The organism is Cellulophaga sp. BC115SP, assembly GCF_009905545.1.
In the GTDB taxonomy this organism is placed as follows: domain Bacteria; phylum Bacteroidota; class Bacteroidia; order Cytophagales; family Spirosomataceae; genus Flectobacillus; species Flectobacillus rivi.
The window spans coordinates 1-57,671 of record NZ_JAAALB010000025.1 but is presented as its reverse complement, the minus strand read 5'-3'; the positions used below and the strand labels follow the sequence as shown (position 1 = coordinate 57,671).

At 37.0% G+C, this 57,671-nt stretch carries 40 protein-coding genes (1 of these 40 running past the window's edge); 27 read left to right on the top strand and 13 right to left on the bottom strand.

Features of this window, described 5'->3' with window-relative positions:
* The 8 genes from GVN22_RS17430 to GVN22_RS17395 all read left to right on the top strand — a co-directional run.
* On the top strand, positions 1 to 237 hold the end of the coding sequence (locus tag GVN22_RS17430) for an NADH-quinone oxidoreductase subunit N (RefSeq protein ID WP_166552295.1). It extends 1,185 nt beyond the left edge of the window; the window shows 237 of its 1,422 coding nt (coding positions 1,186-1,422); the start codon falls outside the window, past its left edge; its stop codon occupies positions 235 to 237.
* A gap of 2 nt (positions 238 to 239) precedes the next feature.
* On the top strand, positions 240 to 737 hold the full coding sequence (locus tag GVN22_RS17425; RefSeq protein WP_166552294.1) for a GtrA family protein: 498 nt from the start codon (positions 240 to 242) through the stop codon (positions 735 to 737).
* Between the two features lie 362 nt (positions 738 to 1,099).
* On the top strand, positions 1,100 to 1,285 hold the full coding sequence (locus GVN22_RS17420) for a hypothetical protein (RefSeq protein WP_166552293.1): 186 nt from the start codon (positions 1,100 to 1,102) through the stop codon (positions 1,283 to 1,285).
* 96 nt (positions 1,286 to 1,381) lie between these two features.
* Positions 1,382 to 1,990: a SprT-like domain-containing protein gene (locus GVN22_RS17415; RefSeq protein WP_166552292.1), complete on the top strand. Its 609-nt coding sequence runs from the start codon at positions 1,382 to 1,384 to the stop codon at positions 1,988 to 1,990.
* Positions 1,991 to 2,018: 28 nt separating this feature from the next.
* Positions 2,019 to 5,432 carry a type IX secretion system sortase PorU gene (porU, locus tag GVN22_RS17410; protein ID WP_166552291.1) on the top strand — a complete coding sequence of 1,138 codons (3,414 nt, stop codon included), beginning with the start codon at positions 2,019 to 2,021 and terminating at the stop codon, positions 5,430 to 5,432.
* 96 nt (positions 5,433 to 5,528) lie between these two features.
* Positions 5,529 to 6,689: a type IX secretion system outer membrane channel protein PorV gene (gene porV, locus GVN22_RS17405; protein WP_166552290.1), complete on the top strand. Its 1,161-nt coding sequence runs from the start codon at positions 5,529 to 5,531 to the stop codon at positions 6,687 to 6,689.
* Positions 6,690 to 6,809: 120 nt separating this feature from the next.
* A complete protein-coding gene (locus tag GVN22_RS17400) occupies positions 6,810 to 8,099 on the top strand; it encodes a pitrilysin family protein (RefSeq protein ID WP_166552289.1) in 1,290 nt (429 codons plus the stop codon).
* Positions 8,100 to 8,214: 115 nt separating this feature from the next.
* On the top strand, positions 8,215 to 8,652 hold the full coding sequence (locus GVN22_RS17395; protein WP_166552288.1) for a CBS domain-containing protein: 438 nt from the start codon (positions 8,215 to 8,217) through the stop codon (positions 8,650 to 8,652).
* Between the two features lie 107 nt (positions 8,653 to 8,759).
* On the opposite strand, the gene GVN22_RS17390 is transcribed toward GVN22_RS17395, so the two are convergent.
* Positions 8,760 to 9,674, bottom strand: a complete 915-nt coding sequence (locus GVN22_RS17390) for a PfkB family carbohydrate kinase (protein WP_166552287.1) — start codon at positions 9,672 to 9,674, stop codon at positions 8,760 to 8,762.
* A gap of 90 nt (positions 9,675 to 9,764) precedes the next feature.
* Entirely contained in the window at positions 9,765 to 10,940 is a 1,176-nt protein-coding gene (locus tag GVN22_RS17385) for a hypothetical protein (RefSeq protein ID WP_166552286.1), read from the bottom strand.
* A 206-nt stretch (positions 10,941 to 11,146) separates the two neighbouring features.
* Between GVN22_RS17385 and GVN22_RS17380 the strand changes: the two genes are divergently transcribed.
* The 10 genes from GVN22_RS17380 (at position 11,147) to typA (ending at position 32,285) form a co-directional block, all read left to right on the top strand.
* On the top strand, positions 11,147 to 11,527 hold the full coding sequence (locus GVN22_RS17380; RefSeq protein WP_166552285.1) for a HEPN domain-containing protein: 381 nt from the start codon (positions 11,147 to 11,149) through the stop codon (positions 11,525 to 11,527).
* A gap of 165 nt (positions 11,528 to 11,692) precedes the next feature.
* Complete coding sequence (gene cysS / locus GVN22_RS17375) at positions 11,693 to 13,183, top strand: cysteine--tRNA ligase (protein WP_166552284.1); 1,491 nt, start codon at positions 11,693 to 11,695, stop codon at positions 13,181 to 13,183.
* Positions 13,184 to 13,420: 237 nt separating this feature from the next.
* Positions 13,421 to 14,149, top strand: coding sequence for a rhomboid family intramembrane serine protease (locus GVN22_RS17370; RefSeq protein WP_205690940.1), 729 nt, complete (start codon positions 13,421 to 13,423; stop codon positions 14,147 to 14,149).
* 183 nt (positions 14,150 to 14,332) lie between these two features.
* A complete protein-coding gene (locus GVN22_RS17365; RefSeq protein WP_166552283.1) occupies positions 14,333 to 15,244 on the top strand; it encodes a rhomboid family intramembrane serine protease in 912 nt (303 codons plus the stop codon).
* A gap of 257 nt (positions 15,245 to 15,501) precedes the next feature.
* Complete coding sequence (gene dxs / locus GVN22_RS17360) at positions 15,502 to 17,463, top strand: 1-deoxy-D-xylulose-5-phosphate synthase (RefSeq protein ID WP_166552282.1); 1,962 nt, start codon at positions 15,502 to 15,504, stop codon at positions 17,461 to 17,463.
* A 161-nt stretch (positions 17,464 to 17,624) separates the two neighbouring features.
* Entirely contained in the window at positions 17,625 to 19,448 is a 1,824-nt protein-coding gene (locus GVN22_RS17355) for a 7TM diverse intracellular signaling domain-containing protein (RefSeq protein ID WP_166552281.1), read from the top strand.
* 156 nt (positions 19,449 to 19,604) lie between these two features.
* Positions 19,605 to 21,332, top strand: coding sequence for a hypothetical protein (locus tag GVN22_RS17350; RefSeq protein ID WP_166552280.1), 1,728 nt, complete (start codon positions 19,605 to 19,607; stop codon positions 21,330 to 21,332).
* Between the two features lie 96 nt (positions 21,333 to 21,428).
* Positions 21,429 to 28,190 carry a hypothetical protein gene (locus GVN22_RS17345; RefSeq protein WP_166552279.1) on the top strand — a complete coding sequence of 2,254 codons (6,762 nt, stop codon included), beginning with the start codon at positions 21,429 to 21,431 and terminating at the stop codon, positions 28,188 to 28,190.
* A gap of 81 nt (positions 28,191 to 28,271) precedes the next feature.
* Positions 28,272 to 30,233, top strand: a complete 1,962-nt coding sequence (locus GVN22_RS17340) for a hypothetical protein (protein WP_166552278.1) — start codon at positions 28,272 to 28,274, stop codon at positions 30,231 to 30,233.
* Positions 30,234 to 30,470: 237 nt separating this feature from the next.
* The gene (gene typA, locus GVN22_RS17335) at positions 30,471 to 32,285 is read left to right on the top strand and encodes a translational GTPase TypA (RefSeq protein ID WP_166552277.1); all 1,815 of its coding nucleotides are present in this window, start codon (positions 30,471 to 30,473) and stop codon (positions 32,283 to 32,285) included.
* Positions 32,286 to 33,039: 754 nt separating this feature from the next.
* On the opposite strand, the gene GVN22_RS17330 is transcribed toward typA, so the two are convergent.
* Positions 33,040 to 34,779 (bottom strand): hypothetical protein, encoded by a 1,740-nt coding sequence (locus GVN22_RS17330; RefSeq protein WP_166552276.1) that lies wholly within the window; start codon positions 34,777 to 34,779, stop codon positions 33,040 to 33,042.
* 372 nt (positions 34,780 to 35,151) lie between these two features.
* Between GVN22_RS17330 and panB the strand changes: the two genes are divergently transcribed.
* The gene (gene panB, locus GVN22_RS17325; protein ID WP_166552275.1) at positions 35,152 to 35,967 is read left to right on the top strand and encodes a 3-methyl-2-oxobutanoate hydroxymethyltransferase; all 816 of its coding nucleotides are present in this window, start codon (positions 35,152 to 35,154) and stop codon (positions 35,965 to 35,967) included.
* Positions 35,968 to 36,005: 38 nt separating this feature from the next.
* The gene (locus tag GVN22_RS17320) at positions 36,006 to 36,731 is read left to right on the top strand and encodes an RluA family pseudouridine synthase (protein WP_176464323.1); all 726 of its coding nucleotides are present in this window, start codon (positions 36,006 to 36,008) and stop codon (positions 36,729 to 36,731) included.
* A 398-nt stretch (positions 36,732 to 37,129) separates the two neighbouring features.
* Here GVN22_RS17320 and GVN22_RS17315 read toward each other — a convergent pair whose 3' ends face one another.
* The 5 genes from GVN22_RS17315 to GVN22_RS17295 form a co-directional block, all read right to left on the bottom strand.
* On the bottom strand, positions 37,130 to 37,789 hold the full coding sequence (locus GVN22_RS17315; protein ID WP_166552274.1) for a phosphatidylserine decarboxylase family protein: 660 nt from the start codon (positions 37,787 to 37,789) through the stop codon (positions 37,130 to 37,132).
* A gap of 666 nt (positions 37,790 to 38,455) precedes the next feature.
* Positions 38,456 to 39,538: a type III polyketide synthase gene (locus GVN22_RS17310; RefSeq protein ID WP_166552273.1), complete on the bottom strand. Its 1,083-nt coding sequence runs from the start codon at positions 39,536 to 39,538 to the stop codon at positions 38,456 to 38,458.
* Between the two features lie 101 nt (positions 39,539 to 39,639).
* On the bottom strand, positions 39,640 to 40,425 hold the full coding sequence (locus tag GVN22_RS17305) for an alpha/beta fold hydrolase (protein WP_166552272.1): 786 nt from the start codon (positions 40,423 to 40,425) through the stop codon (positions 39,640 to 39,642).
* 161 nt (positions 40,426 to 40,586) lie between these two features.
* A complete protein-coding gene (locus GVN22_RS17300; RefSeq protein WP_166552271.1) occupies positions 40,587 to 42,020 on the bottom strand; it encodes an MFS transporter in 1,434 nt (477 codons plus the stop codon).
* Between the two features lie 215 nt (positions 42,021 to 42,235).
* Positions 42,236 to 42,664, bottom strand: a complete 429-nt coding sequence (locus tag GVN22_RS17295) for a Dabb family protein (RefSeq protein ID WP_166552270.1) — start codon at positions 42,662 to 42,664, stop codon at positions 42,236 to 42,238.
* A 215-nt stretch (positions 42,665 to 42,879) separates the two neighbouring features.
* Between GVN22_RS17295 and GVN22_RS17290 the strand changes: the two genes are divergently transcribed.
* Positions 42,880 to 43,470: an NADPH-dependent FMN reductase gene (locus tag GVN22_RS17290; RefSeq protein WP_166552269.1), complete on the top strand. Its 591-nt coding sequence runs from the start codon at positions 42,880 to 42,882 to the stop codon at positions 43,468 to 43,470.
* A gap of 184 nt (positions 43,471 to 43,654) precedes the next feature.
* On the opposite strand, the gene GVN22_RS17285 is transcribed toward GVN22_RS17290, so the two are convergent.
* Positions 43,655 to 44,356, bottom strand: a complete 702-nt coding sequence (locus GVN22_RS17285; protein ID WP_166552268.1) for a molybdopterin-dependent oxidoreductase — start codon at positions 44,354 to 44,356, stop codon at positions 43,655 to 43,657.
* A gap of 298 nt (positions 44,357 to 44,654) precedes the next feature.
* On the opposite strand from GVN22_RS17285, the gene GVN22_RS17280 reads away from it, so the two are divergent.
* The 4 genes from GVN22_RS17280 (at position 44,655) to eutC (ending at position 48,586) form a co-directional block, all read left to right on the top strand.
* Positions 44,655 to 46,031: an ethanolamine ammonia-lyase subunit EutB gene (locus tag GVN22_RS17280; RefSeq protein ID WP_166552267.1), complete on the top strand. Its 1,377-nt coding sequence runs from the start codon at positions 44,655 to 44,657 to the stop codon at positions 46,029 to 46,031.
* Between the two features lie 448 nt (positions 46,032 to 46,479).
* Positions 46,480 to 46,746, top strand: a complete 267-nt coding sequence (locus GVN22_RS17275) for a hypothetical protein (protein WP_166552266.1) — start codon at positions 46,480 to 46,482, stop codon at positions 46,744 to 46,746.
* Positions 46,709 to 47,608 (top strand): YitT family protein, encoded by a 900-nt coding sequence (locus tag GVN22_RS17270; RefSeq protein ID WP_166552265.1) that lies wholly within the window; start codon positions 46,709 to 46,711, stop codon positions 47,606 to 47,608. Before GVN22_RS17275 ends, GVN22_RS17270 begins: the two co-directional genes overlap by 38 nt.
* A gap of 222 nt (positions 47,609 to 47,830) precedes the next feature.
* On the top strand, positions 47,831 to 48,586 hold the full coding sequence (gene eutC / locus GVN22_RS17265) for an ethanolamine ammonia-lyase subunit EutC (RefSeq protein WP_166552264.1): 756 nt from the start codon (positions 47,831 to 47,833) through the stop codon (positions 48,584 to 48,586).
* Between the two features lie 154 nt (positions 48,587 to 48,740).
* On the opposite strand, the gene GVN22_RS17260 is transcribed toward eutC, so the two are convergent.
* Positions 48,741 to 49,409 carry a metal-dependent transcriptional regulator gene (locus tag GVN22_RS17260; RefSeq protein ID WP_205690939.1) on the bottom strand — a complete coding sequence of 223 codons (669 nt, stop codon included), beginning with the start codon at positions 49,407 to 49,409 and terminating at the stop codon, positions 48,741 to 48,743.
* Positions 49,410 to 49,990: 581 nt separating this feature from the next.
* On the opposite strand from GVN22_RS17260, the gene GVN22_RS17255 reads away from it, so the two are divergent.
* Positions 49,991 to 51,301 carry an Nramp family divalent metal transporter gene (locus GVN22_RS17255; protein WP_166552263.1) on the top strand — a complete coding sequence of 437 codons (1,311 nt, stop codon included), beginning with the start codon at positions 49,991 to 49,993 and terminating at the stop codon, positions 51,299 to 51,301.
* A gap of 247 nt (positions 51,302 to 51,548) precedes the next feature.
* Here the strand turns inward: GVN22_RS17255 and GVN22_RS17250 are convergent, their stop codons facing one another.
* From GVN22_RS17250 to GVN22_RS17240, 3 genes are all read right to left on the bottom strand, one after another.
* Positions 51,549 to 52,385, bottom strand: coding sequence for a phytoene/squalene synthase family protein (locus tag GVN22_RS17250; protein WP_166552262.1), 837 nt, complete (start codon positions 52,383 to 52,385; stop codon positions 51,549 to 51,551).
* 100 nt (positions 52,386 to 52,485) lie between these two features.
* Positions 52,486 to 53,955: an NAD(P)/FAD-dependent oxidoreductase gene (locus tag GVN22_RS17245; protein ID WP_166552261.1), complete on the bottom strand. Its 1,470-nt coding sequence runs from the start codon at positions 53,953 to 53,955 to the stop codon at positions 52,486 to 52,488.
* Positions 53,956 to 54,430: 475 nt separating this feature from the next.
* Positions 54,431 to 54,943 (bottom strand): RNA polymerase sigma factor, encoded by a 513-nt coding sequence (locus GVN22_RS17240; RefSeq protein ID WP_166552260.1) that lies wholly within the window; start codon positions 54,941 to 54,943, stop codon positions 54,431 to 54,433.
* Between the two features lie 376 nt (positions 54,944 to 55,319).
* Here GVN22_RS17240 and GVN22_RS17235 point away from each other — a divergent pair, with 376 nt between their 5' ends.
* A complete protein-coding gene (locus GVN22_RS17235) occupies positions 55,320 to 57,647 on the top strand; it encodes a TonB-dependent receptor (RefSeq protein WP_166552259.1) in 2,328 nt (775 codons plus the stop codon).
* The last annotated feature ends 24 nt before the right edge of the window (positions 57,648 to 57,671 follow it).

The following is a 57,671-nucleotide window of genomic DNA, read 5'->3' as shown; positions in this document are numbered from 1 at the left end:
TTCGCTGATGCCTTTAGTAACGTATCGAGTCTATTCAAAACAATTGCTGTAGTTGCTATTTTGATGTCTACCGTTGGTATTTACTATTACTTCAAACCTATCATTGCGGCTTATTTGAAGAAAGGTGATTTAGAGAAAATTGAATTATCTCCGATTTATAAACTAACATTGATTATAACAACAGCCTTGACAATCCTATTGGGTATTGCTCCAGATCTTGTTAAAAATATTTTCTAAAAGTGTCAAAACAAAAACAATCAAAACTGCTAAACAAGAAAGATTTCATTGCTTACTTTCTCGTAGCAGGTACAGGAGCTGTAGTTCAATTAGTGTCAGGTAGTATTTTAAGAAATCAGTTTGATTTAACTTATGGTGCATCTGTTTCCTATGGATATATTATCTCTTTTTTTGTAGGATTCACGCTAACAAAGATGTTTGCATTTGACGCAAGAAACTCAAATCAAACACGTCGTGAAATGGTAAAATTTATGATGGTAGCCGCTGGCTCATGGGGAGTAACCTGGTTTTTTGCAGTGGCTTCTCTGTCATTCGTCAATCAAATGCTAGGCGAGCGAACTTTCACTTTACCAGTTTTACAAAAAAGCATTAATCCGAATGAGCTAGGGTGTCAAATAGTGGGGATGGGATTTAGTTTTATTTTTAACTATATCATGCACAAAACCTTTACTTTTAGAAGCACTGGCTTTTATAACAGACTCAAGGCATTCATTCGATAATTAGCATAAAAAAGGCCCTACTGATAAATTCACAGTAGGGCCTTTTTTATTTTATCTTGTATCAATACTTACATCTCTATTTGTATCGAAATGTTCTTGAAAAATTAAAGAACCTAAAAATATCACAAAATCAAGATGTAAACAAGTCATAATTAGTGTATTAAAAGGCAAAAATTAAAATTCTCTAATGTTTTACCTATAAGGTTATCACCGAATAATATAATTTTTCATATAAAAACAGGTAATAAATAAAGAATTTATCAGGAATTATTAAAAATTAATTAAAAATATTGCTCAATAACTTGGAGGGAATATAAGTTGTACTTAACTTTGTAGCTCAAACCTTAAACACCACAAAAGAAATGAAAAAATTGTTCGCATTCGCATTAGTAGCTGGTATGATGTCATTGGCTGCTTGTTCAGAGAAGAAAGCTGAAACTACTGCTGTTGATTCAGCTGCTACAGCTGTAGATACTACTGCTGCTGTTGATACTGCTGCTGCTGATTCAGCTGCTGTTGATACTGCTGCTGCTCCTGCTGCTCACTAGTATTCCTGAACGATTTCGAAAGAAATTTAGAAAAGCCTCATTTAGAATGAGGCTTTTTGCTTTTATAGTCCTTCTGTTTTTCTGTATATTAGAGTCATGAAAAACGATTACGCCACCTTTCAGCAGTATTTTCCCACTGAGGCTGTACCTTACTGTTTCCAACTTTGGAAAAAACATCAATTCAATTTCAAAATAACTCGTCCTCGCAATTCCAAATTAGGTGATTATTCCTTTCGTCGAGAAAGTGGTCACCAAATAACCGTTAATCAAAACCTAAATCCGTACGCTTTTACCATTACTTATATCCATGAAGTGGCGCACCTTGTAACCTTTACGCATTACAAACGGCGTAGAGAACCTCATGGGAAAGAATGGAAAGCAATGTTTAAAAAGTTATTTCTCCCAATTCTTACTTCAGAAGTTTTTCCAGACAGTATTCTATTACCATTGATTACCTATTTAGAAAATCCTTCTGCAAGCACGCAGGGATGTATTCCTTTGAGTAATGCGCTCCGTGCTTTTGATGCCCCAATTCTTCTCGATGAACATATTCCTTTGACTCAGGTTGAAGTAGGCAAAAGTTTTATTGTCAATGGTAGAAGCTTCGTGAAAGGAGAGCTTAGAAGAACACGCTTTCTGTGTACTGAAACTACAACAGGAAAACGTTATGTGGTAGCAGCGAATGCGCTAGTAAAATTGTTATAGATAGAAAGGAAGGCTAATAGTAAAAAAGATGAAAAACTGGTTGAAGGCACTAATTTGTATAGTTTTTATGATTTATACCTATGAAAGCATAGCTCAAAAAAGCGTACTTTCAGAAGGGAATTGGATAAAAATTGGTATTACACAAAGTGGTATATATAAAATTGATAAAGACATTTTAAGCAAAGCGGGATGGCCTTTAAGCCAAATAACGCCACAGAATCTTAAATTATATGGTAATGGAGGTAAAATGTTACCTCAAAAAAATAGTGCTTCTCGTCCTATCGACTTAATTGAAAATGCTATTTTAGTAAGAGGCGAACAAGACGGTAAGTGGGATGATACCGACTATATTCTTTTTTATGGAGAAGCTCCTCAGCAGCTGATTATTGATAAGGCTCAAAAGCAGATTTCTCATCAAATCAATATCTATTCTGATACAACCTATTACTTTCTGACAGTATCAAGCAGTAATGGTCAAAGAATTAAAACAGCTACAGATGTTAAATCTACCAATACGATTCGCCTTTTTGATGACTATCAATTTCATGAAATAGATAAGCGTAATATTTTGGCACAAGCTCCATTTGCAGGTTCGGGACAAGAGTGGTATGGCGAGGAGTTTATTGCCAATAATCAACAAGTATTTAGTTTTGTAGGTCAAGGAATAGCCAGTAATTCACAGATATCCTTAACGTCGTCGGTACTCAATACTTCGTATGGTGCAACAGCTTTCAACCTTACGGTAAACAATCAAGCCGTGGGTTCACAAAATATGGAAGGTATCACTGCAAGTACCTATGATTATAAAGGCAAAGCCGCAAAAAATATCTTTAGCATCAATAGTGGATTAGTTACTTCGGATGTCATTAATGTAGGATTGACTTTTGATCGAAAAGCCCTTACATCAGGTGGTGCCTTTTTAAATTTTTTGAGCATTCAACTCAAAAGAAATATCAAGCTCAACAATGCCACATCTCTACGATTTAGGTCATTTGAGCAACTTCAATATAAAGATTTTCAATGGCAAATTTCGGACACTGACAATACACTTTCGGTGTGGAATATCACCAACTCGGCTGTTCCTATTAATCAAACATTGACTCAAAATAGCGAAGGTTGGACGATTTCAGGAACACAAAGCGATTTGCAAGAATATATTCTCTTTAAAGAATCAAGCGCACTGCAACCCGCCTCTAATAGCAAAATAGATAATCAAAATTTGCATGGACTCAAAACACCTGATTTGGTAATTGTCTGTGGGGTATCTATTCAAAGTAGTGCTGAAGCTTTGGCGAATTTCAGACGTAGTCATGATAAACTTGATGTGGTTGTGGCGACCAAAGAAAGTATCTACAACGAATTTTCTTCTGGCAAGCAAGACATTACAGCCATTCGTGATTTCGTAAAATACTTATACGATCAAAATCCAACAAAACTAAAATACTTACTTTTGTTAGGCGATGCCTCTTATGATTTCAAAAGACGAAGTCAGGTCATTGGAGATGAAGTCAAGAATATTTATATACCAGCTTATCAAAGTCGAGAATCGTTGCACCCTATCTTAAGTTATGCTTCAGATGATTACTTTGGATTTATGGAAGCTGAAGAAGGAGATTGGGAAGAAAATGCCAATGGTAATCATACGCTCGATATTGGTGTAGGTCGCCTTCCTGTTAAAACTAAAGCTGAGGCAAATGATATAGTGTCCAAACTCACCTCCTATCACAATAGTAGTAAGCTGGGAGATTGGCGTTCAAAAATTACTTTTGTAGCAGATAACGGCGATGGGAACCTTCATCAAGGCGACGCAGAAGATTTTTCTCAGTTGGTAGAGAAACTTTATCCCTCCTACCAAAGTCAAAAGATTTATTTAGATAATTACCCCTTATTATCCTTAGCAGAAGGTCAAAGAAGTCCACAGGCTAAAGACGCCCTTTTTCAAGCGCTCCAAAACGGTTCTTTGATAGTAAACTATAATGGACACGGTGCCGAAACAGGTTGGACTGAAGAGCAAATTTTAACGATTAATGATATTGATAAATTAAGCAACCTCAAAAATTTGCCTGTAATGCTTACCGCAACCTGCCAGTTTGGTCGATATGATGATCCCAATCAGGTTTCAGGAGCCGAACTAGCACTATTGAGTAATCGAGGTGGAGCAATTGCGCTATTAACGACAACACGTCCCGTTTATCAAAGTACAAATTATTTAATCAACGAAGCATTCTATCAAAATGTATTTCCTAGCAATACACAGGCAACGCAACGCCTAGGAGATATTGTCAAAAATACAAAGAATGCCAGTGTAGTTGGAGTCGTAAATCGAAACTTTAGTCTTTTAGGTGACCCGTCGATGCAGTTATTGTATCCGCAACAAAAGATTACCATCGATAGTATGCTTGTACAAGGTCGAGGGCTTTCAGATACGCTAAAAGCATTGGAACAGGTTCGTATTGTGGGAAAAGTTCGAGCAAATACTGGACTAATCGATACACAGTTTAGTGGAACAGTACAAATTACGTTATTTGATAAAGCGCAAAAGGTAAGTACTCTTGGGGCTAACAATGCTCCGTTTGTTTATCTCGATTATAATAATATTTTGTTCAAAGGCACTGCTACGGTAAACAAAGGGCGATTTGAGATAACGGTAGTACTTCCTAAAGATATTAACTACCAATATGGAGAAGGAAAACTCTCGTTGTATGCTCAAAGCAGTACAGGCTTTACAGATGCAATAGGTTTTGAAAGACCAATTATAGGAGGTTCAGGCAAAATCCAAAAAGTTGATAATACAGGACCAAAAATTCATTTATATTTAGATGAAAAAGTTGAAAAAGAGACGTATATTACAACACCTAATCCTCGGTTATTGGTAGACTTAGAAGATGAAAGTGGCATTAATATTGCAACAGACGGCTTAGGTCATCAAATACTATTGACACTTGATGATACCACTCAAATAATACTAAATCAGTACTATTCAAGTACGCTTAATAACTATCAACAAGGCAATATTATCTATGATTTTAAGGGGCTTACTGAAGGTGATCATAAATTATCAATAAAAGTTTGGGATACATACAATAATTCATCTGAAAACTCGTTGCGATTTAAGGTTGTCCAAGATAACATCTCTTCCTTAAAAAATATCAAGTCCTTTCCTAACCCATTCATTGATAAGGTATATTTCAGTTTTGAGCACAATAGAGAGGGTGATGATGTAGATATTACTCTCCAAATATTTGATTCTAGAGGAACACTTGTTAAAGAGATTTCTCAACAAGCATACGACATTTCGAGTCCCTATGATAAAATTTATTGGGATTTATCAGAAGATTCTGGTATGATTGTAAGAGATGTTTACTTTTATCGTATTTTTGTAAAGTCACGAACAATATCATATCAGGCTTCAGCAAACGGCAAATTGGTATCCGTTAAATAATTTAAGTAAAGGATTTTAGGGCATAGCTTCTGTTTAGCATAAAAATATATTACTTTTGGAACGTGCCTCATCCGAACAACTTTAACTTTAAAAACAATGATTAGAAAAGTTACAAACGCTCTAAGAGCGTCTTTGATGCTTGGATTGACAATGTCTGCTGCAAGTGTTGTAGCTCAAGTTAGAAATGCACCGTCACCGGTAATTACTTCTTTAATTCAAACTCCAGATGCACGTGCTGCCGGTATGGGTGACGCTGGTGTGGCAACATCAAACGCTGATGGTGATGCTAATGCAATTTTTTGGAATCCAGGTAAAATGCCTTTCTCTAACAAAGATATTGGTGTTTCTTTATCATACACTCCATGGCTTCGCCAATTGGTAAATGACATGGCTCTCCTAAATGTTAGCGGATACAAAAAGTTAAAAGGTGGTGATGTAATCGGCCTATCTCTCCATTATTTTGATATGGGGGTATTCCAACAAACTGATAACAATGGTTCTATCCTTGGTAATTTCAACTCAAAAGAATATGCCCTAACAGGTTCTTATTCTCGTAAGTTATCGGATAAACTAGGCTTAGGGGTTAACATCAAGTATATCAACTCTACATTGTTCAACGGAACAGTAACTAATTCATCAGGTGGTACATTTACTGCTCAACCTGTAAACTCTGTAGCAGCTGATATTGGTATTTTCCATACCTCTAAAACTGATAAGCCTTGGAACTATAACTGGGGGGTAGCAATTCAAAATATCTCTGGTCGTGTATCTTATGGTGGTAATGAATCTAACTTCATTCCAACTAACCTAAAGGCTGGTTTTGCTGCTATCAACTCTATTGATGCTAGCAATAAACTTACTTTAACATTGGACATCAATAAATTGATGGTACCGACTCCAAAATATGATTCAAATGGCAAATTGATTCAACCTTCTACTGCTATTGGTGGTATCTTAGGTTCATTCGGTGATGCGCCAGGTGGTTTCAGTGAAGAGTTAAAAGAAGTTAACCTTTCATTTGGTACAGAATATTTATACAACGATATGTTTGCTGGACGTGTAGGTTACTTCTACGAAAATGGTTGGAAAGGTAATCGTAAATACGCAACAGTTGGTTTTGGTATCAAAATTGAGAAAAAATATAGTTTAGACTTTTCATATTTGATTCCTACTGGAAGTGGAAGCCCATTGGCAAACACACTTAGAGTTTCTTTACAAGCAAACCTAAATTCAGCGCCAAAAGTATCAGCTAACTAAGATTCTTAGATACTACATTAATAGAAAAGACATTTCTTCGGAAATGTCTTTTTTGTTTTTATACTCTTCAATGACTAATTTCAGCTTTCACTTTATTCATACAAAAGCATTCTCATATACATGGCTATAGATATTTTAGATCGTTCTATTACTCCTGCATTTCAAACAATTCAAGAGGTATTTATCCCTCCTGTCAAAAATATCACCTTGAGCAATGGCTTACCACTACATATTATTAATGTAGGAGAACAGCCTATTATCAAATTAGAGTTGATTTTTAATGCAGGCAACTGGTTTGACGATAATAAGGGCATTTCTTTCTTTACCGCTAAAATGCTCAATGAAGGCACCTCTGCTCATAACTCTGCAAGTATTAATCAATTTTTTGATCAATATGGAGCATTTACCGAGTTTACCCACAGTGTTGATAGAGCTAGCTTTGTGGTTTATGGTTTGAGCAAACATTTAGGGCAATTACTACCTATGGTTCAGGAAATTTTGCAGGATTCAATTTTTCCTCAAAAGGAATTAGATACCATCAAAAAAATCCAACAACAAACTATTCAGGTTAATCAAGAGAAAACGTCTTTTGTGGCAAACCAAAAAATACGAAATAGCATTTTTGGTGAGACTCATCCCTACGGTACTAATTTAAGCCAAGAAATTATTGAGAATATTACCAGAGAGAATTTAGTCAAGTATTATCAATCTCACTGGCAAAACCAGCCTTTCAGAATATTCCTTTCTGGTAAAATTACTGAGCAAGAAATAGAAGCAGTAAACAATATTCTGGGCAATATTCCTGTTGGAAACGCTCATACTTCTAGCTACGAGCACACCGATGGAGGAATTGAAGCAACATCTTTTTTAATTGAAAAAGAGAATGCTTTACAATCTTCTATTCGTCTGGGAAAACAACTTTTCACTCGTTCGCATCCAGATTATTTCAATATGTTAATCGTAAATGAAGTACTAGGAGGATATTTCGGTTCGAGACTTATGAAGAATATTCGTGAAGAAAAAGGGTTAACTTACGGCATAGGCTCAAATGTAGTTCCTTTCTCCAAAAATGGATATTTTATTGTTGGCACTGACGTTAAAAAAGAATTTACACAACTGACCATCGACGAAATCATAAAAGAAATTCAAGTGCTTCGTACCGAACTTGTCTCGGAGGAAGAACTTACGACGGTTCGTAATTATATGTCTGGCGCCTTTGCAGGTTCATTAAATACGCCTTTTGAAATCGCAGATCGTTACAAAGTGATTATGTCAGAACAATTACCTCTTGACTTTTATCAGCAATATTTTCAGCATATTCAACAAATCACCTCTGAAGATATTTTGGAAGCAGCTCAAAAGCATCTTGACCCAGATTCGCTTATCGAAGTAGCTGTTGGTGGTAAATAAAGATAGGTAGTTTCTATTATTTTGAAAAACAAAGATGGATTTTTGAAAGAATAATTTGGTTTTAAGAAAGAAGATAGTTAATTTATTAGTAATCAAATTCTTAAAACCGACAATTATGAAAAAAGTATCCCATCTCATCTTACACAAAGGAAATACTGTCAACACCATTGAGGCCCATAAACCTGTTTTTGAGGCTCTAGAAATTATGATTTCCAAAAATATTGGTGCACTCATCGTATATCAAGATGGCGAATATAAAGGTTTGCTTACAGAACGAGACTATGCACGAAAAGTGGCCATTATGGGTAAAAACTCACATGACACAACGGTAGCAGAAATCATGCAAGCCAATCCAGCTTCGGTGAGGTTTGAGGATAGTATTGAGCGGTGTATGGAAATTATGTCAGATAAACATATTCGTTATTTGCCTGTAATTGCCGAAAAACATGTGGTAGGATTGGTTTCTATGGGAGATTTGGTTCGCTTTATTATTGAAGATCAAAAAGATACAATTAATCATTTACAAAACTTTATTTCAGGAGGGGTATCTTAATTGAGTGTATGAGTGATTATGTTAATACTAGCATGATAGCATCAAAAAAGCGGTCGGAAATTATTTTCCGACCGCTTTTTTACTGATAATATAGTGGGGTATAATTTCTACACTTCGAAACCAGCCAACTCTTTGAACTCTTGCACGCGTGACAAAAGCTCTTCGTAAGTTAAGTCAATCAAACGCTCTGTACCGAATTTCTCTACACAGAATGACGCCATAGCCGAACCATAAACGATTGCACGCTTCATGTTTTCGAAACTAATATCATCTGTTTTAGCAAGATAACCGATAAAACCACCTACAAAAGTATCGCCTGCACCAGTTGGATCAAATACTTCTTCTAATGGAAGTGCAGGACAGAAGAATAGTTTATCTCCTTGGAAAAGCAATGCGCCATGTTCACCTTTTTTGATAATCAAGGTTTTTGGTCCCATGCCCAAAATTTTCTTAGCCGCAACACGTAAAGAATATTCACCAGACAACTGACGAGCTTCTTCATCATTGATACACAATACATCAATCATCTGAAGAACAGCTTTCAAATCATCCATGGCAATATCCATCCAGAAGTTCATGGTATCCATGACAATCAATTTCGGACGGTTTGCCAAACGTTCGATTACTGTTTTTTGTACCGCAGGCGTCAAGTTACCCAACATCAAATACTCACAGTCTTGATACTCTGCAGGAATGATTGGGTCAAAATTAGCCAACACGTTCAACTCCGTTACCAAGGTATCTCTAGAGTTCATGTTGTTATGATAACGACCAGCCCAGAAGAAAGACTTCTCTCCTTGTTTGATTTGAAGACCAGTAGTATCTATTCCTTTGTTTTGTAGTAATTCGATATATTCTTGAGGAAAATCTTCTCCTACTACAGCTACAAGGTTTACGGGTGTCTTGAAATATGAAGATGACAAAGAAATGAATGTTCCTGCGCCACCAATAATTTTATCTGTCTTTCCAAAAGGCGTCTCGATAGCATCAAACGCTACCGAACCAATAGCTAATAAACTCATTTAGTTTTTGTTATAGTTGAATAATTGGCAAAGATACAAAATACTCTGCAAACCAGAGAGTTCTCAAAACAGGAAACCATCATTTTGAGATTAACCTACACGTGGGCAACGCTTGAATGGTTTTTCTCTATCAAACAAATAGCGATAAGTAATATATTGTTTGTCGAGAGTTGTACCCAACTGAGACACAAAACGATTCATTTTGGGATTGAAATCGCCTACCCAGTTCATATCAATGGTTTCGTACTGGAAAAAAGGATCTTTTATCCCTTCCAAACGAAGCTTCATAGCAATAGCAGACTCCACGCCTTTCCCTTGATAATCTGGTACTACGCCAAAAATCAAACCACAAGTACGCGTCACAACACCTTTCCAAAGTAGAAGCATAAACTTGATTTTTTCCCAAATCCCAAATTTGCCATTTAAATGTTTGACAATTTGATTTAAATCTGGAATTACAATAAAAAAGGCAATCGGTCTGTCTCCATCATAAGCAAACCATATCAATTGCTCGTCGATAATCGGCTTCATCTGAGCAACTAGGCTTTGTCCCTGCTCCTTGGTCATGCCTTTTACTCCTGGGAATTTTGCCCATGCTTCGTTATAGATAATACGGAAATCTTCGCCAAACTTCGGCAATTCACGTTTCTTGATATGCTTAAAGGTGATATCAGGATTAGCAAATACACGATAGGCTTTGTCCATTACGCTTTGTGTAGTCTTTGAGGTCAAAATACCCGCCGAATACACATATTGTTGAAAATAGTCTTTGAAACCATAATCTTCAAAATACTGAATGTAATATTGCTTAGTCCAAGGCATTTTGTAGGTTGGTTCATGATTCCAACCTTTTATCATTAAGCCCCAAAAAGAGTCACGTTCACCAAAGTTGATTGGTCCGTCCATTGCCTCCATCCCACGGCTGGCAAGCCATTCTTTACAAGTATCAAACAACAAGAATGCCGCTTCTTGATTCTCGATACACTCAAAAAATCCCATTCCACCCGTAGGCTGCTCTTCATTTTTGGCGGTTTCATGATTAATAAAAGCCGCTACACGTCCTATGGTTTCACCTTTATCACTTTGTAAAATCCAACGGATACACTCTCCGTGGTTAAAATGCTTATTTTTAGCAGGATTAAAGGTATTTTCTATATCTTGGTCAAGAGGACGAATCCAGTTAGCATCTTGGGCATATAATTTTACCGGAAACTCTAAAAACTCTTTTTGAAGCTTTTTATCATTAGCAACTTCTAAAATCCTCATCTGTTTGGTTGTTGATTAAAAGTTTTGGGCGAAAAAATCCTTCAAAGATAGTCTTTTTTACGTTATTTGATTAGACGGATTCGGTACAGGTTCAAGCTAGCATACAGATTGCTATATTTTTATAAGGCCTTCTGTTAAAATACTTCATACCGAAAGCCAAGAAGTTTTATTAGTTTTGTGTCATAAATATTATCGGAAAGCTCAAGATGAAAAATTATATACTCAGAGCAGAAGACGAAATCGAAAGTGCCAAATATCTTTATCAAAACGATTTTTATCGTGGCACGCTCAATCATTGCTATTATGCGTGTACATGGCTTATGCGTGGCTTGCTTGCTGAAAGGGGTATCGTAATCAAGATGTTAGACTCCGCTTTCTCGTTTTTCGAAGAATATATCATCAAAAGCGAACCTGTACCCAATAGCATACAGCAATTTATCAAAATGCTTGTTCAAGAATATCAAGTACTGCAAAAGGATATTGCTGGAGATTTTATGGCAGATGAAATTTTGTCATATATCGAAAAAACGGAAGACTTTTTGTACTTCGTAAAAGATCAAGCTGATTTAGCCGAACGAAGTAATTAGTTTGTGTATCAATTTCAATGTGTTATACTCTTATGAACTTTAATCCTACCGAACTTAGTGCTTATTTTCGATGTTGCCTCTGATACATTGCTTTTCCAGAAACAACCTTTAATTTCAATATGATGCCACCATCAAGATGGCACAATAGGATAATCAACCAATCAGATGCAATCATTAAAAATATATAATACCCTCACTAGAGAAAAAGAACTTTTCCAACCTATCAACGCCCCTCACGTGGGAATGTACGTTTGTGGACCCACAGTTTACAATTATGTACACCTTGGTAATGTTAGAACCTTTGCGACTTTTGATACCCTTTATCGTTATTTGACACATATTGGCTATAAAGTTCGTTATGTTCGCAACATTACCGATGTAGGTCACTTAGTAGGCGATGGCGATGAAGGCGAGGACAAAATTGGTAAAATGGCGAAGTTAGAAAAACTAGAGCCAATGGAAATTGTACAACGTTATACCAACGATTTCCATAATGTATTGACCCAATTCAATCTCTTACCTCCAAGCATCGAGCCTTCTGCAACAGGGCATATTGTTGAGCAAATCGAAACAACAAAGACCTTAATCGAAAAAGGCTTGGCTTACGAGTCAAATGGTTCTGTGTATTTTGATATTGCCAAATACAACGCACAAGGTGGTGAATATGGCAAATTGTCAGGTCGTGTAATTGAAGACCTTTTGGTTGAGACCCGTGATTTGGATGGAGTAGGCGAAAAACGTAATCCGCTTGATTTTGCTTTATGGAAAAAAGCCGCACCTGAGCATATTATGCGCTGGCCTTCACCTTGGGGTGATGGATTCCCAGGTTGGCACTTGGAGTGTACTTGCATGAGTACCAAATATTTGGGTGATACCTTCGATATTCATGGTGGTGGTATGGACTTAAAATTCCCACATCACGAATGTGAAATAGCACAAGCCAAAGGTAGTACAGGTGTAGACCCAGTAAGATATTGGATGCACTCGAATATGCTAACGGTCAATGGTCAAAAAATGTCTAAATCATTAGGAAACTCATTTTTACCAGCTGAATTATTTGCAGGTTCGCACCCATTGCTCGACCAAGCATATTCACCAATGACGGTGCGTTTCTTTATGTTGCAATCACAATATAGAAGCACTCTAGATTTTTCTAACGATGCACTTAAGGCAGCTCAAAAAGGCTATAAGCGCTTGATGAATGGCTTAAGAATTATCAAAACCCTTAGCTATCAAGCCGATGACAGCATTGCTTTAGACGAAAAACAAATTACTGAAGTCAAGAAAGGTATCCAAGGCTGTTACGATGGTCTCAACGATGACCTTAACACAGCTGTAGCAATTGCAGGTTTGTTTAATTTGTTGAAAAAAATCAATCAATTGTATATGGGACAAGTATTACCTGCACAATTAGGCGAAGATGTATTTAACGAATTAAAGGAAAAATTTGTAGCATTGACCGAAGACGTATTAGGCTTAAAAGAAGAGTCAAATGCGAATATTGATGCTTTTGCAAAAGGAATGCTGGCACTTTACGCAGAATATAAAGAGGCAAAACAGTACGATAAAGTAGACCAAATCAGAACTTATTTCAAGGCAAACGGGCTTGTTATTAAGGACATGAAAACCAAAATTGATTGGGCTTACGAAGAATAACATCTAAGAGAAAGCGTTAGTTTATCAAAAATCTATTTAGATGATAAACTAACGCTTCTTGTTTTGGGTTATTGAGTTATGTCTTCAAGGTATCGAACACTTCATACTTTGCCGTCTTTAAACGAACCTTATAATTTTGCTAATTTATTAGCTATATAACTCTTATTTGGCACTATGAGAACCCCAATGTTAACTCCTATTGTCAGAACACTTATCGTTATTAACGTTATAGTGTTTATGGTACAAAGTTTTAATTCACATTACAACGATCAGATAACTTCATTATTTGGTTTACACTATTTTACCTCCGAGCGGTTTAATCCAATTCAGTTTGTATCCTATATGTTTGTACATGGTAGCTTCATGCACATATTTAGTAACATGTTAGGTTTATTCTTTATGGGACCGTTACTCGAAAGATATTGGGGAGAAAAACGCTTTTTGGCCTTTTATTTTATTACAGGTATCGGTGCTGGACTTTTGTATATGGGAGTGAAGTATTATGACTACTCTGTATTAGAAGAAGCTACAAGAGCATACATTTTGCATCCAGACTTGAGTATGTTCAATAAATTTTTGGAGCAATTTTATCCAAGCGGTATTCCTAGCGAAGCCTACAGTTATGTACCAAGTTCAGGGCGTATAACTTTGCAGGATTCTATTCTTATTGCCGAAGAAAGCTTGCGAGCAGTACTCAATACTCCTACTGTTGGCGCTTCGGGTGCTACCTTTGGGGTAATGGCGGGGTTTGCGATGCTATTTCCCAATACTGAGTTGATTGTTTTTCCAATACCAATTCCTATCAAAGCTAAATATTTAGTAGCTTTATATGCTTTATATGAATTTTATGGAGGACTACACAAAACACCAGGCGATAATGTTGCCCATTTTGCGCATATTGGTGGGATGATTTTTGCCTTTATCCTGATAAAACTCTGGAGTAAAAATCGTAATAATTTCTATTAAGAAAACGAATAATAAATCATCGAGCAACAATTAGAAATTTTGACTCGTTATTGATAAATTACAACACAATAAGCAACAAAAGCTTGCAGGAAAGGTTTAGTAAGTGTATATCAAGCTTTTATAACTAATTTTGCTTAAAATTTAATTGACCCGTATTATATAGGTTTTGAAAAGATTATCACAATGAGTGGGATTTTGGATGATTTTAAAGATGCTTTTTCCAAGCGTAACAACGGATTGATTCAGCTGATATGGTTGAATGTGGCTATCTATATCTTTACATTACTTTTATTTGTAACCTTTACGTTGTTTTTTAAAGGCAGTAATTTATATCATACGTTACTTTCTTACGTAAGCCTTTCTCCAGAACCAACTATCTTGTTGTTTAGACCTTGGACACTTCTTACGTACTCATTTCTACATCACATCAACCCTATTGTGCATATATTTCCCAATATGCTCATGTTATATTGGTTTGGCTCAATTCTGCAAGAGTATATAGGTAGCAGAAGACTCATAGGACTGTATATTGTTGGTGCTATATTTGGAGCGGTATTGGCGGTATTGGCATTCAATTTTATTCCTTATTATCATCAAAATATAGCGAGTACCTCTATTATTGGAGCTTCAGGCAGTGTAATGGCAGTAGTATTTGCTGCGGCAACTTTAGCACCTGATTATTCTTTTTTCTTATTTTTGATAGGTTCTGTTCGCATCAAATATATTGCTTTTCTGTTATTGATTCTCTCTTTGGCGGGGTCTATTGGTGCCAATGCAGGAGGAGAAATCGTACACTTGGGTGGTGCAATTTTTGGTTATATTTACATTAAACAACTCAGAGCAGGAAGAGACTTTAGTACTCCTGTTGAAGCAGTTCTTGCTTTTTTTGAAAAATTATTCAAACGAAAATCTGAAACCAAAATTCGAGTAGCTTATCGCCAAAAGGAGGCAAGTTACAGTAGTACAGCAAGCAGTCATTCGGGCTTTCCTGATGAAGAAGAAGTTGATGAAATACTAGATAAAATCTCTCGTTCGGGTTACGAAAGTCTTACCAAAGAAGAAAAACAAAAGCTATTTAAAGCTTCTCAAAAATAAAAAAAATCAATCGCAAATTAGCGACAAAAAGGGGTTGTGCTTGAATACACACATCCCCTTTTTTATTTGCCCAAAATAATTGCGTAAATTGCGCCATATTTGGACAGCGTAACAATCTATCTTTCCATTAGATTTTTTTAAACAATTTAAAACCCTCGTAGTTTATACTTCAGGCAATTGAATTGTTTAACACTCAGTTGATACGTACCAAGCAACAAACAAGTAGAGTCAAAGCTACTTTTAGACCAATCGAAATCATGCAAATTACACCAGGCAAAATATTAGCTCAAATCAACTCTCCAGAGGATTTGAGAAAACGTGACCGCTCGGAATTGTTGCAAATTTGCGACGAACTACGTCAGTATATCATCGATAACGTATCGGTGTATGGTGGTCACTTTGGCGCATCACTTGGTGTTGTTGAATTATCAGTTGCACTTCATTACGTATTTAATACGCCCGACGACCAGTTGATTTGGGATGTGGGTCATCAGGCGTACGGACATAAAATATTGACAGGCCGTAAAGATTCTTTCCATTCAAACCGTTTGTATGGAGGAATTTCGGGTTTTCCAAAACGCAAAGAGAGTCCTTACGACGCTTTTGGGGTAGGTCACTCATCTACTTCTATTTCGGCAGCTTTGGGTATGGCGGTTGCGTCAAAATACAAAGGAGAAAATCACCGACAACACATTGCAGTGATTGGAGATGGCTCTATGACGGCAGGGATGGCGTTTGAAGCAATGAACCACGCTGGCGATATTCCCAACAATATGTTGATTGTCTTGAACGACAACTGCATGGCTATCGACCCAAATGTGGGCGCCTTGAAGGAATATTTAACTGATATTACTACTTCGCATACTTATAATAGAGTAAAAGACGAAGTTTGGAATTTGCTTGGCAAAATGTCCAACTTTGGAAAATCAGCACAAGAAATTGTCTCTAAAATCGAAAATGGGCTGAAAGCGACTTTGCTCAAACAAAGTAATCTTTTCGAATCGCTGAATCTTCGCTATTTTGGACCAATCGATGGACATGATGTTGAATATCTAGCAACGGTTTTAAATGACCTAAAAGATATTCCTGGTCCAAAAATCCTTCATTGTATTACGACCAAAGGCAAAGGTTATGCTTTGGCAGAAAAAGATCAAACTTTGTGGCATGCTCCAGGAAAGTTTGATAAAATTACAGGAGAGATTAAGAAAAAAGTTCACGCTACTCCACAGCCTCCTAAATATCAAGATGTTTTTGGGCATACTATTGTTGAACTTGCAGAGCAAAATCCTAAAATTATGGGGGTTACGCCAGCAATGCCATCAGGTAGCTCGCTCAATATCATGATGAAAGCCATGCCTCATCGTGCTTTTGACGTAGGTATAGCCGAACAACATGCTGTTACTTTCTCGGCAGGTATGGCGACTCAAGGACTGACGGTGTTCTGTAATATTTATTCTACATTTATGCAACGTGCTTTTGACCAAGTAGTGCATGATGTAGCGATTCAAGAATTACCCGTTATCTTCTGCCTTGACAGAGCAGGTTTTGCAGGTGCCGATGGACCAACCCATCATGGTGCTTATGATATTGCTTATATGCGTTGTATTCCAAATATGATTGTTTTTTCACCAATGAATGAACAGGAGCTTCGCAATATCATGTTTACCACATCTTTAGATGACTTTAAAGAATTAAAGCAAGCAATTTCTATTCGTTATCCACGTGGCGAAGGTGTTATGCCAAATTGGAAAACGCCATTTGAAAAAATGGAAATTGGAAAAGGTCGCAAAATTAAAGATGGTGAAAAAGTAGCACTTCTTACATTGGGGCATATTGGAAACTATGCCGTAAAAGCGTGTGAAGAACTTGCTAAAGAAGGTATAAATCCAGCTCACTATGATATGCGTTTTGTGAAACCTTTGGACGAAGCTATGCTCCATGAAATTTTCCAAAACTATGACAAGGTTATTACCGTAGAAGATGGTTGTCTTCAAGGAGGATTTGGTTCGGCTGTAGCAGAATTTATGCTTGACCATGATTATTCAGCACAAATCAAACGCCTTGGTATCCCAGATAGAATTGTTGAGCACGGCGAACAAATTGAATTACATAAAGAATGTGGTTTTGACCCAGAAGGCATCGCACAAGCTGTAAGAGATATACTTGGTAGAGAAAAGGTTGTACACTCAAGCAATGTTGTTAATCTTACCATGAACTAAAAAGTCTTATCTATTTTTAAAGGCGAGAGATTCTCGCCTTTTTTATTATACATACTTTGATAAATGAAGGTAACTTCGTAGGTTTGATTTCTTATAAATGCTCTATTCCTTTACTACAACTATGCTAAACAATCGACTAGGCTATTAATTTCTCTTTTAATATGATTCGTTGGGTACTTCTAACTTTGATTATTCTTTCTTCACAGTTCGCATTTTCTCAAAAAGAAATCGTGATTGAAAATCCTAATCAGGCACTCTCTATTGGAAATAATATTGAAATACTGGAGGATAAAAAAGGAATGTATTCATTATATGATGTATTGAAACGCCCTGATGTCGACGCTCGTTTTATCAAAAGTCTTCAAGCTAGCCCTAACTTTGGTATCACAAAATCTGTCATCTGGTCACGCTTTACACTGGTCAACAAATCTGGTCAACGTCTGTATCTTGAGATAGGAGAACCCGTTCTCGATAGTATCTCCATCTATCGTGTAGACCATGGTACTATCACTCACAAACGACTTGGGGTATATCAACATAAAAGTACAAGGGATATACAAACCAATTTGTATCTGGTAGATTTGGAGCTTAATTCAGACCAAAAATGTACCTATTATATTCGTATCCAGAATAATTTACCGCTTTTATTTCCCTTAAGAGTAGCCCCCCTTAAGATTTTCTTTGAAGACAACCATCCCAAAGACCTCATGCAGGGTATTTATTTGGGTATCATGCTAGTTATGGCAATCTTCAACTTCTTTATTTTCTGGACAGTACGAAGTAAAGAATATCTATATTATGTCTTGTATGTATTGGCATTTGCGGGTTTTTTCTCATTCAATAAAGGGATTGCTCATGAGTATCTATGGCCCAATGCCATTTGGTTCAATCACTTCACCTCAGTATTTATTTCGGCAGCTATTGGCTTCGGACTATTATTTGCTGAAAGTTTTTTGGATGCCAACAAATATCTCCCTGCTTCGTATAAAACAGTTCGTATTCTTTTATCAGCCATCACATTTTTCTTAGTGGCCAACTGGCTAGGAGCTGGTGCGATGAGTACACAAATTTTACATAGTATTGCATTCTTGGCCGTAATATATATCCTGTTTTTAGCGATTTATATTTGGATTCAGGGCTCACAAGCAGCCTTGTTTTTCTTAGTTGCTTGGGCTGTGATGTTGGTGAGTGCCTTGATATTTATTTTACAACTTTCCAATGTTTTACAAAGCGATAACTTTACCCGCAATGCACTACAGGTAGGTTCGGCACTAGAGGTGGTATTACTATCATTTGCCTTAGCTTATCGAATCAACTACTACCGATTAGAAAAGGAAAAGTATCAAGCCGAAGTAATCCAACAGCTTCAAGAAAATGAACAAATCAGAAGTCGCATCGCACGTGACTTGCACGATGACATTGGGAGTACATTGAGCAGCATTGGCATTCTAAGCCAAGTTGTTGAATACCAAATAGATAAAAATCCATTATCAGTAAAAGAGTTGGTTCAACGAATCAATGAAAGTTCTCAAAAAGTACAACGTTCATTAAGTGATATTGTCTGGACAACCAGACAGACGAGTAATAGTTTTGGCGAAGTATTAGTCAAAATGAAGGAATTTGCAGCTGAAGTTTTTGAACCTAAAAATATCAATTATTATTTCCAAACTGAAAATTTACCTGAAATTCAACTATCGGCGAACAAACAATATAACCTCTATTTGATATTCAAAGAGGCAATCAATAATATTGTCAAATATGCCGATGCTACTGAGGTAAACATAGAAATCAGTTTTGAGAATTCAGAGCTACGTTTATTCGTTAAAGATAATGGTATCGGTTTTGATGAAACCATTATTAAAGCAGGTAATGGCTTAGGAAATATGCGCAAACGAGCAGAAAGCCTTGGTGGTAGTATTACTATACTTTCTAGAGTGGGAAAAGGTAGTTCTATTGAGCTTAAAGTACAAATCAAGCAGTCTTAGCCATATTTCATCAATCACATAAATAACTAACAATCAGAATATTTATAGAAAAACTACAGTTTAAATACCGATTACTCAGATTCCTCCATTTTGCTTCATAGATAGTTCAAGAAATTGTAATATTGACTCAATTATTCAATAGTCCGTACTATTACTATGAAAACTTCTAACAATTGCCGTTTAGTAGTTGTACTTATCATGTATTTTTCCTCTCTTAAACCTCTCTACACGCAAAATCTTGAAAATTTATCACAACAAAAGCCAGTCTCCCTATCAGGAAATATAGATTTAAGAGGAATTTACTATTCTGCCAACGGTATCTCGCCAAGGTACCCAAGTACATCTTACGTATTATCAGGAGCACCAACCCTTAATCTTTATGGGCTTGCTATTCCTTTTGCTTTTACTTTTAGCAATCAAGAAAGTAAAATAGCACAACCTTTCGCTCAATTTGGACTAAGCCCTACTTACAAGTGGCTTACGCTACATGGAGGCTATCGCAATGTATCCTTCAACCAGTTTACACTTGGCGGACATACTATGCTAGGAGCTGGCATAGAACTAACGCCTGGCAAATTCCGAATGGGATTCATGTATGGTCAGCTCAATAAAGCTACCAAATTAGACTCCACTACCCTATCGTTAGTGCCTGTGGCATTTGATAGAAGTGGCATGGCTGTCAAAATTGGCTATGGTACCGACAAAACCTTTTTCGAAATCAGCGCACTCAAAGCATCTGATAAAATGGGAAGTGCATTATTTGATGTCTCTTCCCAGCAAGGAAATCCCAACTTGTCTAGTACAACAGCAGCCGAAAACCTTGCCTTAGGTTTGAATATGCGTATCTCCTTTTCTTCAAAACTCTCGTGGGATACCGAAGCTGGGGCGAGTGGCTATACAAAGGATGTTAATTCGAGTGCTGAAATCGATAAAAGCAAACTTCCCATTTCTGGAAATACACTCGACCAGCTACTCAAGGTCAATGGGACTACCGAGCTGTACACGGCTGTTCAAACCGCACTTCGGTACAAAAGTAGGTCGTGGGGACTACGGCTCCAGTATCGGCGTATCGACCCCGAATACAAAACGATGGGTGCTTACTTCTTTAACTCCGACATAGAAAATATCACTATTGCCCCACAATTTTCCATCTTCAAAAACAAATTCAGATTTAATGGAAGTATAGGTTTACAAAGAGATAACTTAAATAAACAGAAAAAGTCAGAATCTAAAAAAGTCATTGGATCAGCTAATTTGAGTACTGATTTTACAGAAAAATTGGGGCTAGACATTAATTATTCCAACTATTCGAATAACCAAACGCCAAATGCACTCAAAATTTCGGATACCATCAGAATTACGCAAACAACTCAAAACCTGTCTATCAATCCACGATATACTATTTTGGGCGAAAAGCAATCCAATTCAATTATGCTATCCTATAACCTGATGGATTTGCAGGATTTTAATAATACCTATTCTCAAGATAGTAAATCAAGAAATTTGAGTTCTCAAAATATATTTCTCAATTACAACCTTTCTTTCAATACCAGCAATTTTTCTATTTACAGCACCCTCAATTACACCACTATCACAGGTTCTTATCTGAGCGACAAAAACTATGGAGTTACCCTAGGTTCTGACAAATCGTGGAAGGATAATAAGTTTAACCTAAGAGGTAGTGTGAGTTATTTGTTAGGTGACCGTGGAGGCGAAAAAAGTACCATTATTAATGGAAACTTTGGTGCTACATATCAGGTAAATCGACATCATCGCTTCGCGCTGAACAGTTTCCTGATTAGCAATTCACCTCAAACAGCCTCAAGTACCAACCTCAAATACACAGAAATACGAGGTGAGGTAAGCTATAATCTTCTTTTCTAAAACCCATATTAATCATATTCTGTTTGAAACAACCCAATCAAGGCGGTTTCAGACAGTAGCCCTTTTCAAAAAGTAAGTCCTCAAACTTTTACTATTATGAAAAAGTACTTTTTCTTGATGCTTTTCCTATGGGTAAGTATTCTCAGTCAAGCTCAATCTCCGCTAAAAATTCAGGTAACGATGTTGCCTCCATATCCAACAACATTATCCGATTTACAAACTCGTAGTAATCAAGTTGTGATACTGGTACAAAACCTTTCTCGACAAAGCTACACGTTTGTTTTGGGCGGAGAGTTGACCGATGACAATGGCGTTTCACTAAAAGCAGTGCCTTTTGTAGGGCAAACGACTTTAACCGTAAATGCCCTACAAAGCCTCCGCTTATCTGCCAATGACTTTAGTCGTATTTTTGATATTAATAAAATTCAGGTTTCTGGGATAGATAAAAATACGCTTATCCGTACAGGCGCTATCCCAGAAGGCTCTTACCGTTTGTGTTTGAGGGCTTATGACCCCACCACACTTCGCCCTATATCTGACGAAGAACCGTTGGGATGTTCCAATACTTTTCCGATACAAAGTATTGAACCTCCAATCATTTTGCGTCCGCAGAATGAAACAGAGGTGATGGTAAGCACTCCTCAAAATATCCAATTTGCATGGACAGTACCAGCGCAAGCTCCTGCTGGTACACGCTATATTTTTAGAATTAAAGAGCTACCAAATGGTCAGAATCCAAACAATATTATGCGTTTGGGTACACCTTATATTTTGGAGCAACAAACCAATGTCAATTTTCTTAATTACGGACCATCATTTCCCTCACTCGTAGCAGGTAGAAGCTATGCATTTAGTGTACAAGCCGTAGACCCTACAGGTCGCACATCATTTCGAAACCAAGGATATTCGGAAGTGTATCAGTTTATCTATAAAACCCCAGTCGTTCGCAGCACCGATAATGCCATAGCGATTTTAGTTCCCCAAAAATGTGGTAGCGAAATAAAAGCAGGTGAAAACATTGCCTTTTACCTCCGCTGGAAACCTGAAAAAGCTACTGTTCCTGAGCGATATAACTTATTGATTACCAATAGTCAAAAAAGTGTAATGGTCAACAAAACACTCAATAGTCCTTACTTTCAGGAAGACGACATGGGTCAATTAAGGTTTAATAACGGAGCGACTTACAACTTTAAAATACAACAGATTGATCCAAGCAATAACCAAGTCATTGCAGAACAAAGTTGTGATTTTGTGTTCAAGAAAAAAGATTCCGTTCTGGTTGTTGCACAAAGACATATCAAAGGGAAAATGCAATATGCCTATCCTAACAAAACTAACACTTACCAAGCTTCCAATGCCGATTTGGCACTGTATTTACAAGAAGTAATTCCCAAAGGGAATAATGATTATAGAGTATTAAACGAAAAGCTCATTGCTCAAACTACCACGCTTTCGGATGGTAGCTTCGATTTTGGAGTTAATGGCTTTAATGAAGCTAATGGACCAACAGGAAAAACTTTTTTGGGTCAGCCTGTTTCAACTATATTCAAAATTGTTTCGAATAATCCTTATTATAAGGACTACGCCAATGCTGTCATGTTCAACTCCAAAGATGGCAATATAGATTTGGGACTTATCAAGACCGAAGCCAAAGGGTTTCAGTTAAAGGTACTCTTGCAGGAAGGTTACAAAAACATCAATAAAAAAGAGCTTCTCGAAAATCGAACTATTTATTTATATCGTCTCAAAAAAACCTCTTATTCCAATTCAGGTAGCTGGCAAGTAGGCATAGGAGTCAATGTTCCAAACAATTTTGGTGCTAACATTGGCAATAATACGCCTGGCCTTGGTGGTGGCAATTCTTATGTAGGGATACGCCCTCCTGTAGAGGGAATGATTACACGTTTTACCTCTGCGGGAGCACCATCTCCATTGGTTGATTCGCGTGATGTGGATATGATGGCGAAGAAATCTTCCAACTATGAGTTGATTGGAACTGGAAAAACCAATAGTAGTGGAGAAACTGTTTTTGAAAATCTCCTTTGCAAGTCCGACGAAAATGATGTCTACTATTTATGGACTAACGAAATGGATATTAAGGATGCCCAGCCGTTTTTTGCCAATTATTTCGCCTCTATGAATACTTTGCAGTCTACGACGCTAACGGTTATTTCGCCACTTCCCCCATCGGCAACGCTCACAGGAAAAATTATCAGTAAATATTCTGACCCTAACGAAACAGATATAGCTCCTTTGTCCAACACAACTGTAAAGGCTCAGGTCATGTATGTCATGAAAAATGCCAAAGGAGTCAATTACAATATTTCAGATCAACATTCGATTAGTCCTGATGGCACATTTTCGATGGCTATCCGAAACAATTATAGCTTCAATGGGCAGCCTGAATATGCAGATTCGGATATGATCATTGGTACAGGAAAAACGACCAACGATGGCTCTTTTTCTATGGTCATTAATTTTGATAAAATGCCCAAATGGGGGCTCGTCAAAAAGAACATGACCATAGGTAATCAGTCAGGTGAATTTCCTTCCTATGTCACAGGCGACTTATATCGTTACATCCGTATTGTGGTAGAAAGCCCCTATTATTGTAGCCCAGATGACAATATTGAAATTTATCCCCTTGAATCAAAAAATGTAGGAACATTATTGTCTCTTGTTCAAAGCTTTAGTATTGAGGTGGCAGTCAAGTCTAATAGCGACCCCAATCAAGCATCACCCAATAGTCCCTTGAGTGGCATGGATGTATTTTTATTACGTGCTTGGAAAAGTCGCCCAGCGGGAGTTCCACAAAACGAAGGAATGCACCTCAATACTTATGCAAGCGACAACAATGGAAAAGGCTACGAAATTATTTCAAAAGATATTACCAATGGCTCAGGCAAAGTGGTACTCAAGCGCCTTATTCGCCACTCTGGGATTGCTTCTGATGTGTATTATCTGGCAGTGCAGTCTAACCCCAACGCTGGGACGAACAATACCTATGGGAATTTAGATAAATCAGACAAGTCAGATTTCCCTTCCGACTTTGTAGGTATTCTTATTTCGCAGGACAACGAAAAGACGAACAATGCTTTTGGTTCATATACTTTCAACAGTGAGTACAACCATTTTCAAAACAGTACTACACGTATTATGAATCCAGCAAAGCCAAGATTATCTTATCGAGTTGTCCGAAAAGATAAAGCTACTGACGGCATTGCAGGAGCAAGTGCTTCTATGGTGTTTAAAAAGCTTTTCTCTACCGAAACAATTAGTAATTATTCGGATAAAGATGGTTATGTTATTTTCAATAATCTACCTACAGGCTTACAATCAAAGCTCATTATTAGCCATCCTTCTTACGATTACGAAACGCAAGACCAGTACACAGAATCATTACCTGCGTTGAAAAATGGCGTTCAGTTGGTTCAAAAAGAAATTCCATTTACGCCTAAAGGTCTTGTTGTAGGTACTATCGTCAATGAACAAAACAAAGGTGTTGGTGCCTATGTAAAAATTGACAAAGGCCCTTATGTAGAAAGCAGCCCAAGTAATGGCACTTATTTTACCTATGCTATTCCCAAAAAGATTTCATTAATCAATGTTATTCCAAAGGACGTATCTTATTTCGAAGAAAATTCTTGGGTAACAATTCCTGATGGCGTGAAAGTGCTTGATAAGATTACGGTTTACCAACGCAATCACCGTATTAAATTCAGAGTTATGGGCGAAACTCAGCTAGTATCGCTCAACCCTAACGGCAAAATCATAACCAAAACTATTATTAAGGCTGTCGAAAAAGCTTCTGTAGATATATTAGGGCAAGTTTTTTATGCTGATAAAGATGGCTGGGTAGAAGCACAATTTAAGAATGTGTCTGTCAACTATCTTCAAATGAAAATAAGTGGTCCAGCCAAAACAAGTTATATTCCACAAACCATTGCCTTTACCAATGAAGAAAGTCGAAATTATCAAATCTATGATGATGTAGTCCTCAAAAATGGCTTTACTGTGGCAGGAAAGGTATTACTCAACGGTAAGCCTATCAAAGGAGCAGAGGTATCTATGACCGCAGGAATCAATGGAAGTATTTATGCTACACAGAGCGAATCAGATGGTAGCTTCAAACTTTCGTACCCCGAAGCATCTACTTATACTCGTGTGGTAGCAACTTATAATCCTGATGACGGAAAATCATATATCGGTGATGAAGTATATGTCAATACCCAAAATGCGAATAACATTACCCTCAATGTTAAAGAAAGTGACTTTAATATCACCGACCTTTGGGGATTTCCTATCAAAATAGAACAAGCTCAAAAACAGGCAAATGGAAATTTGTTAGTGAGAGGAACCCTGTACTTATCAAAACCTAATGGCGGTTCAGGAACCATTCAAGGCCCAGGAGGTATTGAAATTAATACCAATATCAACAATTTCAATACGGTATTTAAGCCGTTTGACAACGATATGAAAATTGCCTTCTTTGGGGCTGAATTCAGCAAAGTAGGCAATAAGGTCGTGTGTGTTTCTCAAAAAGTAAGTCTTCAACATAGTTTTTTGAAAATGCGTTATAGCGATACCTATAACACCAAAACAGTTCCTGCCAACAGCGATTACTATTTATCAATTGTCAAAAGTGGAAATCAATCGGGTGTTGTCAATGGATTAACCCAAGTTATCGACAACTCCTTCAAATATCCAAGTAGCCATTTGGAGTTTGACGATAGTGAATTTTATTTTGCCATCAACAGTGACGGAAATATCAATCGGAATATCCCTATCATTTCGTCTTTACCCGACATTCCGAGCAAATTTAATCTTTGTAATAAGCAAGGAAATCCTATCAAGTTCAAGTTTATTGGCTTTGATGCCCAAGCACAAACCGCTACCTCTACGATAAGTGGTAGCAAAATAATTTTAGATGTTAGCTTAGACTGTAAAATACCCAATGCCAATCCATCCGCTTTTAAACTCAATGTTGGAAAAATTGAACTAACAGCCGACCAAGTAAAAGCTTCAACAGGTCAATCTATGACCTTTAAGCTTGCAGGAAAATGGAGTGTAGAGGTAAAAAACTGGTCTATTTCTCCCACAGAAGGAGGAATATTTTCTTCTAATGGTATTATCAAGACAGGCAAAATTGATGTTCCATTTACAACTTTCATGCTAAGGTCAAACCTCCTCGACATAAGTGACTTCAAGGTTGAAAATCTCAATGTGGCAGGAATCGCACAATTACAAACCAACGTATCAGGTGACAAAATTTACTTTGGCTATGATGCCAAAACAGGTAGCGATGCCTCTGGTCACTGGAAACTCAGTATTCCGTCAGGCAATGGTGGTTATGCAGGCAAGATAAAAAAAGAGGATCTTGTTAAATTCAAAGGATTTCCGAACCAAGATATTACTTTAAGTATGATTTCATTGCTCGACAATGGTGAGGATATTCTATCTTTTAGTAATGAAAGTAGCAACTATAAACTTTTCAACTTAGTCAATTTCAAACCTAATACAATCAACACTGGCAGTGATTATTTTTCACTCGTTGGTTCAGGCTCATTGGGTATTCAAAGAGTTGCCAACGACCAAATGTTGGTGGTAAAATTTGTCAAATCGACTCCAGCTATCCAACTGAGTGCTTTTGATCTCGGTTTTGAAGCTAAAGGTTATGTTCGTTTCTCTTCTGTAGCAGGAACAGATAAACAAACTTTTGATAATGGGCGTTTTGTAGCTACTGGCAAAATAGAAGAGCCTGGAAAATTACAGCCCATCAAAGTAGCGTTAATCCACACACCAACCGAAACCAAGATTGTTCCTATTGAAACAGAATTTCCGAATCTACCAAAACAATCGATTCCAATCGGTGGCTCAGGGGCAAGTGATACCAAACTCCGAAATATTGCTCTTACCCTGACTGCAAGTTCTAATCAAGATTGGTCTTTCCTCACTTTTGAAGGAGATCTAGATAATTATAAAGGAACACAAAGCCAACCCAACCGTATGAAGTTTACGGTATTTGGAGAAATCAAGGCTTCAGATCAAAAAATTCAGGCAGACAATTTACCTTCACTACCGGGCTTACAACTTACTTATGATATTGAGAAAAAACGCTTAATTGGTACAATTGACCTAAGTAAGCTCACACAAGGAGTTGAAGGACTTGAGATGAAAGGAGTAGCCCAAGTCTTATTTGACCCTCAAGGTTGGATTATCACGGCGGCGGGTATTGTCAGCAATGTTCCACTCCCTGACCCAACTGTCCTAAAAGCGGGTTTATTGATTGGTAGCTACAGCCAAGCGCTTCCCTCAGAGTCTTCAAGTGTATTATTTACCTATGTACGAGAAAAACAGCTTCCATGTAGTTTTGCGCAAGGCTTTGCAGGGTTTTATGTAACAGGAGAGCGCCCTATGCCACTCGATGGCCTCTCTATGGAAATAGACCTAGTTATTGCCAGTGCCTATTTTAGCGTAGACGCCTTTATGGATGCTTATTTCTATGGCAACTTATTTGGCACCGTTGATTTTGGGGCAGGTATCAGAGCCAAAGTACATGCCGACTATGGACTAAAAGCTATCACTTGTACAAGCCTAACAGGATCGGTTGATGCTGAAGCTGCCATTAAAATTCAGGTACAAAAGCAAGGAGGTAATTTCTCTGCCAATCTAAATGCCAAACTAGGCAACTCCAACAAGATATGCCTCAAACAACAAATACCACTACTATTCGATTGTGGTTCGACCATCTTTGATGATTGTCTTGAAAAAGGATTCTGTGTAAGTTTCTCAGGGGGAACTAGCGGAGTAAAGGCAGATTTAAGTCTGAGCCCTTGTAAAACTGAACCATGTAAATAGTCAAACATTTCAATTGCATTCGTTATGAAAGTCTCTTTCAACACATATATATCATCGCTTGTGCTATTGTTAATAATCAGCATGAGTACTCCCATTTTTGCACAAAATTTGCAAACTTATGTTGGGAAAAATGGGATTTTTATTCTTTTCGGAAAAAATATTCCAGCCAACTTTACTTACCAACTTGAACGAAAAATGGCTTCTTCCACAGAGTGGGAACCTGTAAATAGTGTTACTGTTGGTCGCTCGGCTCAAAGCTTACTTTTACGTTTACGTCAAGCTCATCGTAAAAACTCTTTTTATGAAGTTCCTAGCGATACTATATTCAAAAGATTCACTAACCTCATGAGTCGTGCCATTATCTCTGACTCTCTTTATGAGTTTAATGCTTCGCCTTTGATGCTTGAAACCGCAGGTTTGGGTTATTTTGATACTGAGATACAAACCAACCAAACTTATCAGTATCGCCTTACCAGTAATTCTCCTAAAGTATCTGAGCAAGCCTCTGCCCCTATTCGTTTTGTGGTGCAAAAACCTAAATATGAATTAGTATTCAACAAAAGTGTACCCGAAGAAGACCTTGTAGGATTAGAATGGCGTGTTTCAAAACGTAGTAATTTACCTTTTAGCTGGAAGGTATATCGTCAGTATTACCTCCAAACTTCTATGCAAGAAATCCCTGTGATCAAGTTTTTTACAGCTTCAAAAGACAGCGTAATACTTCGAACAATCGATAGGCAAACTTCTGCAAAACGACTTTATCGTTATGTAATTGTTCCTTATGACGCCTTTGGGAATGAGGGTACTCCTAGTGATACTATTTTAGTAAAAAATGTAAAACCTTATAGTGATATTCCCATTCTTGAGCACTTTACAGCTGATAGTGATAATCAGCGTAGAGGTATTTTGTTAAAATGGAGTTTTGATAAAGCCACTGCCTTAAAAGACCTCCAGCTCTACCGAAGCAAAAGCTTCGAAGGTCCATATCAGTCAATTGCCACCTTACAACCAACCGACACAACGTACTTGGACAGCAAAGTTGAGCCAATTGAAACCTATTTTTATTACCTCAAAATGAATTCTCTTTATAACCAAGGATACCCTTCGGTAAAAGTTGCGGGTATGTTACAAGGAATTGAACAGGCGGTATTATCTCCTAAAAACCTAGCAATTAAGCAACAAGGCACTATAGTGACACTTTCTTGGACTCGTTCAGAACGTAATACTCGTGGCTACTATGTATACCGAGGCGAAGGGTACAAAGGCAAGCAGGTTCAAGTATCTGACCTTGTTTATAGTAAAGATTCTTTAGTGTCCTATACCGATAATATTCAAAATCTTGATTCCACACAGGTTTATTCGTACTCTGTAGTGTCTTTTAATACTAGCTACAATACAAGCCCAAATTCTAGCTCAGTTTATACAGTACCTTCGGCAGCATTGTCATTACCAACTCCTATTGGGCTAGCAGCTTACCGACAAGCAAACAATAAGGTGTTACTCATTTGGAAGGATATGACTGTTATTAGCCCTTATGTAGTTGGATATGAATTATATCGACGAGAAGTAAATCCAACAAGTAACAAAGCGCTAGATGATTACAAAATCATCTTTCAAAATTCAGTGGCTGACATCCAAAACTCCTTTGTTGATTCGCTTGGCGTAGCTGGCAAAAGTTATGAATATGCAGTAAAATCTATTGGTCACCACAACTTCCAAAGCGCCATGAGTGCATCCACTACGATTTCACTCAATAAGGTATTACCACCTCCCCCAGCGGGCCTAAAAGTAATCACTGATAATCAATCTATTATTGTAGAATGGGACAATCCAGCGATCAAAAATCTCAAGAATTATAAGGTCTACCGATTCGATTCTCAAAGCAGAACACCCCTTTTAGTCCAAACTTTACCTGTAGGTATAAACACTTATAAAGATTCGGGATTACCTAAGGGAAAAGACTACTTCTATAAAGTTTCGGTCGTTGATTCACAAAACCAAGAAAGCATTCTTAGCGACGAAGTTGGAATAAGTTGGCAGTAGCGAATAGGGGCTTATCGTAAATATGAAGAAAAAATAACTATAAACAATTGAATAATAATACATTAAAAATCATTTAGATAAAAAAAATACCATTTTTATTTGAAGGTCAATAGCACTTTTCTAAGAAAAACTCCGTACCTTTGCACCCTCATTCAAGAGCTACGTTAATAGTTATTCGTGTTACAAAAGCAAAATGGCGATTAACGATTAGTAAATAACAGATAACATTCATCGAAGATGCAAAGCATTCGTAACATTGCAATTATAGCGCACGTTGACCACGGTAAAACGACCCTTGTTGACAAAATCATCCACGCATCGAAATTATTTCGTGATAACCAAGAATTCGGAGATTTGATTCTTGATAACAATGACTTGGAACGTGAACGTGGTATCACAATTGTATCTAAAAACGTATCAGTTCGCTACAAAGGCGTAAAAATTAATATCATTGATACTCCTGGTCACTCCGACTTTGGAGGAGAAGTGGAACGTGTATTGAAATTGGCTGATGGTGTTTGCCTTTTGGTGGATGCTTTCGAAGGTCCAATGCCTCAAACTCGTTTCGTATTAGGAAAAGCAATTGACTTAGGTCTTAAGCCAATCGTAATTATCAACAAAGTTGATAAAGAAAACTGTCGCCCTGACGAAGTACACGAGCAAGTATTTGACTTAATGTTCAACTTAGGTGCAACAGAAGATCAATTAGACTTCCAAACACTTTACGGTTCATCTAAACAAGGATGGATGAGTACTGACTGGAAACGCAAAACTGAAGATATTACTGAATTATTAGATGTAATCATCGATAATATCCCTGCTGCTCCAATCAATGAAGGTCCTGCTCAAATGCAAATCACTTCATTAGACTACTCTTCATTTGTTGGTCGTATTGCTATTGGTCGTGTTCACCGTGGTACTTTCAAAGAAGGACAACAAGTTGCTTTGATGAAGTCTGACGGTACTGTGAAGAAAATGAAAATCAAAGAACTTCAAACATTTGAAGGTCTTGGTAGAGCAAAAACTGATGAAGTTTCTTCTGGCGAAATTTGTGCAATGATGGGTATTGATGACTTCGAAATTGGTGATACTATTTCGGATGTTGAAGTTCAAGAGGCATTGCCACGTATCTCGATTGATGAGCCAACAATGAACATGTTGTTTACCATCAACAACTCTCCATTCTTTGGTAAAGAAGGTAAATTTGTAACATCTCGTCACTTGCGTGATCGTTTGTTCAAAGAAACTGAGAAGAACTTAGCTCTACGTGTTGTTACAACTGATTCAGAAGATAAATTCTTGGTATTTGGTCGTGGTATCCTTCACTTGTCTGTATTAATCGAAACGATGCGTCGTGAAGGTTATGAATTACAAGTAGGACAACCTCAAGTAATTTTCAAAGAAGGCGAAAATGGTGAGCGTTTAGAACCAATCGAAACATTGGTAGTAGACGTTCCAGATGAGTCTGCAGGTAAAGTAATCGAATTAGCTACACAAGGTAAAGGTGAGTTATTGATTATGGAACCAAAAGGTGACTTACAACACTTAGAATTCAACATTCCTTCACGTGGTTTGATTGGTATGCGTTCTAAAGTATTGACTGCTACTTTTGGTGAGGCTATCATGGCACACCGTTTCAAAGCGTATGAGCCTTACAAAGGTCCAATCCCTGGTCGTATCAACGGTTCATTGATTTCGATGAACTCAGGTTCGGTTACCGCTTATGCAGTAGATAAATTACAAGACAGAGGGGTATTCTTTATCGATCCAGGTGAGGAGGTTTATGCAGGTATGGTAGTTGGAGAGCATAACCGTCAAAATGACATTGAAGTAAACCTTCAAAATGCGAAACAATTAACGAACATGCGTGCTTCAGGTACGGATACTAACGTTAAAATTGCTCCGAAAATCCAGTTCTCATTAGAAGAGTCAATGGAATATATCCAGAAAGATGAGTACTTAGAAGTAACTCCTCAATCGATTCGTATGCGTAAAATCTATTTAGATCCAAGTGTACGTAAACGTATGGAACAAAAAATGGAAATGGCTTAGTCATAAAAAACAAAACCCCTCTGATTCAAGTCGGAGGGGTTGTCCTTTTACCACTAATTGCTTTATAATTTCTATATACATAGACAGTAGTTTCTACAAAAGGGTTGTATGCCCAGTCAGATTTTTTTAATATTTTTTCAAAAAAATCTATTTCTTCTTGATAATCAAGGCAATAAAAAAACTCCCAGAAAAATTCCGAGAGCTTTCTAAATTCTCCATAAGCTTTGATAATTCCTTTATTACTTTCTTGAGTCTTTCTAAATCAATCATTAGGCTGCTTGCATTCTAATAATTATAATGTCTTTTTCGCTCTTTGTCATTCCACTTCATCTGTATTAGGAATCCAATATATTTGGATTAATCTTTAGTTTAATCTATATTCCATTTCCTTATAATTCAAGACTCTCACGTAAGCTCAATTCTCAAATAACATTTGAGGGTATTTCATAAACCTAAAATGGCAATAGTATTTCCTACTAGGAATTAGAAGCGTACAAAGGAATACAATTGCCCATCCATTTCGGGTATCGGATGTTGGGTTTCGGAATTGTAATCTACTATTTTTTGTAAAAAGAGGTATTTCCAATATTTCCGAAATCAGAAATCCCAAATCTGCAATACCTTCGTTACATTCCCTATTCCCTATTCCCTATTCCCTATTAAAGATATTATTAACCGTAAAAAGGTTGTAACGCATAAAAAATAAAAAGCCCCTGATTTTTCAATCAGAGGCTTTAATAATAATCCTTAGAAACTATTTTCTTTTTGGAGAATCAGGAATAATTCTGATATCATTTGGTTTCTTAGGATCAATATAGAATTTATATTTCGCTACTTGTCCAGTTGGCTTACAATCACCCGCACTCAAACGTTGAACTTCGTATTCATAAACCGCTGGCGATTTAGGAAGTGGAAGGTCTTCTGGCCATTTGATATTTGGATTGGTAGCTACGTTTTCGTAGTTAACCACTGTACTGTATTTTTTCACACCTGTAGCTGTTCCAGCACTAGCTTTTTTACGTCTTGGAATAAGTTTTTTAGCAGGAGCAGCTGTTACTGTAGCTGGAGCCGCAGCTTTAGCAATCTTGCGAGGCTTACGCACTGGCTTACCTGTTCCGAAGTATTTAGTAGCAGTTGAACCACCGAAGATTTTAAAGATATATTGATCTTCTGTTTTTGCAACTGGAGCTATTGGAGCAGGTTTTGCTTTGTAACCAAAACTAGCTGCATTAGCTTCAGACAAACACTTACCTTGTACGCTTGATTGAATTGTATAGTAATAGAAGCTACACTCATCACCGTTTACAAGCGAAACATTATTAGGTAAATTTAACGTTGTAGACTTAGTAGTTTGCTGGTACACTGGAATACCTGAACCATCAGCTTTATACAACTTGAAAATATACTCTTCGTTTTCTGGAGTACCAGAAGTACTTTTCCAACGGAAAGTAGGTTTTTCAGTCGAACCATAGTCATACATTCTTCCACTTTCAGATTCAAGTGTTGGAACGGCACAAACTACTGGAGCTGGAGGAGGAGGCAACAATTCATAAACTGTTTGAGCACTGCAAGCGCCAAATGTGTGCGCTAATGCCAAACCAAAGTTACAACCACCATGAGTTCTAACATCTTCTTTTGTCAACAATATATTACCAGGAGCAGCATCTTGACCTATTGTCGTAAATGGAGTTTTTGTCACAAATCCAACTGCATTTAATCCTAGCGACCAATTTTTTGACAAATTATACAATAAATCAACACTTAAAACTCCGCCCAACTGATTTTTTGATGCTGATGGAGTTAAACGAAATATTATCTGATCTACTCCTAAATTTGCAGGCATTGTAGCACCAAAACGAGGAGCAGAAGTATTCATTAAACCTCCTTTTGCATCGATATCTAGTGAGAATTTTGTTCCTAATGGCAAAGATACAGCTGGTCCAATCATTAAAAGGAAGTCTTCATAGCTACCTATTTTATCATAGTTTAAGGCGCTTGTAGGAATACCTCTTGTTGCAGCATTACGAGCAATCAAACCTTGCGGACCTTTGTAGTCATCACTAACACCAAAATTCTGATAACCACCAAGGATACCAAAACCAACCTTTCCCCAGAAATGATTAACTGTTAAATAGTTATATGCACCTGGCTTAAGGAACATGGTAATATCTTCACCCTCTTTACAGAACGGAGTTGCAATACCTATACGATCAGTAATTTTCCAATATTGCTTTTGTTTAGTAGAAAGAACTACATTACTATTTTTATAAAAAGCAGTATCAAGATGATAACCATCTGCTACTGATTTTACAATTTTACCATTAGAGTAGGTAGTAGTAGTAATTCCACTTTCTGTCACTGAACTAACAATCGACGGCTTGCTTTCGGTCTGTGCAGTTGCTACTTGACTAGCTAAAAGGCATGAAATAACCCCCATAGACAGTCGCTTAGAAACATTGACAGCGAAACTGGATGTTGAAAAACTTTGTTTCATAACTGCTTGTTTTATAATTATTAATATAGGATTTACTGATAATGCTTTAGTTTAGACAAAAATATAGCCAAAAAGTCACTAACAGAAACAATATAAAGTAAAAAAGTCATATTGCCAAATTGCTAAACATTGGATTATCAAACCCTCTGCTAGAGTTTTTTGACAAGAATCCTGTAAATTTGCACAATTGAAATTTTACAAGCAAAGATACGTCTCATTATTTAATATTGAATACCGCTCAATAAACGGTTTTTAAGAAGAATTTCTTATTCGTATAATTAATCATTTGTTTTACAATGATTAATTTTTTGTTATTTCATCAATTCTTGGTCTCAATTTTGAAATAAGTACCATTCGTTAGATAGAACTACCATGTCTGTACATAGTGAAATTAAGAGAATCACCACCCACATTTTGCAAGAAATGAAAAATCGTGGTGAAAAAATTAGTTGTTTGACTGCCTACGATTACTCGATGGCTCGTATTGTCGATGCTGCAGGTGTTGACCTTATTTTGGTTGGAGATTCAGCCTCCAATGTAATGGCAGGACACGAAACAACGCTCCCTATTACCCTCGACCAAATGATTTACCATGCCTCATCGGTTGTCAAAGGTGTTAAAAGAGCACTTGTAGTTGTTGACATTCCCTTTGGCTCTTACCAAGGAAATTCTTCGGAAGCACTTCGTTCGGCTATTCGAATAATGAAGGAATCGGGAGCGCATGCTGTTAAAATGGAGGGTGGTGCAGAAATCAAAGAATCGATTATTCGTGTGCTAAGTGCGGGTATTCCAGTAATGGGGCACTTGGGATTAACCCCACAATCTATTTACAAATTTGGTACTTACTCTGTACGTGCCAAAGAAGATGATGAAGCCACTAAACTCATCGAAGACGCTAAGATGCTTGAGCAATGTGGAGCATTTAGTGTTGTTCTTGAAAAAATTCCTGCGGCACTTACTAAAAAAGTGTCTGAACAACTCACTATTCCAACTGTAGGTATTGGAGCAGGTCCTGATGCCGATGGTCAAATTCTGGTGGTACACGATATGCTCGGTATCAATAAGGAATTTAAACCGCGCTTTTTGAGAAGATATGCCGACTTAGATACTATTATGCACGAAGCCATAGGGCAATACGTAGCAGATGTCAAAGCCGTCGACTTCCCTAATGCCAAAGAAAGTTATTAATCTTCAGGAGCTAACGCTCCTATTAATCAATTATTATTATGAAAGATTTCCATGTAGTTTACGAGGATAATCATATCATCATTGTAAGCAAAAGAGCTGGGATTCTCGTACAAGGAGACTCTACTGGCGACCGTACACTTACAGATGCTGTAAAAGAATATATCAAAAAGAAATATGATAAACCTGGTGATGTTTTCTTACATCCAGTTCATAGACTAGACCGTCCTGTAAGTGGATTGGTTATTTTTGCACGTACCTCAAAAGGTTTGGAGCGTATGATGGAAGTTTTCCGTAAACGTGAAATTCAAAAGACCTATTGGGCTGTAGTAAGAAAAAAACCAGCCAATGAGAAAGGTAAACTTACTCACTGGCTGGTTAAAGATGAAAAGCGTAATGTGGTAACAGCTCACGATACCGAAGTCAATGGTTCTCAAAAAGCTGAACTATATTATAAAGTTTTAGGTACGATTAATAAACATTATTTACTTGAAGTTGAGCCAATCTCAGGACGTCCACATCAAATTCGAGTACAACTAGCAAGCATGGGGTGCCCAATCAGAGGTGACCTTAAATATGGTTACGATAGACCAAACGCTGATGGCAGTATTAACTTACATGCACGTCGTCTCTATTTTACCCATCCTATCAAAAAAGAGCCTATTATTTGTAAGGCTGCTGTACCTCCGATTCCATTCTGGGAAGAGTTCTTAGAATTAGACCCTGAGGATATTAAGCAAAAAAATCTGGGTTTTCTTCATGAATAATCGGTGACGACACATCGGACCAAATTTGTAGTATCAGACTTGACACTGCTTGTTTGACTCCTTGCAAAATTCCGGATGCGATACTCAATGGAAGTATTAATGGTAAAAACACAAGCCATTGTAGAAGCATAAATTGATTTACCTTTTTCATAACTTTTAGATTTTAATGGTTGTAAACGATTTTATTGTACTTTAAGTGGTTAATTTTTGATTTAAGTGATATAAAGGTAATTTCTTTTAGCAAAGCATACAAATTAATTTTGTTAAAATTTTACAATTTTTTATTATTAAATTCACAAACTATATAACGTAGAAATCCAATAAAATGTTTATAACACAATAAAAAAAGCCTTTGCAAATCTATTGCAAAGGCTTTTTTATATATAAAATTCTGATTATTAAGCTAATTCAGCAATTACTGTTTCTCCGCCTACTGGACGGTCATCAAGGTTAACTAATACTTTTGCATCTAATGGCAAAAAGATATCAACACGAGAGCCAAATTTGATAAAGCCAAATTCAGAACCTTGTTCTACTTGCTTTCCTTCCTCTACATACCAACAAATACGTCTTGCTAAAGCACCTGCAATCTGGCGGAACATTACCTCTGTACCACTTTCATGACGAACAACAATAGTGGTACGTTCATTTTCAGTACTTGCTTTTGGATGCCAAGCTACCAAATACTTTCCAGGATGATATTTAAAGAAAGAAACAATCCCTGAAAGTGGGTTAAAATTGATATGCACATTCACTGGAGACATGAAAATCGAAATCTGGCGACGACGACCTTTGAAGTATTCAGGTTCTTCTACTTCTTCAATTACCACAACCTTCCCATCTGCCGGTGCGATGATATGCTTTGGATTCTTTACAGTTACTCTTTTAGGAACTCTAAAAAACTGTAAGATAATGATTGAAAATAAGACGCTAAAAACTACCGCAATCTTACGAATTAGATCATTGTCTGGAAAGAAATAATAAACAGCTGAATTCAGTACAGCCAAAAAAACAACTGTTACCAAAATGGTACCTGTACCTTCTTTGTGAATTGTCATACTTTGCTTTAGGGAAATATGGTTTCTGCAAAGGTAAGAATTTTTTTGATTGGTAAAGACCTGTCGTATTAGGAATCCGTGATATTTGTTGTGAGGAGAATTGAGAGGAACCTACTAAATAATATGCATAACTTGTTATTGACAAAGTCTAAGAAGTCTTAAAAGACAAACTGTTTTACTTTTAAACTTTTGACTAAGTTATAACTTGAATAACAAGTTATGCACATTAGACTGATTTAATTACTTAGGACGAATTGGTAAAGGCTCTTTAATCGTAAGATGCATGAAATAATGACATCAACTTAGATATGGACAGTAAACTACTTAACTAGCCCATGAAATAAACATATTAGCGATAAGCTAAATGTTGAAAGTTTCAAGAAAATCAGCTTGGGAAAAACAACCCCTGCCTGTGTTTAATAATCAAACTACTTATAGCACATCAATAACTCACATCAGAGTTGCATAGATGATTCATAGTAGGATATTCAATATATTTCGACGGCGGTTGTCTTAAGAAGAGGGGCGGTAATTGAAAAAGACAAATATTATAATTGAGCTCCTAAATAGACTCATAGAAATCTATGAATCTATAGCAAAACTAATCTTTTTTGGTTACTAGATGAAGTTAAGATGTGAATGTTTTATAATCGATGAAAAACATATCTAAACGCCCATTTTTGCTATTAAAGACTCTACTGTCAATCCTGGACCAAAAGCACAACTTAAAATTCTACAGCCTTTATTTTCTTCATTTACCTGCCCTAAAATCTTATTTAACACAAAGAGGATTGTGGTGGAAGACATATTACCATAATCCCGTAAGACCTCATAAGCATATTGATTATCCAATGAACTTATCCCTAACGCTAGCTCTACGGACTCCAAGATTGCTCTTCCCCCCGGATGAATGGCATAATATTGTATTTCATCCCGGCGGGTGCCGTTCGCTTTCAGAAGGTTCTCTACTAACTGATTGATACCATTTTTTATTAATTGAGGAACATAAGAAGTTAAGGTCATTTCAAAGCCAAAATCAGCAATGTGCCACGCCATATCTGACTGTCCTTCAATGAATAAGTCACAATAAAAAGATTCTAGTTTCAAAACCTTTTCATGAGGAGCCTTAGGTTCAATAATCACGGCTGCTGCTCCATCAGAGAATAGTGCATTGGAAAGTAAAAAATCTACATCTTTTTTCTTCTGAAAATGAAGCGTACACAGCTCGACACTAACTAGTAAAACTTTGGCATCAGGATTGGCTAGACATATATCATTAGCGACTTTCAAGCCATTAAAAGCACCATAGCAACCCATGAAATTAATGGCAGTTCTTTTCGTATAGGTTGGTAACCTCAAGGCTTGTACTAACTCAATATCTAACCCAGGAGCATACATACCTGTACAACTTACTGTGATTAGATGAGTAATCCCCTCAAGAGATAAGCCTTTCGTAGCCTCCACACAAAGTGGTAGAGCGGTTTGCTTATAGACCTGCATGCGATGTGCGACCGAAGGGAATGGTTCTAAATTTTGAGCATGAGGATAAAATTGATAAGATTCAACAGGAAGACCATAATCTGGTAAAACAGAGTGACGATATTGGATTTTGGTACTTCTATAAAGCGCTATGAGCTTACGCTTTTCTATTTCGTCCAACTCTAATGACCGTGCCATGAAATCAGCGATTTCGAGTTGTGCAAAACGATTAGAAGGAACTGCTGTTCCGATGGCAGTAATATAGCTCATAGATTTTCGGTATAATGTGTGAATTACCTTTGTAGATTAAAGTAGACTTATTGGGTATAGTTACTTAATCATTCTATATACGATTATATCAACACAATTGTTCAGTTTTTTGAAGAAAAACCTTCTTTCTTTAAATAGGCTACAACCTTGTCAACCAATTTGGTATGGCCTGTATCAAGCACAATAGTTTGTTGTTTCTGTAGATATTTACTTAAGGGTAAAATTTGTTTAGGAGGAAGTATTTGATCATACTTTCCTACAAAAAAGCTAAACTTGGTCTGAAACCTTTGTGCAAGTTGTGTCAACTTAGGGATGTCAAATTGTAGCTCTTTAAATCCTACCCAAGCATGGTAAATTTGCTTTTGTTTGAGTGGCGTACCTAACATAAAATCGGCCATACGAACCGTACTTTTAGATACTATTCCCAATTTTTGAAGAGAATTACCCATTTTCAAAAAAGTTGGCTGATGTGCAATGACTCGTCTAAAGCCCCATCTCCCCAATTTACTTCCTGTAGCCAGTCGATACAAAGGGTTTACTTTTATACCATCTGGTGCTAAAAGCAGTACTTGATTTATTTTTTCAGCAAATGCTTCAAAAGTAGCTAGCACAAAACGCCCCCCTATGCTAAAACCTATTACATCAAATTCTTGAATATTTTCATTTTCAAAAAATTGAACTAGACTATCTTTCCACAGCTGCTTTGTCACCATAAACGGTGTTTGATGGATATTGCTTCCATGAAAAGGCAGGTCGAAAAGATAGGTTGTATATCTATCTGCAAAAGTTTGAGCAAAGGTCATGAAACACGAAAAATCCTGCCCGATTCCGTGGAATGCGAGCAGGATTTTAGGGCCATTTCCTATTTTATGATAATTCAACATCATGAGGAATATTTGGCGATGAGTTAATAAATATAATTCTATGTAACACTTCTGTTTAAAACCAAGTTATCTCGCAAAATTATATTTAATCAATTTTAAATGTAAGATATTGATAATTAAAATTTTACATTCACAATTCACAACTCATAATTCTACATTAATACCTAGTGTCCTTTACCTGTGTTTTTGACTACTTCTTTATCAAAGTCGATATTCTGTTTGCGCAATACGGCTTGAACGCGAATACCAAAGAAGAATAAGTAACCAAAACAAGCTACCGCCAACAAATATGATAACTGGATACCAATGCTATCTGCTAGAATACCTTGAACAACAGGAATAACGGCACCACCCAAAATCATCATAATCAAGAAGGCTGCACCTTGGTTAGTGTATTTACCCAAACCAGCAGTACCCAATGAGAAAATCGAAGGCCACAATACTGAACAGAATAAACCTCCGCTAATCAATAAGAACAAAGCAATTTTTCCTGTAAAAATTACACCTAATAACGATGTTAATGCGCCACAAGCTGTGTAAATCAACAACGTTTTTACTGGTTTTTCTTGACTAGCAAAGAATGCTGCAATCATCATAACAACACAAAAACCATAAGGTAATAAGTCTTGAACAGCACTACCACCTAAGGCATTTACTCCTAACACAATGGCAAATGCGACGAACGGAACGATTACTTTTAGAATCGTTTGAGTGCTTTGGCTAAAATTAAAGTTTCCGATTGAAGCAGTCCAGCGACCTACCATCATACTTCCCCAGAAAAGAGATACGTATTTAGCAATTTGCGAAGACTCTAAGTTTTCGGTTACTTTCAAATATTCACCCAAGTTACTACCAATAGTCACCTCAACGCCTACGTATACGAAGATAGCCGACATACCCAACAACAATTGCGGATATTTCAAGGCACCTGTCCCAATTTCTACGTCTTCGTCATTAGTGATACGTGGAAGTTTTGATAGTTTGAAAAATACTGCGAATAAGGCAAATACAACTCCTAATATCAAGTAAGGAGCTTTTACCGAATCAATCGAAGCATTTTTGGCAGCGTCAGCCGAAATCGAACCAAAGATAGCATAGCTAATCAAAGCTGGTCCAATGGTACCACCAAGGTTATTTACAGCTCCTCCCAAGTTGATACGTTGTGCACCTGTGGCAGGGTCACCCAAAGCAATCATAAATGGCTGGGTAGCGGTTTGCTGTAATGAAAAGCCTAAGCCTACAATAAATAGTGCTGAAAGTAGAATTGGAAATGATTTTAGTTCGGCAGCTGGATAAAACAAAATTGTACCTACAGCCGAAATAATCAAGCCATAAATGATACCATTTTTGTATCCAATTCTGTTGAGCACATCACCTTTAATGATGCCAGAAACCACAAAATAGAGGATAGAACCTACGAAATAAGCAGCGTAAAAGGCAAAGTCTACTAATTGAGCTTGCCATTGTTGCAATTCGAATTTGTCTTTGAATAGTGGGATAAGAATACCGTTTGAAGCAGCTACAAAACTCCAAAAGAACCACACTGTTACCAGCGTGTAGAGCGCAGACTGATTACTTTGCGTTGAGGAATTAGACATAGTTTAGTACTTTTTAAAAAAGAGAATAGACAACTTTAGCTTAAAACTACTACTTTTTCTGGCAAAAATTATCTTTACTTTTTAAAATAACTTAAAAACTAAACCTCTGCTTTCATAATCAGCATTAAAATGCCGATTGTGTAGATTTATCACAATCGGCAAGTCTAAATATTTCTATTTTTAGCATAACCACACCTTGTGGCTATTTCCTCAAACTAGAGTGCTATTGAGTCATACACCACTACTTTTGACCACAAGTGTTTATGATCTTCAATAAATTTTTTGTGAAGCGGGTGCACTAAATATTTCTCTTCATCCTCTTTTGAAGCAAATAATAATAGTACTGAGAATGTATAAGAAGCATCTGTAACAGGTTTATCAAAATCATTGATTGATGCCTTTCCGATATGTGCTTGTTTGATTTGCTCAATCTTACCGAGTCCTTTCAAACCTGCAAGCAATTGGTCGTAAGCCTTTTTATCTTTGCTATCTTTCAACCAAAAAAATACGTGATGTGAAAAAATAGGAAGTGCTTTTGGTACAGCTGCTTCAGAATTGCTTTGTGTCATAACGGTTAGGGCTGTGCCAGCTGTGGCTACTTGGAGAGATTTTTCAATAAAATTTCTTCGAGATGTATTTTTCATTTTTGAATAGATTTTTGTGTTTGATTACAAGATAGCAAATCATTTGTAAGAATCTATGTCTTTATATCAGGCTTTGTAGTAGACATATATTTTTCATAAAAAACTACTTTTGTAAACTTATCCCTAGTGAGTTGAGTTACTTACTTAATAGTCAAATATCTAACAATCAACTTTAATTTAACCTACAACCACGGTTATTGATAACTCATACAACCATGAATATTACGATTTTATCGACCTCACCCAGAAAAAACAGTAGTTCTCTTCGTTTTTCAAAATACTTAAAATCGCTTAGCCAAGAAGCAGGCTTTGACCAAATCGAAATTGTTGACTTCGAAAATTACGATGTACCATTTTTTGGTCAGGGTTTTATCAAAAAAGATAGCTTGAGTGCTTTTCAAGAAAAACTAATTGGCGCTTGGGCTAAAGCAGATTTAGTTTTTATAGTAATGCCCGAATACAACTGGTTTCCAGATGCAGAATTAATTAACTTATTGAATCAGTTGGGAGGAAAAGATTTTGCACATCTTTTTGGAGAAAAAACCTTTGCCTTAGCTGGCGTATCAAGTGGTCGTGGCGGTAAGCTACCAGCCATTGAAATGACGGTTATGTTGGGTAAACTCATCAATTTCTTGAATCAATACTCTGTGATTTCATCTCGTATTTATGAATCGCACGAAACACATATCAATCTCAACGAAAATGGCGAATTAGCCAATGACAATACGGTTTACGAAAATTCAGTAAAAGCTTTTGTAGATTATTCTATCCAAATAGCTCAGCGCTGGAATAGAGGAAAAGCATAATGTCGCGATTGAGTGATTTGATAGTTGAGTGATTATTTTAAAATTTGTACTTAAATGCAAAGCATTGCGTCGCTACAAGTAAAATTCAAATAGAAAATAATCACTCAACCACTCAATTACAAATCACACAATTAGTATTTGTACCTTAATGAAAACTCCGCACTCTACACTCCAAACTCAACACTTAACTATATCTATCATTGCGCCAAGGATAGGCTGTGTTTGAGTACCCTCTTTCTTCCCAAAAACCTAGCTTATTAGCAGATAAAAATTCGATTCTTTTGATCCATTTTGAGCCTTTCCAAGCATATAATTGTGGGGTAATCATACGCAAAGGACCTCCATGTTCTAATGGTAATGGTTCTCCTTCGACAGTATGTACGAGCATCACATCGGGTTTGAGAGCCTCCTCCAACGATATATTGGTCGTATAGGTATCATAGCCATAACACATCAAATGCGTGGCAGTTTCTTTAGGTTGCACCAAAGCCGCCAAGTCCATCAAACGCACGCCACTCCAAGACATATCTAGTTTTGACCAAGTAGTCACACAATGAAAATCAGAAATATCGTCGGTTTGAGGAAGTGCCAAAAAGTCCTCCCATTTCAGGGCCACAGGATTCTCTACTTCGCCATCAATAATTAAGCGCCACTTGTCCATCGGAATTTGTGGATGATAACCCAAGTCAAGCACAGGCCACTTTTGTGTGATAGTTTGTCCTATGGGTGTTTGAGGCATTCCATGGCGATTGATTGGCCCTCGTCCCATCGGATTTGGATCAGCCATAGATGGAGTTTCCTTCATTTTCTCTTCAAAACGAGCTTTGAGTTTCATTCTCGCTTCAATGATTTTATCTAATTTTTCAGGATTTTGTTCGCCTGTCATACGCTTTGTTGGCTATAGGTAAAAATAGTTATCAGTTAATAGTGTATTCGTTATTAGAGGATATTTATCATCAAAAAATAACGTTTTAATATAACATAGAAAAAGTTATGTTTGGAGAATTCTTATTGACTGATTAGTCTAATCAGCTCTTCGAGGATAAATTTATTCAATTGAAAAACAGAATCAAACTCAAAAAGTTTTTAAATTAAGTCAAAAAGAAAAGCAATATGTCCTTAATACGAAGCATAGGACTTCTTTTTCATTAATCTCTTCCTTTAAGTCACCACAGTCTTACGATATGTTTCAACAAACGATTAAATACAAAACCTATCAATTTGCCGACCTCAAAACGCTTATGGCAAAAGCTACCCCCAAAAGGTCGGGAGACGAACTGGCTGGTGTGGCTGCCAACAGTGCCGAAGAAAGAGTAGCCGCCCAAATGGCCTTGGCAGAAGTTCCATTGAAGGTTTTTCTCAACGAAGCACTTGTTCCCTACGAAAAAGATGAAGTTACTCGTCTGATTATCGATACACATGATTTATCAGCCTTCTCCCCTATAAGTCATTTGACGGTCGGTGATTTTCGAAATTTCCTTTTATCCGAAAATACCACGACGGAGGTTTTACAACAAATCAGTAAAGGCATAACTCCCGAAATGGCAGCAGCAGTATCTAAGCTGATGCGAGTACAAGATTTAATCAATGTTGCCTCCAAATGTAGTGTCGTTACCAAATTTAGAAATACCATTGGCCTGAAAGGGCGTTTTTCGACGCGTTTACAGCCCAATCACCCTACTGACGATTATCGTGGCATAGCAGCCAGTATGATTGATGGTTTGTTTTATGGCAATGGCGATGCCGTCATTGGCATTAATCCTGCTACCGATAGCGTGCCTACCGTTATACAACTGGTTTCGATGTTGGATAGTGTCCGTCAAAAATTTGATATTCCTATTCAAACCTGTATTTTGAGTCATATTACCACAACGATAAAAGCCATAGAAAGAGGTGCCCCAATCGATTTAGTATTTCAATCTATTGGAGGTACGGAAGCAACCAATACTTCTTTTGGGGTAAATCTAGCCATATTAAAAGAAGGTTATGAAGCAGGATTGTCGCTCAATCGTGGCACAGTCGGTAATAATCTCATGTATTTTGAAACAGGGCAAGGCTCAGCCTTATCGGCCAATGCACACTGGGGGCTAGATCAGCAAACTTGCGAAACAAGAGCTTATGCGGTGGCTCGCCACTTTAATCCACTACTCGTAAATACTGTGGTGGGATTCATTGGACCTGAGTATTTATTTGATGGAAAACAGATTATTCGAGCAGGCTTAGAAGATCACTTTTGTGCCAAATTATTGGGCTTACCTATGGGTGTGGATGTTTGCTATACCAATCATGCCGAAGCCGACCAAGATGATATGGATACCCTCTTGACATTACTCGGTACGGCAGGTTGTAATTTTATCATGGGCGTTCCTGGCGCTGACGATGTGATGTTACATTACCAAAGTACATCATTTCACGATGCTCTCTATATTCGTCATTTATTAGGACTAAAACCAGCTCCTGAGTTTGAAGAATGGCTACTCAATATGAATATCGTTGATGATAATTTTAGATTAAAAAGTATCTCTAGCGAACACCGTCTTTTACAACAATCAATATCTTAAGTTGTGTAAATTAGGCAACAGGCAAAGAGTTTTAATTCGGTAACCTAATGAATTCAAAAAAGCTTTGGGGCTTAGTATTAATGCAATTTTATATGGCGAATTTACTTAAGTTAGTGGGCAAAATTAAACTTAAGATTATGCTTGAGGCTTTCAGGTAACGGCTTTCGACGGTGGGTTTTGGAAAAAAGTATGGCTGTGGGTAATAAAAAATATTTTAACACTCTGTGCCTATTGCCTAGTGCCTAAACACATAACTTAAATCTTATTCTGCACGATTACTTATATTGATAGTATTCTTCTGATTACGAACACTTTCCACTAACGGTTACACCAGTAACTTTTAACTTTATCTCATATTAGAATACTATTAGAATAGGGTAATCCACGGAGTTATTACTCCAAAATCAGCGTTACTAATATACGTTAAGCAGTCAAACCCTCCATTTGTATGAAAAGTCTCATTTCAAAAAGTATTCTTGTATTACTTAGCTTAGCTACTTTAAGCTGTGATCAAATTCAGGAAAAATCTTTAGAAAATGTCAAGAAAATAAAAGAGTCCGTCCCTGAATACACCGTTGTGGTGATTGACGGATGCGAGTATCTTCGACTTGAACATACACATGGGTATGCCAGCTTAACGCATAAAGGAAACTGTAAAAACCCTATTCACATCTACAATGGTACAAAAAATTCTCCTCAAAACCCTAGGCATTAATGAATATAACCCTGCACAAAGCGTCAAGAACGTTTCTCTGATTGCCTTAGGTGTGTTACTCGCAGGAATTGGTCTCAAAGGATTTTTACTTCCCAATAGCTTTTTGGATGGGGGCGTAATGGGTATGTCTTTGTTGATTAACATCACAACTGATATTCCGCTTCCTTATTTAATTGTTATCGTAAACCTTCCGTTTATATTTTTAGCGTATAGCCAAGTATCTAAATTTTTTGCTATCAAAACACTTTTAGGTATTGTTGGGCTTGCGATCTGTATCGCTTTTATCGAAATCCCCCTCGTTACTTCTGACAAACTCCTGATTGCGATATTTGGAGGGTTCTTCCTAGGGGCTGGTATTGGTATGTCTATCAGAGGTGGTGGCGTATTGGACGGAACCGAAGTATTAGCCTTGTATATTAGCCGTAAAACGGTTTTATCGGTAGGTGACGTCATTATTATTATCAACGTGTTGATTTTCTCAGTTGCTGCTTTCTTAATTAATATCGAAACAGCTTTGTATGCCATGCTTACTTATTTGTCGGCTTCAAAAACGATTGACTTTTTGATTCATGGTATTGAGGAATACACGGGTGTGACAATTATTTCTGAAAAAAGTGAAGAAATCAGAGTGATGATTATCGAACAACTCGGACGTGGTGTAACGATTTTTAAAGCGAAAAGAGGTTTTGGTAAAAGAGGGCGTAAAGATGAAGACTTGGATGTAGTTTATACGGTATTGACTCGTTTGGAAATCCAAAAACTCACCAACGAAATCGAAAATATTGACCCAACTGCCTTCGTCGTACAGCAAAGTCTCAACGACGTAAAAGGTGGTATGATTAAGAAATTACCATTGCATTAATTGAGTAAATTAGTGATTTGTGACTGAGTGGTCAGAGCTTTTCAAACTATTGTAGATTGGGGATTTCTGATTTCGGAAATATAGAAAGATACCTTTATTTTTCACAAAATCTAACTACACAAGTACGTGCCACTTGTGAAACTCAATTCTCAAATATAAATAACCTATATTTATTGTCGTTTCACTCAATAAATCACTCATTCACAAATCACTAAATGAATTATGACAACAGAAAAACAACTGGTTCAGACTGATATTTGGGATTTTTTGCAAAGCTATACCTCTGCTCGTATCGCTCGCGGACGTGCTGGACATAGCTTACCTACCAAAGAACTCCTCCAGTTTCAGGCTGACCATGCTCAGGCGCGTGATGCTGTGTATTCTTCTTTAGACATACAAAATATTCAAGATAGAATTTTGCATGAGACTGTTGTATTACAAAGCAAGGCTAATACTCGTGCGCAATATTTACAGCGTCCAGATTGGGGAAGGCAATTGTCTGATCCGTCCAAACAAATATTAAAGGACATAGTTGATACGCCTCAGGATATTGCTATTGTCGTGGCTGATGGTTTATCTGCCAATGCCGTAAATACTCATGCTATACCTGTGGTAAATGGTTTATTGAATGTATTGATTCAGCATCATTGGCGTATTGCTCCTATTGCTTTGGTAGAACAAGGCCGAGTAGCCGTCGCTGATGAAATAGCGAGTGCCTTCAAAGCTGAAATAGTACTTATTTTGATTGGTGAGCGCCCCGGACTGAGTTCTCCAGATAGTATGGGAGCTTATTTGACATATCAGCCGAGTGTAGGCATTACCGATGAAAGAAGAAACTGTGTATCTAATATTCGTCCTGAAGGGTTGAATTATCCTGCGGCTATCGAAAAAATACTCTATTTACTCACCGAAATGAAAACACAGCAAATCAGTGGGGTAAATTTGAAAGACGAAATGCAAGGGAAGCTTTTATATTGAGTGATTTAGTGGTTGAGCGAATGAGTGATTGTTTTCATTAGAATTTTACTGGTAGAGACACAATGCTTTACGTCTTTACTGATAGAATATAATTTTTAACATAATCGCTCATTCACTCAACCACTAAATCACTCATTTCTCAATGTCTCATGTTTTATTTTACCACCTTTACCAAAAGGTTTTTAGCTACTTCATGACTCATAAATTGTGGATTGGCTTGGGCTATTTGTACAGATAAAGACTTATCAAAATCATTGATTTCTAAAATGTACAATTCCGAACCTAGACTTATGCCTAATTTGGCTACATACTGCAAAAATGCAGAAGAGTGCTCCGAAACACCCATCATCAACACGCGCTCTCCTTGTTTGACTTCTGATAAATTTTGATAAGTCAGTTTGGGCATTCTTCCATTAGGATCTGGAATAGGGTCACCATGTGGGTCAAACTTAGGAAAACCCAAAAACTCATCTAACTTTTCAACCAACTCCTCTGAGTCTATATGCTCTAATTGCTCAGCAATATCGTGTACCTCGTCCCAATTAAAACCCAATTTTTCTACCAGAAACACTTCCCATAAACGATGCTTACGAATCACTTTGAGTGCCACCTGTTCGCCAGCTTCTGTTAAACGCACCCCTTGGTATTTTTGATAATTAACCAAATGCTTTTCTGACAATTTGCGAAGCATATCCGATACCGACGCCGCTTTAGTCTGTGTGAGTTCAGCTACGGCATTGGTACTAATATCTGCATCGGTTTCGGCAGAAAGTTTATAGATTATTTTCAGGTAGTTTTCTTCTGTGAACGAAGTGATTTGCATGAATTTTATAGTTATACTTCTTTGAAAAGGGTTCGTTGATGCGTTTTCCAAAGAAATGAGTAGTTGTCAAATAACAAAATTTAGAATTTAAGTAAAAAGTTATTAGTTAATAGTATATCAGTTATTGGAATGCACGCATAATTAGAAAGATACTGTCAAAGTATGCTACAGATATATTATTAATTTCATCCTTCCTTTTACTTATCACACAGATACAATTACTTGATTTATGAAAAACAAATCCTTCTTTCAGTAAACTAAGCCTTTAACTATGCTTTTAATTTATACAAAGATAATTTTTTACTTGAACAAAAGTAAATTTTAGACTAATCTAAAAATTTGTTTTGAATTACAAAAAATACATTTTAAGTTTGTTAAGTATTTAGTAATAGCTTGGAGCTCAAAGTTTAGGATAACTACTTAGCCCTTGATTCAAAAGTAAGAAACAGTTTTCCGAAAGCTTAAAAGCCTCAAATGGATTGTAAAAACCCAATAGCTGTTTTTTTGAGATTTTAATCTTAGAAATCAGCTACTCAATACATAAACACTCTCAAAGATTAAAACCTAATATTACCAAAACTATGAGTTGGAAAAATGAACAAGTAACACCTTCTCTCCCTGAAGTATATGCCTCGATAGATGTACCCAAAACGGGTTCGTTCTGGCGTAAGCTTTGGGCATTTACAGGACCAGGATTAATGGTCGCCGTTGGCTATATGGACCCAGGTAACTGGGCTACTGACATAGCTGGTGGCTCCAAATTTGGATATACTCTTCTTTCAGTTATTCTCATTTCTAATTTGTTTGCGATGCTTTTACAACATTTATCGCTCAAATTAGGAATTGCCACAGGCAAAGATCTTGCTCAAGCGTGTCGTGATGCTTACTCAAAACCCACGGTTATCGCCTTGTGGTTACTGTGTGAAATTGCCATTGCTGCTTGTGACTTAGCCGAGGTAATTGGCTCTGCCATTGCTCTAAATCTGCTATTCGGAATGCCTCTAAGTATTGGAGTTGTAGTGACGGTATTAGACGTTTTAGTATTGTTATATTTCCAAAACAAAGGGTTCAGAATGCTGGAAAGTATTGTAGCGGCCTTGATATTCATGATTTTCCTTTGTTTTTCTTACGAAATAGCCGTTTCACATCCTTCGTTTTCTCAGATTGTAGGTAATCTTGTTCCAAAAAAGGAAATCATTTTAAACCCAGATATGCTCTATGTAGCCATTGGGATTTTGGGTGCTACAGTAATGCCACACAATTTGTACTTGCATTCAAGTATTGTACAAACACGTGATTTTGAAAAATCGGCTGAAGGAAAGCGTTCTGCAATCAAATTTGCTACGATTGATTCTACTATTTCACTTGGATTTGCCTTTTTTATCAACGCTGCCATTCTGATTGTATCGGCGGCGGCTTTTCACACTTCTGGCAACCAACAAGTAGCAGATATACATGATGCCTATCACTTGCTCGACCCTGTATTAGGTGTAAAAATGGCAGGTATTTGTTTTGCGGTAGCCTTATTAGCTTCAGGACAAAATTCTACTTTGACAGGTACCTTGGCTGGACAAATTGTGATGGAAGGTTTTTTAAACTTACATTTAAAACCTTGGTTACGTCGCCTAATCACTCGTTTACTAGCAGTCATTCCAGCATTGATTGTAACCTTGATTTACGGAGAAAAAGGAACGGGAGAGTTATTGGTTTTGAGTCAGGTAATACTATCGCTTCAATTGAGTTTTGCGGTAGTCCCACTTGTGATGTTTACAAGTTCTAAGAAGAAAATGGGAGAATTTGCCAACTCGAAATTGGTACAAATAACTTCGTGGGTAGTATCGATTATAATTATTGCTTTTAATATGTATTTACTTTGGGATACATTGATGTAATCAATGTTATTGAGTGAATTGTGAATGAGTGGTTGAGTGATTAATTTTCAATTTGTATTCACAGCAGAGACGCAATGCTTTGCGTCTTAAGCCGAGTCCGACATAGCATAGTAGCATGAAAAAGGCGATCGAAAAACAATTTTCGACCGCCTTTTTTCACGCTAAAATTAGTTTGGAATTCAAGATATGGCATCTATACTGGCAATAACCACTCAATTAGCCATCATAATAAAATATACCTAACTCATTAAAGCACATTTAACCTAAACTGAAAATAGGTTTTTGCAAGCAAAGCAACCTTCTGAAAATCAGGCACTCTAATTCTCTCATTCTGAATTTTTGATGCTGGACAACCTTTTATTTTATCAAACAAACGAAGATAATATTTGTAAGCTAAGTACACGCCTGCTTTGGCACCTTTAGGCAAATTCATGATACCTCTGTAAGCAGCATCAAAATCGGCCTGAATATCATCCTCAATAAGTTGTTTATCCTTAAGAGTAAAATTGGTAAAATCTACATTAGGAAAATAAGTTCTACCTCTTTCCTGAAAATCTGATTTAATATCACGCAAGAAATTTACCTTTTGAAATGCCGAACCTAGACTTCTGGCATCATCCTTCAGCGCTTGGTACATCTCGTTGTTTCCTTCACAAAATACTCTTAAACACATCAAGCCCACCACCTCTGCTGAGCCGTAAATATACTCTTCGTAGCCCACTTGATTATATTCTGATTGATACAAATCCATTTCCATAGAGTGTAAAAATGCCTTAATCAAATCATGGTCGATTTGATATTCATTTACCACCATTTGAAACGAATGTATTACTGGATTAAGGCTAATTTTATCTTCAATTGCCTTAAAAGTATCATCTCTAAAAGTGCTCAACAACGTTTTTTTATCAAAACCATGGAAAGTATCCACAATCTCGTCGGCATAGCGTACGAAGCCATAAATCGCATAAATAGGGAAATGAAAACGCTTGTCGAGCGTTTTGATACCTAGTGTAAACGAAGTACTGTAATACTCAGTGATGAGCTTACTACATTCGAAAGTCGTGGTGTTATACAAATCCATCATGTCCTTAAAGCATCATTGCATCAAAGCCAAAGCCTTTTTGCCGTTAAAGGTTTAAAAGTGATTTAGTAATGTTTAGTAAGTATGTGGTTGGGTGATTTTTCTATCGCATCTCCTTATCCAATTCGTTAGCTACTAATAAGCCTGATATCAGAGAGGGCGGAACTCCAGGACCTGGCACTGTCAGCTGACCTGTATAATAAAAGTTTTGTATCTTTTTATTTTTCAAGGTTGGCTTCAACAAAGCTGTTTGCATTAGGGTGTTTGCCAAACCATACGCATTACCTTTGAAAGCATGATAATCTTGCTTGAAATCATGATGTGCATAGCTTCTTTTATAAACTACAGCATCTCGAATCGAGGTACCGCAGTATTTTTCAAGACGCTCCATCAAAATATCATAATATTTTTCTCTCATTTCATCTGTATCTTCCAAATCTGGAGCTACAGGAATTAATAAGAATATATTTTCACAACCCTCAGGGGCAACACTACTATCTGTTACTGAAGGTGCTGAAGCATAAAATAAGGGCTTCGAAGGCCATTTCGGTTCAGTATAAATTTCGTGTGCATGAAGACTAAAATCTTCGTCAAAAAATAAATTATGGTGTAACAACTTTGGAATACGCTTGTTGACCCCCAAATAAAACAATAAAGACGATGGAGCCATCACTCGTTTATCCCAATACTCTTCATCGTAGTTTCGATACTTTTGTCCTAAAATTTTATCCTCAACATGATGATAGTCAGCACTAGCTACTACGGCATCAGCATCAAAAGTACCTTGATTAGTAATAACTTGTTTGGCTATGCCATTGTTTACTACTACCTTTTCTACCTCCTGATTATAGGATATTTTTACACCTTTCTCTTCTGCCAATGCTACCATTCCTTGTACAATTTTGTGCATACCCCCCATCGGATACCATGTGCCTAATTGCATTTCGGCGTAATTCATCAAGCTATACATTGCTGGAGTATTTTCGGGCGTAGCTCCCAAAAACAGAATAGGAAACTCCATCAATTTTAATATTTTATCGTCTGTAAAAAACTTACGAATATGCTTAGCAAAAGACTGAAATACGTCTAATCGAACTACATCATATAATAGTTTTACACTTACAAATTCTGAAATACTACGAGAAGGTTTCCAAACAAACTTATTGATCCCTACTTCGTATTTGTATTCGGCTTGTCGAAGAAACTCTCTAAACTTTGCACCACTACCAGACTCCATTTCTTCAAATAACGCTTCAAGCTTATCGACTCCAGCAGGTAATGCGATGGTTTCGTTTCCTTCCAAAATCACAGCGTACGAAGGGTCAAGACGCACTAAATCATAATAATCAGAAGTTTTTTTGTTGAACTTGGCAAAATAGTTGTCAAAAATATCAGGCATCCAATACCAACTTGGTCCCATATCAAATGTAAAACCCTCTGCCTCAAAAACTCTTGCACGACCACCCGCCATGCTATTTTTTTCTAGAATCGTAACGTCATAACCTTTATCGGCCAAGCCAGTTGCGGCGGCTAAACCCGAAAATCCCGCTCCAATTACAATTACTTTTTTCATGTATAGTTTTGTTTAAGTATCCAAATCAGCAATTATTCTGTTTGTGGTTTTGAGATAGATACTTTTAGGTAGTTAAAGTTCTTAAGAGTGATTGAGATAGAAAGTGTCTAGTCAAACTAATGCCATACGATACAATTTTACCTTTTACGTCTAAATCTACGTAGGAATTTTATTTCGTTGTGCAATTCTTGTAAAATGGTATTGAGAAATCTTAGAATAGAAACTTTATACTGTAATAAACTGAGAAGCCTAAAGAATGTTTTGTAAAAGGTTTAGTTTTTAAAAATTAAACAAAAACAAAAAAGTCGAGCAAGCGCTCGACCCTTTGCAACTTTCTTCTGTTAACCAAAAAACTAATCAATTATTTCACAATTGTCGTTTTTGGAGTCAATACTTTTGGTGTTGATGAAGTGTAACTCCAGCTAGAACGACTTGTCCTAATTAATTTTAGGCACCAAGTTACAACGTTTAAGCCTTAATTCCAATAAGCATACATGTGAAGCTTATCTTTTAATTCCTTTCTGGCTATATGAATACGATTCTTAACAGTACCAATTGGAATGTTCAATTTGTCGGCTATTTCATGGTATTTAAAGCCTCTGAAATACATCACAAAAGGCATACGATATGCCTCATCTAACGATTTAACGGCATTTTCTATATCATTAAGAGCAAAAGCACTTGCTGCACTGTTGTCGGTGCTTGATTCTAAAGAGTTGATATAATGCAAGTTATCAGAAGTATCAATGAAGGTATTTTTACGAACCATTTTTTGATAATTCGTAATAAAAGTATTTTTCATGATAGTGTACAACCATGCTTTCAAGTTGGTACCTTCTGTATATTTATCTCTGTTGGTGAATGCCTTCAACAAAGTGTCCTGTAACAAATCATTTGCATCTTCGTAATCTCTAGTCAACTTCATAGCAAACGGTTTCAATGACTTTGAAACTCTACCTATGTGGAATGAAAATTCAATAGCAGTCATAATCGTGTTGAGTTTATTTGTTGATTTGTTTAACAAATATATTACAACATTAAACAAACTTCAAAACTTTTTCGAATAAATTTTATATTAAAATTCAATTAGAATTAATAGCCAATAAGGCTTAAATCAAGTATTTATCAAAAAACTGCAAGTTTCAGAAATGCCTAAAAAAGTTCAAAAATTTAGAAAAAAGTTTAACAACAAGCCAATTTTATTAAACAAAGCATTTTGTTTAAGTTTATACCCTTAAAAAGTTAAACAAAAATCTCCTCTCTTCTTAAAAATATCCAAATTTCAGAATCTCTTTAATTGCAACTTTGTTGCAATTATTAGCCTGCCAATTATTATCTTTGTTTACCAACAATTATCGACAAACGTGAAAAAACTTTTTTTTATACTTACGGTATTGCTCAGCTTTGGGTTGAACATTATTGCACAAAATACAACTAATTGTAACTGTACTCTCAAAGGTGTCGTACACGAGACCAATGCACACAATCCAATTCCAGGGGCTGTGGTGTATTTGAAAGGCACAAAATATGCTGTATTCACCGATGCCAAAGGTGAGTATCAATTTCCAAAACTTTGTCAGGGTGCTTACACGCTTGTATGTCAGGCGGTGGGTTTCCAAAAGATAGAGGTTCCCATTAACTTAACTCAAGAGCATTCTAAAGAGCTTACCCTTGCCAACGATGACGAACATTTGCAAGAAGTAGTAGTTTCAGGAAAAAAAACCGAAAATCAAACCAAAGCCAAATCAGTTATTGAAGGTAGCGATCTTGCCGAAACTCGTGGACAAAGTCTTGGCGAAGCCCTCAAAGCTGCAACAGGCGTAACCACACTTCAAACAGGTAGTAGTATTGCCAAACCCGTAATTCATGGGATGCACTCAAATCGTGTATTGATTCTTAATAACGGGATTCGTCAGGAAGGGCAACAGTGGGGTAGCGAGCATGCTCCCGAAATTGACCCGTTTATGGCACAAAAACTTACGGTCATTAAAGGTGCTGCGGGTGTTCGCTATGGCTCCGATGCTATTGCTGGCGTTATTATGGTAGAGCCAAATCCCCTACCCGATTCGGCAGCGATTCATGGTGAAGCCAATTTGGTAGGTTTTTCTAATGGTCAGCAAGGGATTGCCTCTGGAATTATTGAGGGAGGGTTTCCGAAGAAAAAAGGCTGGGCGTGGCGTTTACAAGGCACTTACAAAAGAGGTGCCGACATCAAAACTGCCGATTATTATTTAGCCAATACTGGGATTCAGGAACGAAATTTTTCGGCAACAGTTGGTTATAATACCGCTCACTGGGGAACAGAAGCCTATTTTAGCTACTTTGACACTCAATTAGGAATCTTTTCTGGTTCGCATATCGGCAATATTACAGACTTACTCTCTGCCATTAATAGTTCACGTCCCAATAGTGACTACACGCCTACTTCGGCGAGCTATACCATCAATCGTCCTAATCAGGATTTGGCGCACAATCTCTTTAAAATAAAATCTTTTTTAGTAAGTGAAAATCTTGGAAAGTGGCAACTGACTCTTTCTCGCCAATATGACTGGCGTTTGGAGTATGATGTACCAAGAGGAAATCGGACATTGAATACGCTCAATTTTAAACTCACGACTTACCAAGCTGAGCTATTGCTCGACCACAAACCGCTTTGGAATACACTAAGTGGTACAGTTGGCGCAAGTGGTATGTATCAAGAAAACCTTTCTTCTTCATACGAACTCACCAAACCGCTTATCAATACCGTATTAATTCCAAACTATCAGACTAAAAGTGGAGGAATCTTTTTGATTGAACGTTGGGTTAAAAATCGTTGGGAACTTGAAGGTGGTCTGCGTTACGATATTCGCTCCTCAGATGCTTATGGATTAGATGCTTCTAGTAAATTATTCAACTATTCTTTCACCTTTAATAATGCTTCCTCAACAATTGGCTTTGCATGGAATAGTTCGGAGTCATTATCGATTAGAGGAAATGCGGCTATTGCTTGGCGTGCACCTAATATGAATGAATTATTCTCTAATGGAGTACACCATGGTGCAGCAGCTTACGAAAAAGGCAATATAAATCTACAGCCTGAAGTAGCACATAATTTTTCAGTTTCTGCCGAATACTCTGGAAGCAAGTGGGCATGGGAGATTAGCCCATATTTGAACTTAATCAACGACTTTATTTACCTAAAACCTCGTGTAGAAAATGGCGAAATCCAAACAGTATTGTCGGTAAGAGGTGCATTTCCAGCTTTTGATTACACGCAGGTGGACGCTCGTTTTGCAGGTATAGATGCATCTGTCAAATATTTGATTTCAAAACATTTTACCATTACTGAAAAATACTCAATGGTAAGAGCCAAAGATACTCGCAACGATGTTTATATGGTCAATATTCCTGCCGACCGTTTGGAGAGTAGTCTGCGTTATACTTTTGGGAAAAATCAAGCTTATGTGAGTCTAACCAATTTATTAGTAGCTCGTCAAACTCGCGTAGAAGCCAATAGTGATTTCTTGGCACCTCCTTCTGGTTATAGTTTGTGGAGTATGAATGCTTCGTATCCTTACAAAAATTTCACTTTCGGTCTGGGTGTAAGTAATCTGCTCAACAAATCTTATCGAGACTATATGAATCGCTTCAGATATTTTACCGACGAAATGGGAAGAAATATTTCGTTGAGAGTGCAGTATAGATTTTAAAATAGGGGTTAGGGGTTAGGGGTT

Coding starts and splice junctions, on each gene's coding strand:
- eutC (WP_166552264.1), top strand. CDS start 47,831: ATGACAACAGAAAAACAACTGGTTCAGACTGATATTTGGGATTTTTTG.
- GVN22_RS17390 (WP_166552287.1), bottom strand. CDS start 9,674: ATGAGTTTATTAGCTATTGGTTCGGTAGCGTTTGATGCTATCGAGACG.
- GVN22_RS17275 (WP_166552266.1), top strand. CDS start 46,480: ATGAAAAGTCTCATTTCAAAAAGTATTCTTGTATTACTTAGCTTAGCT.
- dxs (WP_166552282.1), top strand. CDS start 15,502: ATGCAAATTACACCAGGCAAAATATTAGCTCAAATCAACTCTCCAGAG.
- GVN22_RS17285 (WP_166552268.1), bottom strand. CDS start 44,356: ATGACAGGCGAACAAAATCCTGAAAAATTAGATAAAATCATTGAAGCG.
- GVN22_RS17305 (WP_166552272.1), bottom strand. CDS start 40,425: ATGATGTTGAATTATCATAAAATAGGAAATGGCCCTAAAATCCTGCTC.
- GVN22_RS17300 (WP_166552271.1), bottom strand. CDS start 42,020: ATGTCTAATTCCTCAACGCAAAGTAATCAGTCTGCGCTCTACACGCTG.
- GVN22_RS17245 (WP_166552261.1), bottom strand. CDS start 53,955: ATGAAAAAAGTAATTGTAATTGGAGCGGGATTTTCGGGTTTAGCCGCC.
- cysS (WP_166552284.1), top strand. CDS start 11,693: ATGCAATCATTAAAAATATATAATACCCTCACTAGAGAAAAAGAACTT.
- GVN22_RS17320 (WP_176464323.1), top strand. CDS start 36,006: ATGAAAGATTTCCATGTAGTTTACGAGGATAATCATATCATCATTGTA.
- GVN22_RS17355 (WP_166552281.1), top strand. CDS start 17,625: ATGATTCGTTGGGTACTTCTAACTTTGATTATTCTTTCTTCACAGTTC.
- panB (WP_166552275.1), top strand. CDS start 35,152: ATGTCTGTACATAGTGAAATTAAGAGAATCACCACCCACATTTTGCAA.
- GVN22_RS17370 (WP_205690940.1), top strand. CDS start 13,421: ATGGTACAAAGTTTTAATTCACATTACAACGATCAGATAACTTCATTA.
- GVN22_RS17415 (WP_166552292.1), top strand. CDS start 1,382: ATGAAAAACGATTACGCCACCTTTCAGCAGTATTTTCCCACTGAGGCT.
- typA (WP_166552277.1), top strand. CDS start 30,471: ATGCAAAGCATTCGTAACATTGCAATTATAGCGCACGTTGACCACGGT.
- GVN22_RS17380 (WP_166552285.1), top strand. CDS start 11,147: ATGAAAAATTATATACTCAGAGCAGAAGACGAAATCGAAAGTGCCAAA.
- GVN22_RS17385 (WP_166552286.1), bottom strand. CDS start 10,940: ATGAGGATTTTAGAAGTTGCTAATGATAAAAAGCTTCAAAAAGAGTTT.
- GVN22_RS17350 (WP_166552280.1), top strand. CDS start 19,605: ATGAAAACTTCTAACAATTGCCGTTTAGTAGTTGTACTTATCATGTAT.
- GVN22_RS17260 (WP_205690939.1), bottom strand. CDS start 49,409: ATGCAAATCACTTCGTTCACAGAAGAAAACTACCTGAAAATAATCTAT.
- GVN22_RS17250 (WP_166552262.1), bottom strand. CDS start 52,385: ATGATGGATTTGTATAACACCACGACTTTCGAATGTAGTAAGCTCATC.
- GVN22_RS17420 (WP_166552293.1), top strand. CDS start 1,100: ATGAAAAAATTGTTCGCATTCGCATTAGTAGCTGGTATGATGTCATTG.
- GVN22_RS17345 (WP_166552279.1), top strand. CDS start 21,429: ATGAAAAAGTACTTTTTCTTGATGCTTTTCCTATGGGTAAGTATTCTC.
- porU (WP_166552291.1), top strand. CDS start 2,019: ATGAAAAACTGGTTGAAGGCACTAATTTGTATAGTTTTTATGATTTAT.
- GVN22_RS17315 (WP_166552274.1), bottom strand. CDS start 37,789: ATGACAATTCACAAAGAAGGTACAGGTACCATTTTGGTAACAGTTGTT.
- porV (WP_166552290.1), top strand. CDS start 5,529: ATGATTAGAAAAGTTACAAACGCTCTAAGAGCGTCTTTGATGCTTGGA.
- GVN22_RS17240 (WP_166552260.1), bottom strand. CDS start 54,943: ATGACTGCTATTGAATTTTCATTCCACATAGGTAGAGTTTCAAAGTCA.
- GVN22_RS17295 (WP_166552270.1), bottom strand. CDS start 42,664: ATGAAAAATACATCTCGAAGAAATTTTATTGAAAAATCTCTCCAAGTA.
- GVN22_RS17400 (WP_166552289.1), top strand. CDS start 6,810: ATGGCTATAGATATTTTAGATCGTTCTATTACTCCTGCATTTCAAACA.
- GVN22_RS17395 (WP_166552288.1), top strand. CDS start 8,215: ATGAAAAAAGTATCCCATCTCATCTTACACAAAGGAAATACTGTCAAC.
- GVN22_RS17280 (WP_166552267.1), top strand. CDS start 44,655: ATGTTTCAACAAACGATTAAATACAAAACCTATCAATTTGCCGACCTC.
- GVN22_RS17365 (WP_166552283.1), top strand. CDS start 14,333: ATGAGTGGGATTTTGGATGATTTTAAAGATGCTTTTTCCAAGCGTAAC.
- GVN22_RS17340 (WP_166552278.1), top strand. CDS start 28,272: ATGAGTACTCCCATTTTTGCACAAAATTTGCAAACTTATGTTGGGAAA.
- GVN22_RS17330 (WP_166552276.1), bottom strand. CDS start 34,779: ATGAAACAAAGTTTTTCAACATCCAGTTTCGCTGTCAATGTTTCTAAG.
- GVN22_RS17270 (WP_166552265.1), top strand. CDS start 46,709: ATGGTACAAAAAATTCTCCTCAAAACCCTAGGCATTAATGAATATAAC.
- GVN22_RS17290 (WP_166552269.1), top strand. CDS start 42,880: ATGAATATTACGATTTTATCGACCTCACCCAGAAAAAACAGTAGTTCT.
- GVN22_RS17255 (WP_166552263.1), top strand. CDS start 49,991: ATGAGTTGGAAAAATGAACAAGTAACACCTTCTCTCCCTGAAGTATAT.
- GVN22_RS17310 (WP_166552273.1), bottom strand. CDS start 39,538: ATGAGCTATATTACTGCCATCGGAACAGCAGTTCCTTCTAATCGTTTT.